Raw genomic sequence first — 57,671 nt, 5'->3', positions numbered from 1 at the left:
CCGGCTGAATATCGGAACTGGTTGTCCCCGCCTTCCAGTCTTAAATTACTTCTTAAAGCATAGGATGTGCGCAGTGGAATAGCCATCCAGTCTGTCTCGACGCCGCTATTCACTTCATCTAACAGAAAATTATAGTATCGTTTATTCGGAATGTCTGTACTTGCGTTCGGAGAGTCATAAAGTCCGGTAATACGTTCTAACTCCAGTTTGTCTCTTGCATTAAGGAGGTGGTAAGCCGATAAGTCAGCGTTTTCAACCTTTAGCTCTGTTCCAAAACTTAGGCGTAATTTGCCTGGTCTCGGGAGTTTCGTTGTAATGACGATGACACCGTTGGCACCTCTTGATCCGTAAAGTGCGGTCGCTGCGGCGTCTTTCAAGAGGGTAATCGAAGCAACATCGTTTTCATTAATATCTATCAATGCCTGAAGCGATGTCTGGAAACCATCTAAAACAATCAGTGGAGTGTTGAGCTGACTTGCGGATTCGCTCTGAATTTCATTCACATTGGGGATACTAGAGTTTCCGCGCATCTGAATTTCTGGAAGTCGATTCGGATCATTACCGAAAAGATTATTCTCAATAATATTAAACGATGGATCTATATTCCGTAAAGAGGTCACGAGATTTCGAGCGCCGTATTGCCTGAGTTCTTTTGTCGTGATTGTACGTGATGCTCCCGTAAAACTTTTATCTTCCTTCTTAAAAATACCCGTAGAAACAACCGCTTCCTCAAGGGCATTTTCTTGTTTTTTTAGGCGGATAACCATTTTCTCCTGATTTAAGCTCGCCTTAATTTCCTGTCTTTCGTAGCCTAAGGAAGTTATCACCAGGATTTCGTTTAGTGAAGATATTGGCAATATGAAGCTTCCATCAGCCTGGCTCATTACACCTTTTCGTACATTGTCTTTGAGGCGAATTGATACCCCCGAAATAGGTTTTCCTTCGTTGTCGATAACTCGCCCTTTTACGTATTGCTGCTGCATAGTCAATACGATCCTTTCGGCGTTGGACGTTATAATGGTACGCTGTTTGGGATGAATTGTATTCTTTTTGATAACTACCGTTTTATCAAAAAAGTCATAAGACAGATTTGCTTTGTTGAGAATCACATTTAAAGCTTGTTTAAAAGGGGCATCCTTAATTTCAGCAGTTAAGTCAATGATTTGGTTGATTTCATTCTTCTTGTAAAAGAATGAATAACCGCTCTGTTTTTCGAGGTTTTTCAAGATCGATTCCAAGCTCGATTTTTGCTTTTTCAAGCTAATCTGTTGGGCATAGGTGTGTGCATCTACTTGTGACAGACCTAAACCGATCAGTAGGGTGATTAAGTTGATCCTCATGAGAGATCTGGATAATGGGCGCGCAAAAAGAGGCTTTTGTTTTTCATAAATCCGCCAAATGTTGGACGCTGGGTTAGCATCCAAATTGGTCGAATGAAAATCTTTCTCCTTCTTAATGAACGGAGTTAAGGTAAATTTCATTAAATTCGTTTGGTTTTAACGTGTTAATAATTTAGAAGTTAGACGATACTTTAATACCAATTAAGTTGGACGGGTTCTGCGCCAACAGGATCCGTCTTTTATTGATATTAAATAAGCTCTTATTAGGGTGGGAATCTTTCGCTTTTCATTTCGTTAATGGTTTGGTTATGTTATGATTAAGTTAATTCTATTGTTTTTTCCTACAATAGCTTTGGTTTGGATATTTGCATAATTTAAAAGAGCAATGAGCTTTTCTAAGCTTAAATTTCGTGGGATTTTCCCACTATATTGACTGGCATTGCTCGTCCCGTTATAAGTGACATCGATATCATACCACCTTGCGATGTCCTTAAATACCTCTGCTGTATTTGTACCATCAAAGCAGAATTGGCCACTTTTCCAGCTAAGTACCTGATCTATATTGATACGCTTCGACCGGAGCTTTCCATCTTCGGAAAAAGCTTGCTCGTTTGGTCTTAACCTCACCGCACTATTTTGTTTGGAAACAATAACTGCGCCTTCCTCTAGGCTGGTGCGTACCCCGTCCTCTTCCGAATAGGCATTAATATTGAATTTTGTACCCAGGACTTTTGTCTGTTGATCTTTTGTTTTAACAATGAAACTTTTGTGGTCCCTCGTTTTTGCTACCTGAAAATAAGCTTCACCTTCCAATTCAACGATACGGTCTCCCGATTCAAATGAAGAAGGATAGATTAATTTCGAATCAGCATTGAGGCTGACCAAGGTGCCATCTGCTAAGGCAAGCTCATAGGTAGCGCCTTTGGGAGTTTTTAATATATTTTGCTGGCTAACAATGTTTCCGGTTTTGGCATTTCGATAACTAACTTTTCCCTGTGCATCTTTTGTTAAAATTGTCTCTCCGATCTGTACACTTTGATTTAGCGCTAATTCGTCGAGATTAATCTGCTTCCCATTGGCTAGCGTGATAATAGCTTTTTCACTTCCTGGCGGGATGGATGCTAATAATTTATTGGAAGCAGTTTGCTCTGCCGCAGGCCAGTATCTATAGGCGAAAAAACCGATCAGCAATATTGCCGCAGCTGTACTGATAATCTGTATATACTTTATGGTAGAGGATTTTTTTTCTATTAAGCCTACCTCAGCCAACAGCCGGTTTTTTACATTCTTTTGGATGGTCGAAAACTGTGCTTCTGGTATCTGGTCAACCGACTTCTGGTCAAACCAATCAAAAAGTTGTTTACGTTCCTCAGTATTTTCGGATCGGCTCAGAAAACGGGTAATTGATTTATATAATTCTTTCACTTGCTTCATAAATCGCAACTTTATACTGGTTGGTTATAATACAAGTGACCTAAAAGAGGCAGAGCTTCTACTCAAAAAGAAAAAAAATATTTTATTGTAAAAATTGTTGACTAAATGACTGATTAAAAGGCTAAAAAAATAATACAAAGTGAAAAAGGTGGCCTGTTGCGGTGCGTAAATGACGAATAGCCTTGTTAATGTGCTTTTCAACAGTGGATTCGCTGATTCCTAGTTTTATAGCAATCTCTTTATTGCTTAAATAGTATTCCCGGCTCAATTTGAATACTTCCTGACATTTTTGAGGCAGATTTTCGACTTCTTTGGCAACAACGTCGATGATGTAGCGGTAATACAGCTGATCCTCGATGGGTATGGATTGATCTTCAAACTCAAGATGTTCAAAACTTTGGGTAAGCTGAATTTTCATCTCTTTGCGGTAGTAGGCGAGAACCAGATAGCGACAAGAACTAAATAGATAAGCGGGTAGAGACTCTATTTCTGTAATAAATGCTCTATTTTTCCATACGGAGATAAATAGATCATGTAGAGTATCTTCGGCTGCTTCACGATTGCTAATTTTTTTTGTTATAAAAGAAATCAGGTCGGGCGCAAACAAATCATATAATACCGAAAAAGCGCGCTGATCTCCCTGTTGAATAAGAGGCAGAAGTTCTTGGTATTGGTATGATTTGGAGTTTTTCATAAGAAGCTAGCAGCTAGTAAATTTAAAAAAAAAATAATATTTTCATTATAAAGATTGTAAAGTGGCTTCGCTTTTTATATTTACTTTTGAATATTTATTAATATTCGACAAAAATCAGTCGTTTTCAATGGGGATCAACAAATAATTGTTTCAGTCATGCGGTAGGCTTCCAGTATGTTTGAAGTATTGCTTAAGTATTGAATAAGTATAGTTATCGTTTATAATGAAGCTACTTTAGCTAAGCCCGTAGATTATTGTATTAGGTAAATAAAAGCCTAGAAAATATGCTTACGGATAAGCAATAGTTCTGAGCGGCCATATTACTTGTTTGATATTGTGCGTAGACGTATGAACAACGAAATGTCATCAGTATAAAAAACGAACAATTCTCATTTTATTTTCTAATTTCACCTAATTTTATGAAATGCTCATATGGCCAAATCTATTAAAGAAATCGCACGAGAACTTAATGTCTCCAAATCCACCGTTTCATTGGTGATCAATCATAAAGCGGAACAGGCCCGTATCAGTAAGGAACTGGAGCGGCGTGTTTTGGATTATGTTGAGAAAATAGGGTATAAGCCCAACGCCTTGGCAAAGAGCCTTGCCACCGGCCGTTCGAATACAATCGGACTGATTGTCGAAAATATTGGCGATTCCTTTTTTGGCCCTTTTGCTTTGCATGTTGAGGAACTACTGCGCAAGAAAAATTATCATGTATTATACAGTAGTACTTTGGGAGATCCTCAAAATGCACAAGATATTATTGATTTCATGCTAGAGAAGAGGGTTGAAGGCATTATCCTAGCACCCACGATAAACCTCGAAGAACATCAGCGAAAGATCTTGGAACATAAGGTGCCCTTGGTTGTATTTGATCGGAATTCACCCGACATAGCGACGCATTATGTCCATATTGACAATGGAGATAGCAGCCGTAAAGCCTGTTCCTATTTGCAGTCTATCGGATGTAAAAACTTTGGATTGATCACAATCGATTCGGATCAGCCTCAGATGCTCGCGCGTAAAGACGCCTATCTGAAATTTTGTGCGGAAACAGGTATGCAATCCAGGATACTGCAACTACCCTACCATCGTTTGAAGCAGAAAGGTATAAGTGCTTTGCAGAGTTGGGTAGCTAAAAATGTAGGCTTGGATGGTTTATTTTTTACGACCAATTATCTCTGTATTCTCGGGTTAAAGTCGCTTCGGACTGAAGGAAGGGAAGGTTTTGATTTTCCGTTGTTTTCTTTTGACGATCATGAATTGTTCGATATATTGAATCCTAAAATCTCCTGTATCCAACAACCCTTGGAACCTTTGGCCAAAACCTGTGTACGTGTACTGCTAAAGGAAATAGATCGGGGGATTTCCAGTCCAAAGGAATATGTGATTTCAACAAATTTGATTAAAAGATAGGAGCCACTATAATATGTTATAATAAGTCCGTTTTATCTTGGCGGAATAAAGCCGTATTGTAAAAATCATAAGACCTAATAGACGAAAGCTTATAGTTTTTTTGAATTCATATTCTTTTTTATATCTTTACTAATACGTTTTAGTAGAAATATTTATATATATCCTAAATAATGAAGAAATCATTTAGTGTTTTTCTAGGGTCATTATTGTCCTTGGGTTTGTTTTGCGCAAAACCGGTTTTGGCTCAGAAGTTTAGAGGACAGCAAATGGAAGCCGTGGATCTGGTGAATCCGTTGATGGGTACCGAATCCAAATTTGAGCTATCCAATGGGAATACCTACCCTTCCATAGCGAGACCATGGGGGATGAACATGTGGACACCCCAGACTGGTAAAAATGGCGATGGATGGCAGTATCAATATACAGCTGATAAAATCCGCGGCCTGAAGCAAACCCATCAGCCTTCCCCTTGGATGAATGACTATGGTGTTTTCTCTATTATGCCGGTTACCGGAAAACCTGTTTTTGATCAGGATGAACGTGCAAGCTGGTTTTCGCATAAAGCGGAAATTGTAAAACCCTATTATTACTCGGTCTATTTAGCTGATCACGATGTGACAGCAGAAATGACACCGACTGATCGTGCCGCGATGTTTCGTATCTCCTTCAATAAGACGGATGATGCTTATATCGTTTTGGACGCTTATGAGAAAGGGTCGGAAGTACAGATCATTCCCGAAAAAAATATGATCATTGGCTACTCGTCAAAATATGCGCGCGGCCCATTACCTGAAAATTTCAAGAACTATTTTGTCCTTGTTTTTGATCAACCTTTTGCTAGTGTTGCTACCTGGGAGGGAAAAGAAAAGAAAGATGGCCAGCTGCAAATCAAGGGTGACCATACAGGTGCTATCGTTGGTTTCAACGTGAAGGATAAATCAAAACCTGTTCAGGTAAAAGTTGCATCCTCTTTTATCAGTGCTGACCAAGCTTTGTTAAACTTAAATGAGCTCGGCAGTAAATCATTTGATCAGATTAAAGAAGATGGTCGCCAGATATGGAATACAACCTTAGGTAAAATTAAGGTGGAAGGCGATGATATTGATCAATTGCGTACATTTTATTCGACAATGTACCGTACCTTGTTTTTTCCGAATAAACTATATGAAATCGATGCGCAAGGAAAGGCCGTCCATTATAGCCCATATAACGGTAAAACGCTACCGGGATATTTATTTGGAGGTACAGGTTTTTGGGACACCTTTAGAGCCTTGTATCCATTCCTAAACTTTATGTATCCTTCTATCAATAAAGAAATGCAGGAAGGATTGCTCAATGCCTATTTGGAGGGTGGATTCTTACCGGAATGGAGCAGTCCGGGATATGCGGATATCATGGTTGGTAACAACTCCGCTTCGGTAGTATCCGATGCCTATATGAAAGGCCTGCGTGGTTATGATATCAACAAGCTATATGAGGCCTTGCAACATGGTGCGAACAATGAAGGACCAATGACTGCTGTTGGACGAAAAGGCGTTGAATATTACAATAGCTTAGGTTATGTTCCCTATGATGTTAAAATCAATGAAAATGCTGCCCGTACGTTGGAATATGCTTATGATGACTTTACCATATACCAATTGGCAAAAGCATTGAACCGTCCTAAGGCCGAGATAGAGTTGTATGCGAAGCGTGCTCAAAATTATAAGAACTTATTCGATCCGTCCACTAATTTGATGCGTGGTAAAAATAAGGATGGTAAATTCCAGGCACCTTTCAATCCATTGAAATGGGGGGATGCCTTTACCGAAGGTAATAGTTGGCATTACTCCTGGAGTGTTTTCCATGATGTAAAAGGGCTGATCGATTTAATGGGCGACGAAAAAACTTTTGTCAATATGTTGGATTCTGTATTTGTTCAGTCGCCAGATTTTGATGATAGCTATTATGGCGGTATTATCCACGAAATTCGGGAAATGCAGGTTGCCAATATGGGGCAATATGCACATGGAAATCAGCCGATTCAGCATATGCCATACTTATATAATTATGCCGGCCAACCCTGGAAAACGCAGTATTGGGTACGTCAGGTAATGGACAGGATGTATAAGCCAACTCCTGACGGTTATTGTGGCGACGAGGATAATGGCCAAACGTCAGCATGGTATGTATTCTCTGCATTAGGTTTTTATCCTGTTTGTCCAGCGACAGATGAATATGTGCTGGGGGCCCCATTGTTTAAGAAAGCTACCTTAACGTTTGAAAATGGTAAGACATTGACAATCGATGCACCGAATAATTCGAATGAGAATGTGTACGTCAATACTTTACAGATGAATGGAACAGTGTATGGTAAGAACTGGTTGAGTCACAAAGCACTTCATGAAGGTGGAAATCTTCATTTTGATATGACCGCCAAACCAAATTACAATAGAGGCGCAACCTCAAATGCCGCTCCATATTCGATGTCGAATGAATTGAAGACGGTGACGAAATCAACAAAATCAACAAAGAAAAAATAAGCATATTATAAACCTGATTATGAACTTTAATTATCTAAAAAAAACATTGGCTGTCGTAGGCTTATTGTATTCCTGTTCAGTTTTGGCACAGGACAATTGGCAACATACAGAAAACGACCGTAAGGTCGCTGTGGATGTTGATAGTATTAGCAAAAAGGGCTATACCTTGATCTGGATCAATAAAGACAAAAATTTTAGTCCAGCGCTAAAAGATAGATTGATAGCGGCGTATTTTACGAATTATCCCAAGCTGGCAAAAAAATATAATACCAAGACCATTAAAAAAGTGTCTTTTGTCATTGATCCGGATTATAAGGGGGTAGCGGCTACAGCCGGCGGTATTGTCCGCTATAGTCCAGAATGGTTTGCAAAAAATCCGGGCGATATCGATGTTGTTACCCATGAAGTGATGCATATCGTGCAGGCCTATCCGGATGGGGCTGGCCCTTGGTGGATAACCGAAGGGATAGCAGATTTTGTTCGTTTTGATGACGGATTAGATAACGCTGGGGCAAATTGGAAGTTGCCTGAGTATACAGAAAAACAAAAATATACGGATTCTTATCGTACTACGGCACGTTTCCTCTATTGGATTAACAAAAACGTAAAAAAAGATTTTGTTAAAAAATTGGATGCTGCAATGCGGAATAAAACGTATACAGATGATTTCTGGAAAGCGCAGACGGGAAAGACAATTGACGAGCTGTGGAGTGCTTATAGTCAAAATCCAAAGATCTAATCCTTAAGTGATGAACATAAGAAGTTTAATTTGTTTCGGTTTGCTTTGCCTCCCTTATTTAGTAAGAGCGCAGGAAACCAAATTGATTCAGTATGTCAAACCACTGATCGGAACCGCGCGGATGGGGCACACCTTCCCCGGGGCAACAGTTCCTTTCGGGGCAGTGCAACTAAGTCCGGATACGGATACCTTATCCTATGCTGTAAATGGAAGGTACAATGGTGATGTATATAAATACTGTGCAGGGTATCAGTACAGTGACCCGACGATTGTCGGCTTTAGCCACACACACTTTAGTGGTACCGGTCACTCTGATCTTGGTGATATATTGGTCATGCCAACCCAAGGTAAGGTGCAGCTCAATCCGGGCACTGCAGATCAACCTCAGGGAGGGTATAGATCTCCTTATTCGCATGCGAATGAACGTGCTGAGCCCAACTACTATAGCGTTTTGCTTGATAAACATCAGATTAAGGCTGAGTTAACCACAACATCTCGTGTCGGTATCCATCGTTATACTTTTCCACAATCGGATGCCTCACATCTTGTCCTGGATTTAACTGCTGGAATTTATAACTATGATGGTAAAAACGTTTGGACAGTTGTTAAAGTATTGAATGACTCGACCTTGGTAGGCTATCGCCAGACCAATGGATGGTCGCGTACACGTACGGTGTATTTCGCCATCAAGACATCCAAGCCTTTCAAAAACTACGGGGCTAAATACGAGGACGGAAAAACGGTGTATAACGGCTTCTGGCGCAAGTTTGACCAACAACAGAATTTTCCTGATCTAGCGGCCCACAATATCAAATTGCATTTGGACTTCGATACCAAAACGCAGGAATCAATCCAGATGAAAGTTGCGTTAAGCCCCGTAAGTATGAGGAATGCGCTCCATAATATGGAAATCGAAGCGCCAAATTGGGATTTTGAGGCTTATGTGCGCGCTGGACAAACAGCTTGGGAGAAGGAACTTCACAAAATTGAAGTGGATATGTTGAATAAGGAGGATCTGATCAATTTCTATACGGCAATGTATCATGCCAGTCTGATGCCGACCATTTATATGGATCAGAATGGGGAGTATAAAGGACTGGATCAGGAGATTCATCAGGCTAAGGGCTTCACAAATTATACTTCATTTTCACTTTGGGATACGTTTAGAGCTTTTCATCCACTTCTGAATCTGATTAATCCTTCGCGAAATGCGGATATGGTGGCCTCAATGATGGCGCATTACGATCAGAGCGTATTAAAGATGTTGCCGATCTGGTCGCATTATGCGAACGACAACTGGTGTATGAGTGGTTACCATTCTGTATCCGTCATTGTGGATGCCATATTGAAAGGTGTGTATAAAGGTGATCCTGAAGTGGCATTACGGGCTTGTGTACAAACAGCAAATACACGTAATTATGAAGGGATAGGTGCTTATATTGATAAAGGATATGTCCCAGATGATGTATCTGGCACTTCAGTTTCCAATACGCTGGAATATGCCTATGACGACTGGTGTATTGCACAATTGGCCAAGAAGCTGGGGAAAGAAGATATCTACCGTACCTTTTCGAAACGTGCTGAGAGTTGGAAATCGCTTTATGATCCGACAATTGGTTTTATGCGACCAAAGAATTCTCAAGGGAAATTTAAGGAGCAATTTGATGTATTGGATACCCATGGACAGGGCTTTATCGAAGGAAATTCCTGGAATTATAGCCTATATGTCCCCCATCAACCCCGGGAGATGATGGAACGTATGGGTGGGCAAAGGAAATTGGAGACTTATCTTGATTCTTTATTTACAATGGAACTACCCGATAAATATTTTGAGCATACTGAGGATATTACCCGGGATGGAATTATTGGGAACTATGTTCATGGCAATGAGCCTTCACATCATGTGGCTTATCTCTATAACATAACGCAGAGCCCTTGGAAAGCGCAGGCACGTCTACGTCAGATTATTCGAAATCAATATCATAACGGTCATGCTGGTTTGGGAGGAAACGATGATTGTGGACAGATGTCTGCTTGGTACCTATTTACGGCACTCGGATTTTACCCTGTAGCACCGGGAGAAGATTCCTACTGGATCGGTAGCCCATTGGTGAAATCTGCAAAGATCAATCTCGAAAACGGAAAAACGATCGCCATCACCGTGCGCAACCAGTCGGAGAAGAATGTGTATGTCAAATCCGTAACGCTGAATGGTCAGCCTTTGGATAATTTGAAACTGCCATACAATAGCTTGATCAATGGTGCCGAATTGATCTATACGATGAGCAGTAAACCAAATAAATAATATGGTAGGCAATCTACGAATATAGTAATCAAACAAGTATAAAATATAGCATAGAGCAATCAAACTCGCTGTGCTGACATTTTTAGAATCCATTCCCCTATTCAAACAGACGCTTGAATAGGGGATTTTTTGTAACCATCTTGTGAAAATAAAGCGGTTCTCTCCTATATTTAAATTTCTTAACTATATTTACTAATACGTTTTAGCTTTTTGAGGTGTTTTTAAGACGGCTTCAACCAAATCAAGAATTATGTTTAACATTAAAAAAATAACGGGCGGTATCCTTTTTCTTTTTGCTGCTCATGTAAGTTTAGCGCAGCAATCTTCGCCGGTAGACTATGTAAATCCGTTGATCGGTACCGAATCTAAATACGAACTGTCTAATGGAAATACTTATCCAGCCATAGCGCGCCCCTGGGGAATGAACTTTTGGACACCGCAAACGGGGAATATGGGTGATGGTTGGGTATATACTTATACTGCTGATAAAATTAAGGGATTTAAACAGACACATCAACCGAGTCCCTGGAATAATGACTATGGGCAATTTTCGTTGATGCCCATGACCGGAAAACCGCAGTTTGATCAAGAAAAACGTGCAAGTTGGTTTTCACATAAAGCAGAGGTTGCCAAACCTTATTATTATAGTGTTTATCTCGCTGACCATGATGTCACTACGGAGCTCACCCCTTCGCAGCGAGCAGCGATATTTCAGTTTACTTTTCCAAAGACAGAGCATGCCTACGTAGCTATCGATGCTTTTGACAAGGGATCTTATATCAAGGTTATTCCGCAGGAAAATAAAATCATTGGTTATTCAACAAAAAATAGTGGTGGTGTCCCTGACAATTTTAAGAATTATTTTGTCATCATTTTTGATCGTCCTTTTTCGTATAAAGCCGGCGTAAGGAATGGCAATATGAAGGATAATCAGCTGGAAATTCAGGATGATCATGCGGGAGCGATCGTTGGCTTCCCTGCGTTAAAGCGGGGAGAGAAGGTACTGGCAAAGGTAGCCTCATCCTTTATTAGTTTTGAACAGGCAGAAGTTAATCTCAACGAAGTGCGGACCAAAACATTTGAGCAGGTTGTAGATGAAGGTAAACAACAATGGAATGAGGTATTGGGGCGTGTTCAGGTAGAGGATAAAAACGTGGACCGCTTGCGTACATTTTATTCTTGCCTTTACCGTTCAACATTATTTCCAAGGGATTTTTCCGAGATTGATGCTTCAGGGAAAAGAATGCATTATAGTCCCTATAACGGTCAGGTCTTACCCGGCGAGATGTTCACCGATACGGGTTTCTGGGACACATTCAGAAGCTTGTTCCCGCTTTTGAATTTATTGTATCCATCCATGAATGATCGTATGCAGGCGGGCTTGGTGAATGCCTATAAGGAAAGCGGATATTTGCCGGAATGGGCATCGCCTGGACATCGTGCATCGATGATTGGCAATAATTCTGCATCGGTCGTAGCGGATGCCTTGGTCACCAATCGAACAGGTTATGATAAAGAACTCCTTTGGGAGGCGCTCAAACATGGAGCAAATAATGCCTATCCCAAACATTCTTCCACAGGGCGTTTTGGTCACGAATACTATAATAAACTTGGCTACATCCCAGCAGATGTAAAGGTTGACCAGAACGTGGCCCGCTCCTTGGAATATGCTTATAACGATTGGTGTATTTATGAATTTGGTAAGACAATCGGCAAACCGAAATCTGAAATAGCTATCTATGCACAACGGGCGATGAATTACAAAAATCTTTTTGACCCAACGACAAAGTTGATGCGGGGTAAAAAAGCGGATGGTTCGTTTGTTGCTAATTTTGACCCAAGTGCATGGTCCCGCGAATATACGGAGGGTAACGCTTGGCATTGGAGTTTTTGTGTATTCCATGATCCACAGGGACTAATAGACTTGATGGGCGGAAACAAATCTTTCGTTTCCATGCTGGACACTGTTTTTGTTATCCCGAGTTATGAAGGAATGAAAAGCCGTAGCATGATCCACGAGATGCGAGAAATGCAAGTGATGAATATGGGCCAATATGCACATGGTAATCAGCCCATCCAACATATGCCTTACCTTTATAACTATGCGGCAGAACCATGGAAGGCACAATACTGGGTTCGTAAAATAATGGACAAATTGTATCTCCCGACGCCGGATGGCTACTGTGGCGACGAAGATAATGGTCAGACTTCTGCCTGGTATGTATTTTCATCCTTGGGATTTTACCCGGTTTCACCTGGATCTGGAGAATATGTAATCGGTTCACCTCAGTTTGATAAGGTAACTTTAAAACTCGAAAACGGAAAGGAGATTCATATCCAAGCAAAGCAGGAGAGTGTTGATCAAGTCTATGTGAATCAGCTTTCCTTAAATGGAAAAGCTTATGAAAAAAATTATATTCGTTATTCGGATCTGATTGAAGGAGCAGACCTGAAATTCAAAATGAGTACCGAACCGAATAAAAATAGAGGAATTAAGAAAGCTGATGCGCCATATTCTTTCAGTAACGAAAAACGTTAATATAAAAAGGCTTGGATGAACAAATTGTTATTAAACACGGATACAGTTCGCCAAAAAAATAAGTAAAATATTAAAAAAACCATGACAATTAATCGACTTGCTGTCATGGTTTTTTTACACGAATAAAATAATCTTGGTTATTTAAAGTCATACCTTTGTGATTCGAAAATTCGATATGTTAGGTAAATTATTCCATTTTTTAACACTCTTTGCGTATCTCAATCTCCTGACGTATGAGTCATTCTCATCGACGACGGGGCAGGTGCTGCATGCGGGCGAAACGATCGTGGAGTATTTTCTGGATGATGTATTGGATTTAGAACCTATTCATCCTTCAAAGGAAGAGAAAGTTTTATTGCAGGATGACTATCGCATATTTTCTGTCAATAGTCAGGTATTGTCCATTTTCATATTTGTTTTTGGAATACTATTTACTGCTTTATGCTTTTCAAAGGATAAGGTACATCCATTCTACCGGTCGAAAACACTCTGTCGACCTGGATATTACCAATTCCTATATAGACTCCGGCCTTTCTAGGTATTCAACCATACTTTTCTATTGGAGTCTATAAAATAATAGCGTTTTTACTCTTCTGGTGACCCGGGGTAGTTGCTTCGGTGTTTCCCTTTACAATATTATTGTAGCTCCCATCCAGTTTTACATTTTATTTTTTATCGTTTCTATGAGAAAATTATTTGCACTGTGCCTGTTATTGGGCGCGGTAGGGATGCTGGCTTCTTGTCGCTCCTCCAATGCTAATGCCGAGCAAAACAAAGAAATTAAAAATATCCCAATTACACCATTAGTTGTAATGGATACTACAGTGTATCAGGAGTATATCGCTGATATTCAGGCTTTGAAAAATGTCGAGATCCGCTCCAAACTAAATGGATTTCTAGATAAAATCTACGTAGATGAGGGCGCCTGGGTAAAGAAAGGGCAGGTTTTGTTCAGATATAATAACGAAGAGTACCGCTCCGAGCTTGCCAAAGCAAAGGCGCAATATGATAATTCCATTGCTGAAGCCCAAAAAATTAAGCTAGAAATGGAAAGAACCCAAAAGTTGGTGGATAAAAATATTGTGAGCTCATCGGAATATAATCTTCTGAAAATTCAGTTGAAAGCCGCGAATTCTAAAATTGAGGAAGCCCGTGCCTTGGTCAATCAGGCCCAGACCAGACTCGATTACACGGTTATCCAAGCTCCTTTTGATGGTCGGATAGATCGGATTCTATTGAAGGAAGGATCACTCCTGACCGAAGGAAGTCTCATCACAACAATTTCCGATCTAAGCCAGGTTAACGTATATTTTGATATTTCAGAACGGGAGTATCTGACGATGATGCAGGATAAAATGAATGGCAAGGAAACCCGCAAAACGGTGAAATTAATTTTGGCAAATGGAGCATTATATCCACATGAAGGCGTAGCACATATTGTCGAAAGTGAATTTGAGGCAAATACAGGATCTATTGCACTTCGTGTACAATTTCCAAATAAGGAACATATTCTGAAGCACGGTGCAACCGGTAAGATTGCCGTACCTATGGAAACGGGAGAACATGCATTTGTACACCAGAAATCAGTATTTGAGATACAGGACAAGACCTATGTTTATACCATGCAGGCCGATAGTACAGTCAAGATGACACCTTTCGTTGCAGGGCCTCGTGTAGGTCACTATTACATTGTTGACGGCGGCCTTGATCCGGATGTTAAAGTGGTTTATGAAGGTGTGCAAAATTTGCGTAACGGGATGAAGATTAATCCAAAATTGAGGAAGCTGTAGCGGAGGATATTATGTTTGAAACATTTATAAAAAGACCCATATTATCGCTGGTCATATCAGTTTTTATTACACTTTTGGGTTTACTGGCATTATTTACGTTGCCGATTACCCAATTCCCGGATATCGTTCCTCCATCGGTAGTTGTGAACGCTAATTACACCGGTGCAAACGCTGAAGTTAGTACCAATGCCGTTGCTATCCCACTTGAAAAAGCAATTAATGGTGTGGCGGGTATGACCTACATGAACTCCGTATCGACCAATAACGGAAGTACGGTGATACAGATTTTCTTCGAAGTAGGAACGGACCCAGATATTGCTGCGGTCAATGTTCAGAATAGGGTGACAACAGTGCTCGATGAATTGCCCGAGGAAGTTATCAAAGCCGGTGTAACAACAGAGAAAGAAGTCAACTCCATGTTGATGTACCTGAATGTCTTTACCGACGACGAAACTGCTGACGAACGCTTTATCTATAATTTCGCCGATATCAATATCCTGAAGGAACTTAAACGTATTGAAGGGGTAGGTCTCGCTCAGATTATGGGTATGCGCGACTATGCGATGCGTGTATGGGTAAAGCCCGATCGTATGGCAGCCTATAATATCTCTGCGGAAGATGTGGTTGCTGCTTTGCGTAAACAGAATATTGAAGCTGCTCCTGGGCAGACAGGTATCAGCTCCGATAAAATGCGTAATATGCAACAATACGTATTGCGTTACCCTGGAAAGTTTACAGAAATTGATGAATATGCCAATGTGCCTATTCGCGCAAATTCAAATGGTTCGATTATCCGTATTAAGGATGTCGCCGATGTTGAATTCGGATCCCTGGATTATGAAATGGTTTCTAAGACGGATGGTCGGCCATCTGCCTCGATCATGTTAAAACAGCTCCCCGGATCAAACGCCCAAGAAGTTATTCAACGGGTAAAAGATCGGATGGCGGAATTGAAACAGACTTCGTTTCCAGCAGGTATGACTTATACCATGGGTTATGATGTTTCCCGTTTCTTGGATGCTTCTATTTCATCGGTGATCAAAACCCTGTTGGAAGCATTTCTATTGGTTTTCATTGTCGTGTTTATCTTCTTACAGGATTTTAGAGCGACTGTTATCCCGATTCTAGCGGTTCCGGTCTGTCTGATCGGTGCTTTGTTTTTCATGCAGATGTTAGGTTTTTCGATCAACTTGTTAACGCTATTTGCCTTGGTATTGGCCATCGGCATCGTGGTCGACAACGGTATTGTGGTCGTAGAGGCCGTCTATGCCAAAATGGAGGAAGAACATTTGCAGCCTATGGAGGCGACCTTAGAGGCAATGAAAGAAGTGGGGGGCGCTGTAGTAGCGATCACGCTGGTCATGTCAGCGGTGTTTGTACCCGTTGCTTTTCTTTCCGGTCCGGTCGGGATATTTTATCGACAGTTTTCGCTGACTTTGGCTGCTGCCATTGTGATTTCAGGTATAAATGCCTTGACATTGACACCAGCACTATGTGCGCTTTTCCTGCGGTCACCCCACGACCGTAAACCTTCCAATAATTGGTTAGATCGTTTCTTTAAACAATTCAATGCGATATATGACCGCACAGCTTTCGGATATAAAGGAATCTTAGTGAAAACAAGTGCGCGGCGCGGACTTACGTTACTATTGCTGGGAGGATTCTTCGTAGCGACTTGGGGGAGTAGCGCTATATTGCCATCGGGGTTTATCCCGACGGAAGATCAGGGGATGATCTATGTCGCTGTCACTACGCCTCCAGGGGCTACGGTGGATCGTACCGAACGTGTGTTGGATAAGATCGATTCCGTCGCACGTAAACTGGATATTGTTGAAACGGTTTCAACTTTATCAGGGTATAGTATCGTGACCGAGGTATCGGGTGCTTCCTATGGGATGGGAATGATCAACCTTAAACCCTGGAAAGAACGTGATCAGACGGTGGATGATGTGATCAAAGAACTAAGGGAGAAAACGAAAGATTTTGTCGATGGGCAGATTGATTTTTTCCCGCCACCTACGGTTCCTGGCTTCGGTAACTCTTCCGGATTTGAATTACGCTTGTTGGACCGTAGCGGTAATGAGGATCTGAATAAGACCGCAGAGGTATTGGAGAAGTTTATGGAGGATATGGAAAAAAGTGAAGTTATCCAGGATATCAGTTCCAGTTTTGACGTTAACTTTCCACAATATATGCTCAAAGTGGATTATGACATGGCTGCAAAGAAAGGTATATCCGTAGAAAATGCGATGAATACCTTACAGACCTTGATGGGCAGTCTCTATGCGACAAATTTCATTCGCTACGGACAGATGTATAAGGTGATGGTGCAGGCTGGACCGGAGTACCGTCAACGACCTGAAGATGTCCTCAGGCTATATGTCAAGAATGAAACCGGCGAGATGGTACCCTATAATGCGTTTATTTCCATGGAACGTATCTATGGCCCTGAACAGATTACGCGCTACAATATGTTTAGCTCGGCCATGATCACTGGCCAGTCATCACTGGGTTTCAGTTCGGGACAAGCAATCGAAGAAGTGGAAAAGATTGCTTCTTCTTTGCCACAAGGCTATAGCATTGAATGGTCCGGAATGACGCGCGAACAAAAGATTTCAGGAAATCAGGCGCTATATATTTTTGCGCTCTGTCTATTATTTGTTTACCTGTTGTTGTGCGCCCAGTACGAAAGCTTTTTATTGCCGCTGCCGGTTCTACTCTGTTTACCAGCCGGAATTTTTGGCGCCTTTATCTTCCTGAAAGTCTTTGGCTTGGAAAACAATATTTATGCCCAGGTAGCTTTAGTCATGCTGATTGGTCTTTTGGGTAAAAATGCCATCCTAATTGTCGAATATGCTAATTTAAAATATAAACAGGGAATGGATATTGTAACAGCTTCTATTGAAGGTGCTGTGGCTCGTTTGCGTCCTATTTTAATGACTTCATTTGCCTTTATTGCCGGATTGATTCCCTTGATGATGGCTAGTGGTGCCGGAGCTTTGGGTAACCGAAGTATTGGTACAGCTGCGGTCGGCGGGATGCTTATTGGGACGATATTAGGAGTTATTGTTATCCCGGGGCTGGTCATCTTATTCTCGAAAAAAGAGAATAAAAAACAGGTCATCAAACAGACTTCACTAGTGATCGCTGCGCTCATTCTTTTCGGTAGTTGTTCCGTCCCTAAGAAGGCGGCGCAGCCTGAAAAAGTAGCCGTACCAACGACTTTTTCAGAAAGGACTGCCATGGATAGCGTAAATGTGGGTAATCGATCCTGGCGGGAAATCTTTAAGGATCCGCATCTGGTCGCATTGATTGATTCCGCTCTGAAGAATAATATCGATGTCCGTCAATCCATCTTACGACTGGAATCTGCACAAGCTTATTTTAAACAGCGGAAAGCAGCATTGGGGCCTACAGTCGAAGCCGCTGTCGAGGGCGGGATACGTAAGTATGGTCACTATACGGAATCAGGGATCGGTAACTATGATTCAAACTTTTCAGATAATTTAAAAAGTGATGAAAAGCTGCCTGAACCATTTATTCCTGATTATTTCATCGGACTTCGTTCTTCTTGGGAAATCGATCTATGGGGTAAATTAAAAAGCCAAAAACAAGCTGCTTATTTTGGCTTTTTGGCTGAACAGGAGGGAAAACGCCTGTTGGAAACGGAATTGGTATCCAACATCGCGACTGCCTATTATGAGTTAACGGCTTTAGATCAAAAGATCAAGGTGTATAACCGCAATATTGAACTGCATACCAATGCGCTTGAAGTGGTGGAGGTAAAAAAAGATGCCGGTTATGCCACAGAACTGTCTGTTCAGCAGTTTAAAGCATTATTGGCAAACTCTAAATCTGCTAAGGAGAAATTAAGTCAGGAAATTGCGCTTTGGGAACATCATATCAACGGATTACTGGGAAGGTATTATCAACCTATCAAGCGCAGTGAATACGTTGAGAACACAAGTCTATACCATGCAATGGCCTTCGGGACGCCAGACGATCTGGTCAACCAGCGTCCGGATATCAAAGCAGCCTATCTGAAGATGATGGCATCCTCAAATAGTCAGGAAGCATCACGACTGGCTTTTTTGCCTTCGGTGGCCATTAGTCCTTTTATCGGTTTGCAGAGTTTCAGTTTCAACAAATTGTTTAATCTGGACAAATCCATCGCTTATAATTTATTCGGAGGGATCACGCTGCCTATATTAAATCAACGGCAATTGAAGACACAGTATGAAGTTGCAAAAGCCGATTACGGAATCGCTTTTCTAGACTATGAAAAAGCTGTTGTGAACGCCTATAATGAAGTTTCTAATGTGATTATGACCCAGGAGGCAATCAGTAAACGTAGAACATTTGTAGACGAACATGTAAAAGCCTTGGACCTTTCTATTGAAGCGGCGCAGGAGCTGTTTATCGCTGGCCGTGTGACATCACTGGATGTGGTTACAGCGCAAAAGGAATCCCTAGAAGCTCAGATTGGAAAAGTGGAACTGGAGAAAGAAAATACCCTTAACCAGATTTTACTTTACAAAGCTTTAGGTGGCGGGTGGAAATAAATCCACCTTTGAATAAAAATAAGAAAACTATTTTTCATGCGATAAAGAATTAAATTGTTAATTCTTAGGCCCCTAATAGGGGCAGAAAAAGAGGCCGTCGTGAGATGTCCTCTTTTTTATTGTTATTTTTATGTAGTTTAGCTTTGATGATGTTGAACCGAGCCTTATTATGTTGCAGCGTTTTTTTGTTTTCATTTTTCTATTTCATTTGAGTTGTTTATTATCTGCTCAGGATTATTCGGATAGTACCGAGATTTTTCATCGCTTAGAATATCTAATGGAAAATCAGAAGATGTATGTTAAAAATCGGGAAGACAAGCTGGATAAACTAAAACAGGAAGCGAAGGCACTTGAAACTGATAGAAACCGCTTTTTTCAAAAGAATTACGAAATCTTTCAGAACTATAAGAAGTTTGATTCCGATGCTGCACTTCGCTATATCAAACTTTGCCAAAAATTAGCTCCACCTAATAATGATTCACTTCATACGGTTATTCAACTTGATTTAGCCTGGGTTTATTCGACAGTCGGGCGTTATATTGAAGCATCAAAATTGTTGAATGAGATTAGTTCCGCAGGACTTGACAATAAACTTTTAGCCAAATATTACGATACCTATAGTTCATTTTATAGTCATTATGGGCAAAGTAACAATCGTCAGGAGTATTATCAGGCAAGTGAACGCTATAGGGATTCCTTATTACAGGTTTTGCCGAAATCTTCCTTGGAATACCGGACGACCATGGCGATAAAAACCTTATTTAATGGCAGTCGGGAAGATGCAAAAAAACAATTTTTCGACCTTTGGAAACAAAATCAAAAAGACCTCGAACAGCGGGCCTTATTGTCCTATTTTATCAGTTTGATCTATAAATACGAAAAAAATGCGGCCGGCCAACTTTATTATCTGACTGTGTCGGCAAGTGCGGATATTGAAATGGCAAATCGGGACAATGCGTCATTTCATGATCTAGCACTAACTTACTATGATAAACAGGATTTTGATCGTGCCTTTCGCTATATTGAAAAGGCAATCGATGACGCAATGCAATGTAAAGTTCGTTATCGCATTATCGAGGGTACTTCTTCCTACCCGATCATTAATGCTGCATATCAGCAGAAAATCAATAGTCAGAATAAACAGTTGATTGCCTTGATTGTTGTGGTCAGTTTTTTGTTGATCGGTGTTATTATTGGATTGATTGTGATTTATCGTCAAGTACAGCATCTGCGTAGAATCAGATCCGAATTGTCCGGAACCAATCAGCAGTTACGCGCGTTGAACAGTGAAATCAATCAAACGAATCTTAAACTCTCCGAGTCCAATCACATTAAAGAAGAATATATTGCGCAATTTTTTGATATGTGTTCAAGTTATATCGACAAAATGGAGGATATACGAAAGGCTTTGCTGAAGAAGGCAAGCAATCAGCAGTGGGAAGCACTTCGTGAACAATTGAAATCAACGCAGATGGAGGAAAGAGAAATACAGCAACTGTATATCAATTTTGATCGGATCTTTTTAAATCTTTATCCCACATTTGTTGACGAATTTAATGCACTTCTTCAGGAGGACGAGAAGATATATCCGAAGAAAAGCGAATTGCTCAATACAGAACTGCGTATTTTTGCACTGATTCGTTTAGGCATAGACGACTCCGTTAAGATCGCCAGTTTCCTGAGGTACTCCCTGCGCACGGTTTACAACTACAGAACCAAAGTACGCAACAAAGCCGCCGGCAATCGGGATACCTTTGAGGCTTCAGTTTGTCAAATTGCAACCATCGATCGGCTTAATAAGCAGTGAAACTACCAGAAAAGTAATAATACAGAAATGAAATCTATCTCTTTTTAGTACTTTTTATCCTGCTTTTATTTTCCAAAAGTATTGTTTTTCAGTTGTTTGTAATTTTTTACGGGTACTTTTTAAGTACCGGCACTTTTTTCCCTGTCTGGGTCCTGCTAGTTTTGTTTTGAGCGATGGAGCAGGGGAAACTCCTCGCAATTTGGAATAACCAAAAACAAAACAATAACCAATTTTTTATTTCATATGATTTACTTTACTCGAAAAGTAACCTTTTCCATGGGGCTGGTTTTCTTGTGTGCCTGGTTGAATTCGGTATTTGCACAGGACCGTATTCAGGTCAGCGGGCGGGTGCTGGATGCCCAGGATCAAAAACCACTCACTGGCGTAACGATCACACAAAAGGGCACCAGCAATGCAGTTTCCAGTAATGGAGAAGGTCGTTTCCAGATTTCGGCCTCACAAGGCAGTATTCTTCAATTTAGTTTTATTGGCTATGACAACAAAGAGTTGTCCGCCAATAGTACCATGACTGTTCAGCTAAACGCTGCGACTAATGTCCTTGAAGATGTTATTGTCATTGGTTACGGGGCCGTAAAACGGAAGGACGTAACTACTGCAATATCTTCTGTATCAACCAAAGATTTGGAGAAGAGGCCGGTCGTAAGTTTGGGACAGGCTATACAAGGCAAGGCGGCCGGTGTATCGGTGATCCAGCCCAATGGAGCACCAGGAGGGGAAATGTCAATTAAAGTCCGGGGTACAACATCATTCAATGGATCAAACGATCCCCTTTATGTTGTCGATGGATTACCTGTTGAGGACATCAAATTTCTATCGCCAAGTGATATTACAGACATCCAGATTTTAAAGGATGCTTCTTCTGCGGCTATCTATGGGTCGCGCGCAGCAAATGGTGTTATTCTTGTGACCACAAAATCCGGAAAAGCAGGGGAAGCTAAAATTACCTTGGGAGCGCAGGCGACAGCAAATGTCGTAAATAATACCGTAAAAGTATTGAATACCGCGCAATACAAGGAATTGATGGAGGAGACAGGTTATGTTAAACTGCCAGAAGGGCTTACTGATCAAACAGACTGGTTTAAGGAAACCTATAAAACCGGAGTTCAACAGAATTACCAGTTATCAATCTCTGATGGTAATGAAAAATTGCGCTATTATTTGGGTGGGGGCTATCTGACTGAGAAAGGCACGCTGCAAGGTTCATTCTTTAGACGCTATAACTTCAAAGCGAATATAGACAATCAGGTAAAAAAATGGATGAAGGTTAACGCTAATATATCTTATGCGGATTACAATACCAACGGAATTATATCAGGTAATGGATCTAATCGGGGTGGAGTAGTTACTTCGATCATCAATACACCAACTTATGCACCTATATGGGATCCTTTGTTCCCCGATCGGTACAACACCAATTTTAATGGGCTAAATATCAACAGCCCTTTAGAAAATCTTGAACGAACCAAGAATAACAATAATCGTGAGAATAGGTTATTGGCGACAGGAAGTGTTTTGATATCCTTTATGCCCAATTTAACCTGGAAGTCTTCATTTTCAATGGACAGACGATCGGGCGTACTGACAACATTTTTAGATCCCTGGATTACACAACAGGGTAGAAATCAGTTTGGAGAAGCTTCCGATGCCCGAAACACAAACACGGTATTGACCTGGGATAATGTGCTGACTTATAGCAGAAGCTTCGGAAAACACAGCTTGGAGGCGATGGCGGGTTCATCCTGGACCGATTCAAAATATACCAATAGTTATATTTATGGTTCCAACTATGCTAACGGAATTATTCAGACACTCAATGCTGCAAATAAGATTTCATGGAATGGAACAGGATCAGGAGCGTCCAATTGGGCTATCTTATCTTATTTTGCCCGTGCGATGTACAATTACGATGGAAAATATCTTGTAACTGCAAATATGCGTGCGGATGGATCGTCTAAATTAAGCCCTTCTGGTCGTTGGGGATATTTTCCTTCGGTGTCAGCCGCATGGCGCTTATCCGCAGAAGATTTTATGAAAGATGTGGACTGGATCAATGATCTGAAAATACGTGGCGGATGGGGCCAGACCGGTAACCAATCCGGACTTGGCGACTATTCTTATCTATCGTTCAATGTAATTCAGCGCTTACCTTGGTTTGAGGACAAATACCAATATTCTCCGCCAAATATTGGGAATTCGACTACATTGCGAGCAACAGATCTAAAATGGGAAACGACCACTCAGGCAAATGTGGGGATTGATTTCTCTACATTAAATAATAGATTGAACCTGACCTTAGACTACTACCATAAAAAAACAACAGATATGTTGATGGAAGTGAGCTTGCCTACAGGCTCTTCTTCGGCGAGTACAATCAAACGGAATGAGGGGGAGATGACCAATAAAGGATTTGAGATTGGCATCAGCTCCAAAAATCTTACAGGCGATTTTACATGGAATACAGATTTCAATATTTCCTTTAATAAGAACCGTCTCGATAAACTGGTCTTTACAAAAATCTACAACGATGCGGTTACAAATAACTTAGTCAATGCAACGGTCGTTAGGAATGAGCCTGGCAGGCCTTTAGGTGGATTTTACGGTTATATCTCCGATGGTGTAAATCCAGAGACAGGCGAATTGATGTATAGAGATCTGAATGCTGATGGCAAAACATCTCCTTCCGACCTGACTTATATTGGAGATCCCAATCCTAAATTTGTATATGGATTGACAAATAACTTTTCCTGGAAAAATTTTGACTTAAGTATATTTCTTCAGGGCACTTATGGTAATGATATTTTCAATGCGAGCCGAATGGAAACCGAGGGCATGTATGATGGCCGTAATCAAACGACAGTTGTACTCGATAGATGGCGCGTCCCGGGACAGATTACACATGTGCCTAAAGCAGGCTTTGATATCAGAAACTCATCTTATTTTGTGGAAGATGGAAGCTATTTGCGCGTAAAAAATATTTCATTGGGTTATTCCATTGCACCTGAACGATTGAAAAAGATTGGAATTCAAAAGATCCAGCCTTATTTTTCCGCCAGCAACCTATTTACCCTAACTAAATATTCAGGTATGGATCCGGAGGTAAACCAGTGGGGAAATTCGGGAAGAGTACAAGGTCTCGATTGGGGGACTTATCCGCAAAATAGATCTTTTGTACTTGGTGTAAATGTAGAATTTTAATTGAATTGTGATGAAAAAAACAAATATTAAATACGTTTTACCTTTGTTTGTGACAGGTTTGCTGCTGGCTTCTTGCTCGCTAAATCGTGATCCTCTGGACAGTTATACAGATGTGAGCCAAGGTAAAACTGAAAATGGAACACAGATCGTCTTTAAAAATAAAAGCGAGGTTGATAACTTTCTTTCGGGGATTTACCAACAGATGCGCGATAGGCAAGAGCATTGGTATTTGGATCTATTACTGATCGGTGATTCCCATGCGGACAATGCGTACGCAGGAACAACAGGAGCCGAAGTTGTACCCTTTGAGAATAATTCTATTGAGGGATCTAATTCCGTTATTGATCGCGATTGGGCGCGTTATCTCGAAGATATTGCGCGAGCCAACCGTTTAATCATCAATGTCGATAGTGTTGCGGATAAATCCATTAGTGATGCGGACATCAAAGTCTATAAGGCACAGGGTAAAATCTTTCGGGCGTTGGCAATGTTTGATATGGTGCGCATATTTGGATCCATTCCGGTAATCACAACACAGGGAAAAGATATTACCGCGGAAAATATCGAAGCAGTATATCCAGAATATTTCCCCAAACAGGCGACCGAAGAGGAAGCGCATAAACAGATTGAGAAGGATCTTTTGGAGGCTCTGGTTGATGCCCCGGTCAACAACAATGCAAATAAAACCTTGTTTACAAAGTCTGTCGCCCGGGCAATGTTGGCCAAACTCTATGCCGAAAAGCCCCTCCGGGATTACAATAAAGTTATTCAGTATGCGGACGCATTGGCTGGAGATGGTTTTGAGTTAAATCCTAATTACGGAGATCTCTATGAATTGAATACGGCAAAGACCGATTTAGCGCAACGAAATACCAAAGAATCAATTTTAGAGGCGCAATTTATGCCTGGATCGGGCAACTGGGCGACCTGGATGTTTGGCCGCGACCTGTCTAATTACGACAATGCATTTACCTGGGCCAAATGGGTCACACCATCACGCGATTTGATTCAGGCATATACGAATGAAGCAGATCAAATTCGGATGGCGCAATCCATTGTTTATTATACAACAACCTGGAGCAACTATTACCCCTCAAACCATTATCCTTTTATGTTCAAGCTGCGTTCGGGCTTGAATAGCATCGTCAAACTCCGCTATGCCGATATTTTATTGCTAAAGGCCGAAGCCAAGATCCAATTGGGGTCAGATCTTTCCGGAGCAGCTGACATTATTGATAAGATCCGTGCACGTGTAAAATTACCGAAATTACCTGCGGGAATTCGGTCCAATAAAGATGCTTTATTGGAAGCATATCTGAAAGAACGCCGCCTGGAATTGGCCTTCGAAGGACAGCGTTGGTTTGATTTGGTCCGTTTGGAGAAAGTAGAAGCAGTCATGAATGCCGTGTATGCGAAGGATTCAGGAAGAAAGGCGCAGGTATATCCGTTCACAAAGAATTCCTACCGTCTGCCGATTCCACAGCCGAAAATTGACCAGAATCCTAACTTAGTTCAGAATCCAGGATACTAATTATTTTAATTGTTTATGAAACGTAATAATAACACTATGATATATACATTCTTGTTGTCCTGTTTGATCACAGCAACATCTTGTAACCGTGATAGCTTCGTACCTTCACAAGGTGATGATATCAAAAAATCTGGCGATGTCACTGTGGTAATGACCAATACAAAGCGCGCCTATGATCTGACCAGAAAATACGTCGACTTTAGCACAAAGTTTAATATGTCGCCGAATACAATTACCTTAAATCCCACTCAAAAATTTCAGACAATGGACGGATTCGGTGCGGCTATTACCGGTTCAACATGTTACAACCTGATGAAAATGAGTAAGGAAGATCGGAAGAAGTTTCTTACCGAGACTTTCTCCGATAAAGATGGAATAGGCATGAGCTATATCCGTATTGCTATCGGTTGTTCGGATTTTTCATTGAGTGAGTATACCTGTTGGGACAAAGAAGGAAAGGAAAATTTTGGACTTCAGTCAGAAGAAACCCAATATGTCATCCCTGTGCTGAAGGAAATCCTGGCCATCAATCCGAGCATCAAAATTATGGGATCACCATGGACTCCACCAAAATGGATGAAGGTCAATAATCTGACTGATCTAAGGCCTTTCGATTCCTGGACCAGTGGACAATTAAATCCAAAATACTATCAGGATTACGGCTGGTATTTTGTGCAATGGATTCAGGCAATGAAAAAAGAGGGCATTAATATTTATTCGATTACTGTTCAAAACGAACCATTGAATCGAAAAAATTCTGCTTCAATGTACATGTCATGGCAGGAACAGCAGGCATTTATCAAACAATCCTTGGGACCTCAGTTAAAGGCCGCAAATATAACGACAAAGATCTATGCTTTCGACCATAATTATAATTATGATAATATGGCCGATCAGGAAGATTATCCGATCAAAATCTATAATGACTCCGGCGCTGCTTCTTTTATCGCTGGCGCTGCCTACCATAACTATGGTGGAGATAAAGCCGAGCTCATCGATATTCATAACCAGCGACCAGATAAAGAATTAGTCTTTACAGAAACATCCATTGGCGAATGGAATGAGGGGCGTAACCTTGACAAGCGTTTGATGGAGGATATGCGCGAAGTAGCGTTGGGAACAGTAAATAATTGGAGTAAGGGGGTTATTGTTTGGAATTTGATGCTGGATACCGATAAAGGGCCAAATCGCCAGGGCGGTTGTCAGACCTGTTATGGCGCTGTTGATATTAGCAAGTCAAATTACAAGAGTATCACACGCAATTCGCATTATTATATTATAGGTCAACTTTCATCTGTAGTGAAGCCTGGGGCAACTCGCATTGGTGCTACCGGATATACCGCTGAAGGATTAGTCTATAGTGCCTTTAAAAATACGGACGGAACCTATGCTGTGGTATTGTTGAATGAATCGAGTGATAATCGGAAAATTACGCTGGCAGATGGTAAAAATCATTTTAGCTATGAGGTTCCCGCGAATTCAATAGTTTCTTATCGGTGGAAAAACTAAATAATGGGCTTATGAAAAGATATCTCATCAATATACTATTGGGAACAGTAGCTGTTGTCAGTTCCTGTAAAAAGGATGAAAAATATGTATATCAAATCGGCGATCCCAAAATTGAATTGAAATCAGCTATTTCTGCTGCTCATTTTGGTGATAGTTTGGTTTTTAATGTTCGTGTATCGGATAGCGAAGTCGCTTTGTCCACGCTGAAAGCTCAATTATATTTTACAGATGATAAAGTTAACGAAACGACGATCCGTACAAAAGAGAATGGCGAGTATAGTGGAAAAATTTATGTCCCTTTTTTGAAAGACATCCCAGATGGAAAAGCGACGCTTAAGTTTGTTCTGCAGAATATTAGTCAGAAGAAGACTGAACAGTCTTTTGAAGTAGATTTAAGCCGTCCGGACTTTCCTTACCTCACTTTGGTTACTGAATCAAAGTCTTATCGGATGGAGAAAACTGGACGGAATCAATATGCCGCCAAGGAGAATTTTCCATTTTCCGTTAAAGGGTATATTCAGGCGCCAAAGGTTGGTGAGCAGGGGAATAACATGACTTTTGGATGGGTCAATAATGCCATTTCACTCGGATCCATATTGGATATTCCATTCTCAAATTCAACCTCTGGTGTATATAGTATCGTATTTAATACCTTGACTTATCAGGCATCACCTTTTATTATCGCCTACGCGATCGACGGTACGGTTTTTAATCGTCTTGATGATACACATTTTAGAGCGGAACTGAATATGACCAAAGGTAATTCGGTCACGATCGATGGTATCGAAGATTTGAAAGATTGGTGGATTGATCCGGATTTCTTTAGCCAGTCAGCCGATGGAAGCATTACATTTAATGGCATTAATGGAAAATACCGGATTACGGCTGATTTTGCGCTAAAGTATTTTGTCGTCGAAGCGATGGCGGGAAATGACCTTGCTAAATTGCAGGAAGATGGTACTGGAGCTGTATGGATTATTGGAGAAGGTATTGGAAAACCAAAGGTATCCAACAATCAGGTGGGCTGGAACACAGATAAGGCACTTTGTTTAGTCCCATTGGGGAATAAGAAGTACCAAATTACAGTAAAGGCTGGGGAGTCTATCAACACCGATAATATCAACTTTAAGTTTTTCCATCAGAAAGGCTGGGGTGGCGAATTTGGCGGAGCGGATGTAACAACCCCGAGCGATCTGATTTTTATCGGTGACGGTAAAAATGGACGTGATTCCGGAAACCTGGGTATCAAAACGGGTAAAACCTTAGACGCTGGAAAAACCTATCAATTTATGCTGGATTTATCCGCCGGTAATAAAAAAGCTGTACTTACAGTTGCACCAAAATAATCTGTCTTTTGATTTTTCAGTCCCCAGGTAAGGCTTTACTTGGGGACTTTAATATTCCTATTGAATTTGCGGATTCAGGGATTCATTTATATATTTGCCGAACTCACAAGATGAAAGCTAGACAGTTCATATGGATTTTATTGCCTTTGATGCTCCTCCAGAGCTTCTCAACAGTGTGGCTATGGTCCATTTTTGAGCTGAATCGCGATTACATCGCCCGTTACGAATGTATCAACCGTTTCAACGATAAGGCACTCTCGTGTAGAGGACAATGTATCCTGATGAAGAAAATGCGTGAACATGAAGAAAAGGAGCAAAAGAACCTTGAATCACGTATTATCGATGTCGTTTTTATCAATAACTCCCAGAGTTTTGATTTTAAGATTTCTTCTTTATTTCAAGAAGAGGAAGTGGAACGCTCGTTCCCTGAATATAAAAAAAATTATTCTTACAGACCAATCTTCACAATTTTCCACCCACCGTTAGTTTAAATCCATTTTAGAAGTCATCGTGACATGTATGTTGCTAATTTGATAGCGATATACCTACTCATGGTCAGTTCATCGGCTATAAAGTATAATTTATTCCGATGGAGCCATCGTTATTTATTCGATCGTATCAGGAATAACCAGGCAAAGCTATTGCTGAATGCCGCTTAGTACACGCGATGAATAAATCTGATCGCTTTATCAGTACTGAATAAAAATTTAAGCAGATGAAAATTTTATTTGGACAGGTCGTCGTTTTTTGGATGACGGGTTCCAGCTCGTCCCCGTGCCAAAAGCCCGGCCTGTGAGTCAAGCTAAGATAGGATTTTTTTATGAAGGTAAGTTTATTGATAAAAACCATTGGTTTTTATAGTGCTATAGCGTGCGTTTTTCTCGGATCATGTACAAAAGGAAAAACGGATTATGAAGCCGAAAGAGGTGGTGTTGTTGATGAGGTTGTTGAATTCAAGGAGGTTACAAGTGCTGTGACCGCTGGTTACACGATCAGTATAGAGGCGTTGAATGGAACATTCTATCGCGGCTATAATGATATTCGTGTGAAAATTAAGGATACACAGACGAATACGCCGGTTGAGGTGTCGGCTCTTACATTTCTGCCCATTAAAACCGCTGTTACAGGAGAGAAGAGTTCATGCCCACATCAGTATGATTTCGGTTATAACGCGGAGGATAAGTATTTTTTCGGTTATACAGTTTTCACGAGCGAAAGTGGCACCGAAGGAAGTTGGACCCTCGATATCAGTTTCACAGTCGGTAATCAAACCGTTTCCCTGATAAAAGAGGTGTCAGTCAGACAGCAGACAAATAAAAATCTGAATATGACTGCCTTTACGGGGAAAGATGATCAGCAATATATCATCGCATTGGTTTCTCCGCAGAAACCCAATGTTGCAGAAAATAAATTGGTCGCTGGTATCTATAAATTGAATAAGCCACTTGATTCATCATCGAAGAGCATCGCTGATCAATTGAAGTTTTCCTATTCGCAAGCCGATCGTTATACACTGAAGTTAGACCCACGTATGCCTGAACCTTCTATGGGCAATCACTCATCTCCTAACAATAAAGATTTGATCCAGGATAGGGACGGTTTATACCATGGTGTGGTGAATTATACCATGACAGGAAATTGGACATTAAATTTTATCCTGTTGGATCCAGATGGAAAAGTAGTCCGTGGTACAGAGGTGCCAAAGGATTTTACACCGGGAGTGGAAGGACGTAAGAGCGAGCTACATCTCGATATTTTATTCTAAGAGTCATGAAGAAATTAAGTACTGTTCTTTTTATTCTTTCTCTTGGATTGAAAGTACACGGGCAGGGTACCCCCGAAAAAAGAGATACAACCAGAAGGTTAGGCGAAGTTAATGTCGACGCACAGGTCAGGCGAAAAGTTGAAAGTGACCTGAAAATGGCTGTCTCCGTCGATGAGTTTTTGGCTTCATCGGACAATATCAGCTTTATCAAGCGTGGGGCCTATGCATGGGAACCTCTGTTAAATAACATGAGTACGGAGCGTGCAACCATAACAATTGATGGCATGCATATATTTGGCGCCTGTACAGATAAGATGGATCCCATAACTTCCTATGTGGAAAGTAATAACCTGTCTTCCATTGATATCAAATCCGGACAAGGGGGGAATATGCATGGGGCTACTGTTGCGGGAAATATAGACCTTAAAAGGAGGAACACCCCCTTTGGTCTACCTCAAAAAATAGGCGGAGCTTATCAGACAGAATTCGAATTTAATAATAAGCAGGCATTTAATCTTGGTAATCTATTCTATTCAACAGACAATTTTGTTGCCGATGGTAGTATTGCCTATCGTAACGCAGGTAATTATTATGACGGGAACAACAAAGAAGTATTGCATTCACAATATAATAAACTGAACGCATCATTGGGCCTAGCCTATAAGACAAGTGCACTTTCTGCCGTCAGGGTAGATGCGATATTTGACCGTGCAAAAGATGTTGGTTTCCCGGCTTTGCCTATGGACCTCTGGTTATCACGTGCGATTATTACATCCGCATCCTATAAGCAATTGTTTGAGGAAGGTTTGATAAAAGTATGGGATACCAAAGTTTATTTCAACGCTGTGGAGCACTATATGGATGATACGACGCGTCCGGAGAATTTGGTACACATGGATATGCCGGGGTGGAGTACGACCTATGGATTGGTATCAAAAATAAATTTGAAAAAAGATCAGTATTCCTCGGAAATACAGTTGAATGCCTATGATAATCTCTCTATAGCGGAAATGCGGATGTATCCTCAGGATCGTTCCAAACAAACCATGTTTGCCTACAGCTGGCCTTGGATTACAACCCGTTTTGCAAGTATTGCGATGAATAATTCCTGGGAAATTTCCGATCGAAATAAGGTGAATTTAGGCGGTTCGTTAGGCTGGAATTACAATTACTCAAAATACGTGGAATTTAACTGGATTTTTCATCCGGGGGCGCCACAAAAGAAGAACAGGGTACTTCCAAGCCTACAGGCCAGTTACGAGTTAAACTTAAATCAATTTGATATCGCAATCGGAACAGGCTTTGGACATCGTGCTCCTTCCGTTTCGGAAGCCTATGGTTATTATATCTACAATAGCTTTGATCGTTATGATTACATCGGAAATCCTGATCTCAAAAATGAGATTTCTTATGAGGTCAATGCCAGTGTTGGATTCAAAACGGAAAAACTAAGTGTTGCCGCGAAAGTCAACTATTTCTATATCGACAATTATATTATCGGACGGATCCTGAGTTTAGGAAGCCCCATGAATTATCAATCCGTTGGTGTAAAAGGCTATACATCGTTGAACTATGCGACGCTGTTTAATACAGCGGTGAGCATGGATTACAAAATCCTGGATAATCTGCATTGGAAAGCGGTGCTTACCTATGCCAGAGGCAAGGACGACGCGGGGGGAAATCTCCCTTTTATACGGCCATTGAGTTATCAGACAATACTGCATTATGGATCTAAACGGCTCGGCTTGCAGACTTCACTAAACGGTGACTTCGCACAGCACAATTACAGCCCCATGTACGGTGAAGATCTAACAGCAGCCTACAATCTGTGGAACCTGTCCGCAGATTACAGTTTCAGTCTTGGCAGATTCAAAACTGTCTTTCAGATTGGGGCAGAGAACCTGTTGAATGAATATTATAGCACCTATGCGGATTGGGGAAATATTCCGCGGATGGGACGGAATATTTTCACATCCCTAAAAGTCAATTTTTAAAAATCAATCACATTTAAATGACATATACAATGAAGAAAACAACAAACTATCTGATTTTAGTGGCTGTTTCATGCGTAATGATTGCCTGTAGCAAAAACGAGCACAGCCCAGTCGCCAACAATATCAGTTTACATTTTAATAATACTTTTAAAAATAACACGATTGTTTTGGGTGGTGCCAATTCTGTTGATGCAAGCAGCAATATTTCCGATAGCGCTCAAGTGCATCATCTTTCCGAGCTTAAGTACGTTGTCAGCAATATTCGGCTTGTAAAAGCAGACGGAACGGAGGTTCCCTACAATGTAAATGACTTGGACAAAGGTGCTACTGTCGTTAACCAGGCCAAACCGGCAAGTCTGGACTATGTATTGACCAATATACCTGTCGGGAAATATCGGCAGCTCAAATTTGGACTAGGAGTGAAGCAAGAAATTAATACACTGGATCAGGTCAGATTTCCGGCATTTTATGCGGCGGCAGGTGCCAACGATACGGATATGATGTGGCAATGGGCAACTGGCTATCGTTTTACGAAGATCGAAGGTTTCTTTGGCAGTGAAAATAAAGCATTTCAGGTTCATACAGGAAGCACCTTGAACGGAGAAGGGGGTAAGCCCGAAACGTATACACAGGGTGTAGATGCCTATCGCGATATTACATTAGATCTTACAGCTGCCGCTGTCGTGGGCAACAATGCACCTAAAATCACCGTCAAAGCAGACTTTGATAAATTGTTGAGTGGACAAACGAAGGTAATCCTTACAGCAAAAAATGCGATTACACCGAGCCTGCATAGCAGCATGGCAGCCATGGAAGTATTTGTAAATAATATTGGTGGTAATGGCAAAGAGAATAAGAGTGGTATGTTCTCCGTCGAGCGTGTCGAAAACGACTAAAGGAAACATAAATTGATAACAAGGTCATCAGGAGTTTAGCGTTATTTAAAAATAGTAATGTCTCAAATGTTCATATGGTGGCCTTGTTTCACTATAACATTTTACAGCCTCTTGATATTAATAAGTAACAATAACCGCATTAGCGGCCTATTCTTAATGCAAAATCAAGTATTCGAATGAAAACAGTCTTATGGGTATTAACCGCACTGTTAATTGCAATGTCCTGCAGTAAAAGAGAAGGGAACGAATCGATCAACAATCCTGAAATTTCTTTGGAGATACCTGCTGAATTTCCGGCTTTAAATAGTTCCGTAGCGCAAAATAGACCTACAATATATGGCGTCGAATTAGGCGAGAAGTTATTTCATGAAAAGAGGTTCAGCGGAAACAATACCATTTCCTGTGCGAGTTGTCACAATCCCGCCCTGGCTTTTTCAGATGGCAAGCAACAGGCCGTCGGTATTTACGGACGGACGGGATTTCGTAATACCCCCGCTATCCAAAACATGGCATTTATGAAGTTTTATAATTGGGACGGGAATATCCTGCAATTGGAAAAACAACCTCTTGTTCCAATAATTACACATGAGGAGATGAACTCTTCAATTCTGGAGGTGATCGGTAAAATTGCTGGTGACGCCGATTATAAAAAATTATTTCAAAAGGCATTTGGCGATGCAAGTATAACGGCTGATCGAATTTATCGCAGTATTGCACAATACGAGTATACTTTGATTTCAGCAAACAGCAAATACGATCGTGTAAAAAGAAATGAAGGCGATCAATTTACGGCGGAAGAAGCCCGGGGATATGCAACGTTCAAAAGTAAATGCGCAAGTTGTCATAGTACTGCATTATTTACCGATCAGAGTTTTAGGAATGTTGGGTTTCCATTGAATCCAAATGCGGAGGAAGCAGGACGTGGACGGGTGACAGGGCGTCCGGCAGATCAGATGGCCTTTCGCGTTCCGTCGTTACGAAATGCTATGTATACGGCCCCCTATGGGAGTTTTGGCCAATTTCCAACCTTAAGGTCTGTTTTGGATTATTTTGATAAAGGTGTATTGGATGCAGAAAATCTTGACCCTATTCTAAAAGAAAATGGGAATCGAATTCCATTAACAGCACAGGAAAAGCTAGATATTATCGCTTTTATAGAGACGCTCAGTGACCCAACATTTATTGGAAAGTAATACGACATACCCCGACGATGTTTATACAAATAGTGTGCACACTGCTCTAAAAGAAGAGATCAACTAGCTGTTTCGCCTCTGCTACATCATGGACACGCAGGAGCTGTACCCCTCTTTCGAGCAATAACGTGTTTAATGCAGTAGTTCCATTAAGGGCCTCTTGGGCTGTAATGTCCAATTTTTTGTAAATCATAGACTTACGGGATATACCACCTAAAATTGGTAGTCCAAAATAGTGGAGCTCATTAATACGGTATAACAATTCGTAATTTTGATCGATTGTTTTCGCAAAGCCAAACCCAGGGTCGAGGATAATGTCCTTTACACCCAAATCTCTTAACTGTGCTATACCCTGTCCCAAAAAAGTAGCAACATCAGTCACGATATCGGAATATTCGGTTTGCTCTTGCATGTTTTCCGGAGTTCCGCGCATGTGCATCAGTATATAAGGAACCTGATACTTGGCTACTGTTGCAAACATATCCTCATCAAGCGTGCCACCTGATACGTCGTTGATCATGTGTACTCCAGCATCAATAGCTTCAGCGGCTATATCCGCCCGAAAGGTATCTATGGATAAGATGGCTTCTGGAAATGTATTTCTGATGGCCTGAATAGGAGGAAGTGCTCTGTCCATTTCCTCCTGTGAAGAGATCAATGGAGCTCCGGGACGTGAAGAGTAAGCGCCAATATCGAGGATCTGAGCTCCCGCTTCTAAAAGATGTCCTGCTTTTTCCAGTGCTTTCTCCACCGTGGTATTATCGCCACCATCAAAAAAGGAATCAGGTGTTACATTGAGAATACCCATGATAACAGGTTTTTCAAATGTTATTAGTTTTCCACCGACATTGATGGATGGGGCAGATGCTGTCTGAAATTTTTTCATCGGAATAAATTGTTCTCCGCTGCTGGAGAGAGAATAACGATTATAAGCCCTGTTTATCTGACCACTAGAACACCATCAGCAACAATATTAATGTCCTTTTTGGGCTGCGTAATCTGATTAATCTCAGCTTGCGATTTGCCGAGATCTTTTGCGGCATGTTGCAGACTAGCCACTGAGGTTTCTTTTTTCTTAGCTACCCCTTCGACAACAACGGTCTTACCAACAATATCTGCAGGCATAAAGAATCCATAATCTTTAAAGCGAACCATAATCGGCTCCTGGCCATCTCGCTGCAGGGTCATGAAACAGCCTTTCTTTTTGCAGACTTCAACAACCTTACCCTCAACTTTGCCCGTGAATGTATGCTTGCTGCTTAACTCTTTCTCTAATTTAGAAATAGAAATCGCCTTAGTTGCCTGAATTTCCTTTCCATATTTTACACCTGGCTTTGCCGAAGGGATCTCCTTTTTCTGAGCGTGTAATTGCGTACTTACAGCAATAGCCAATGCAAAAAATAAAATGATCTTTTTCATCTGTATAGAAGTTGATTTTTAAAGTTGATACAGCCATCCGATTTACTGCGCGAGCACGAAAACCAAGTTGTCATGCTTGAACGTAAAGGCGGCATTCAAATAGGATACCTGTTTTATATTACTTTCGAATAAATTCAAATTTACCACTTGGATCCAGTTTCATTACGGTAGACGATTTACCGTCCGTTTTCACATGCCTATCGTATGTGACAATATAGTCTACACCTGTTTTGATTTCTTCAGCGATTTCATCAAAATCTTTTGCTGTTGGTTCGCCGCTGATATTTGCGGATGTAGAGATAATGGGCTTACGGAAACGTTGCAGTAGCTGTTCGCAAAAAGGATGTTTGACAATTCGAATGCCGATCGAGCCGTCCTCTGCAATGGCATTGGGGGCAAGATTTTTGGCATTCGAATAGACTATGGTCAAGGGCTTGTCTGTATATTCAATAAGTTGATAAGCAACATCAGGGATTTCGTTTACATAACTAGCCAATTGGTTGTCGTTATGTAAAAGGACGATTAGGCTTTTGGACTTATCTCTCCCTTTCAACTGAAAGACTTTCTCTACTGCATCAGGATTGGTGGCATCACAGCCTATTCCCCAGATGGTGTCTGTTGGGTATAAGATTAACCCACCAGCTTTCAGCGTTTCCAACGCCATGTTCAGATCCTCTCGATCCACAAATGCACTCATTTTTTATTTTTTTAATTCTGATCTTGAATTAGACAGCCACATTATGCTCACGCAAAGCATCATTTAATGATGTTTTCTTATCGGTCGATTCTTTGCGTTGACCAATGATCAATGCGCAAGGAACTTGATACTCGCCAGCGGCAAATTTTTTAGTATAAGATCCAGGGATGACAACCGAACGGGCAGGGACATAGCCTTTGTATTCTACTGGTTCAGGTCCAGTAACATCAATAATTTTGGTTGATGCAGTCAATACGACATTTGCTCCTAACACCGCTTCTTTTTCGACGCGAATACCTTCAACAACGATCGCTCTTGATCCAATAAATACATTGTCCTCAATGATAACCGGAGCTGCCTGAACTGGCTCAAGTACGCCACCGATACCAACACCACCACTTAAGTGCACATGTTTACCGATCTGAGCACAAGATCCAACTGTCGCCCAGGTATCTACCATTGTGCCTTCGTCTACGTAGGCTCCGATATTAACATAAGAAGGCATCATGATGACCCCTTTTGCTAAATAAGCACCCAAACGGGCAGAAGCACCAGGAACAACCCGTACACCAGTATGTTTGTAGTCTGTTTTTAGCTTCATTTTGTCATGGAATACAAAAGGACCAGCTGTCATTTCACGCATATCGTTGATCGGGAAATACAAGATCACAGCTTTCTTGATCCAGTCATTTACATGCCATCTCGTGCCGATCAATTCCGCTACACGGATTTCACCGCTGTCTAGCTTCATGATCACGGTACGAATCGCTTCTGTATATTCTTTATACTCCAATAATTGTCTATCTTCCCAAGCTTCCTCAATCAATTTTTTAAGTGGCTCTACCATATTATTTGTTTGCTTATTTGAATTTGTTTATTTTGATGTACAAACTTAGATAAAGTTGTATTTAAAAGCAACTTTATCGATCTCTCCCCAGCAGTGAAGAAAATATTCATCCGGGGAATCTGTTAATTTTGGGTGGAAATACCACGATAATTTGCTAATATAACTATTTTTGTGCTATGGCAGCAGCATCAGAAAAATTGAGAATTGATAAATATTTATGGTCGATAAGAGTGTTTAAGACAAGAACTTTGGCGACCGAAGCCTGTAAGGCGGGACGGGTAAAGCTAAACGGTCAAAATATTAAACCTTCTTACGAAGTGAAGATCGGCGATGTCTATCATATCCAAAAAGGAATAGAGAAGAAGGTCGTTAAGGTGATTGGTCTTCTTGAGCGAAGGGTGGATGCAAAAACTGCGGTGCAGTTTTATGAAGATCAAACCCCGGTAGAAGATACTGTTGGCTACAAATCTGTATTTCAGGCGCCAGTGCTTAAACGTGACCGCGGAACAGGAAGACCAACGAAGAAAGATCGTCGTGAAATAGATGATTTACAGGCTTCTGAATGGTGGGACAAAGACGATGAATAGGACAAAAAACATTTCATTTCTTCGGTAATTATTTGCAGCCAATCCGCCTCGTCTGTCAATTATGGGAATTTATTTGAATGATGGCAGCAAACTGTGCACGTAAAAATTCTTCGCTTCCTACGATGAAATATTTGTGACCAAAAATAGGATGCAAAATTTAGGCTATATACAAGAATAATATGAAGATACATGCAATGATAGCGATGATTATCGGAGCTGCTGCGGTTACGGCTTCCTGTAATCGCAACGATGGAAATAAAAAAGAAGAAATGAAAGAAAAATTTGTTCTGGCAATTCATGGTGGAGCAGGGACAATTTTGAAAAAAAATATGACCGACTCGATGGAGCAGGCTTATAAAACTGTCTTAGAACAAGCTTTGAATGCCGGCTATAACCAATTGAAGGCGGGACATTCCAGTTTGGATGCGGTTGAACACGCTATTCATGTGATGGAAGATTCTCCTTTGTTTAATGCCGGAAAGGGAGCTGTATTTACAAACGCGGGAAGAAATGAATTGGATGCCTCTATCATGGAAGGTAAAACACTGGCTGCGGGTGCAGTTGCTGGGGTTACAACCATTAGAAATCCCATTTCTGCAGCGCGTGCGGTGATGGAAAAATCCGAACATGTGATGATGGTAGGCAAAGGAGCGGAAGAATTCGCCAAAGAAGTCGGGTTGCAACTTGTGGATCCATCTTACTTTTGGACTAAAACACGCTGGGATGCCTTGCAAAAAATTAAAAAAGGCGACAGTACCAAAACACAGCTGGATCACGATCAAAAGCAGAGCTCACGTTTAGGAACCCTTAACAAGGATTATAAATTTGGAACGGTAGGGTGTGTAGCATTGGATAATCAGGGGAATTTAGCTGCAGGGACCTCGACCGGAGGGATGACCAACAAAAAATTTGGCCGCGTAGGCGATTCACCAATTATTGGTGCTGGAACTTATGCGAATAATGCGACCTGTGCGGTTTCCTGTACCGGATGGGGCGAATTCTATATACGTAATGTAGCAGCATACTCTGTTTCGGCCTTAATGGAATATAAAAACGATAACGTATGGCAAGCCGGCCAAGAAGTCATTGATCGAATCGGAAAGATGGGCGGGGATGGTGGAATGATCGTCATGGACAAACAGGGACATGTCGCTATGCCGTTTAATACAGAAGGTATGTATAGAGGGACCGTAACCAAAGATGGCAAGGTAGAAGTAGAGATTTATAAATAATCAAACAGATACAGCTCAGCTCCCGTCAAATAATTGTGACTTTACAGATGCCATCCACGCTAACCGAAGAGTCTGCGGAAGATATAGGTATGAAGGGACAATGACTGTCATTCGACAGAATACGGTAAAAGTGGTTGGGGAATCCCAAGTCATCGTTGCCAAAAATTCATGTGAATTAAGGAAAAAATCCAAAGGAATGATGACTTGGGATAATCTCACACGGAGCGCCTATGATGAGGGCAAAGTGTTTAAGATCAAATAACTATAGGTATTTTTCAATTTCGTCAAACTGGATATCCCCATGTGAAGCATTGTAAAGACTATTTTTACCTTCGACAATAAGTATCTGCGGGGATTGATGCTCGATATTCCAGCGTTGTGCAATTTCATTGGAAAGCGCACGATAGCGCAACAGGTCTAAAAGATAAATTGAATAGTCCTGATCAGCAGTATTTGACATCCGTTCCAAGCTGCGTTTTGCCATATTACTGATGCCACAAGTCGTACTGTGCTTGAATATGGCGGAAACTTTATCTGATTGATAAAGCTCCTGTAATTGTTCTTCTGTATTTAATTCTATCCAATTGATCATAATTATAATTCTTTAAATTTCTTTTGCTCGACTTGTACAAAGGAAGAAATCGAAGAGAATACGCAGGTTCTCTTGTCGTTGCTTGCAGCGCTAAATAAACTAGGCAGACGTATCCCATCTCCTATTTCTTTGTATTTGCCAACCTCATAACTGATTTTTTCTGATTTATCAGTGTATTCATAGCGTGTAATTTCGCCCGTATTTTGATCGATATAGATTAAGCCGTCCAGTTTCGAGCCGAGAACTGGGCCTGATGAGGTAATACTTGCGATGGTGAGTTTTTGTCCACCAATAAATCGTTCTTCCTGAATTTTAAACTGCACACTTCTCTGCTCTATTAGCGTCGGTAGCAGAAGCAGATTTAGATCCGCAAAAAGTTGATTTTTTATGGATTTCTTTATTTCCTGTCCGTCAGTAGCTACATTGCCGGCAATAAAAAGTTTATCGGCGCTACTTCCTTTAAAATTGAATAAATAGGTTACCTGATCAGAACCACTGAACCCGTCGAATCTACATTCTCCCGTGGTTCGGTTAAAAAGGAATTTACGTTCTTCATTGGATAACTCTTCGGATACTGTATTTCCTTTCGCGGAAAAGGCGAGATACTGTAGGGAGTCCCATTTGCCTTGGCCACCGATACTACGCCAGATTTGTTTGTTCAGACTATCATTCTGGGCGGATAAATGTCCGAAACCGAAGAACGATAACATCAATACTAAAAGTATGTTCGATAATGTTTTCATAATCATATCTAAAAAATAAAAATCGATTAATAAGATATTATCATACTTTATTAATCGATTTATTTAAAATAAAAGTATTCGTGCGTTGCTATGTTTTGGCCCAGAATACTTTTTCATGATTAAATAATAGACAAAATTGATACCAAACTAGAATTTTTTAGCAATGGCAGCCATTTGTATTGCTGTAATAGCAGCTTCTTCTCCTTTATTGCCATGTTTACCACCAGCGCGATCCAAAGCTTGTTGAAGGTTATCCGTTGTTAGTACGCCAAAGATAACAGGTTTGTTATATTTTAGTCCTACATTTGACACGCCATTTGCAACCGCATGGCAGATAAAATCAAAATGTCTGGTTTCTCCCTGGATGACACAACCCAAACAGATGACAGCATCAAAGCTTTGATTTCTCAATGCCAGATCTGCTCCGGAAGTCAGCTCGAAGCTCCCAGGCACTTCAATGATGTCGATATTACCTTCTTTTGCGCCATGTTTTTCTAAACCTGAGATTGCGCCGTTCAATAATGCACCAGTAATTTCTGCATTCCACTGTGCAACTACAATTGCAAATTTGAATGGACTTGCATCCGCAACTTGGATATGCGAAAAGTCTGATAGATTTTTAATGCTACTTGCCATAATAGATGCAAAGATAATGAATTTAGATGGTCACAAAAAAAGAGGCTATCAAATAGCCTCTTTTTTGTGTATTTATGATTTCTTATAAATGTGCTTGTACTCTACCCAATAGACCATCGATAGTAGAAGCCTCTTGGCTTTCCGGAAAATCTGTCTTGATCTTTTTGTAAGCTGTTTCAGCACTTTTGTAGTCGTTCTGTGCTTCATAAACAAGACCTAATTTTTTTAGAAATAATGGTGTTGTGTATGAGTTGCTTGATTTTTCAGATGCTTGTTTATAGTAATCAGCTGCTTTTTTGTAGTCTTTTAACTCTGAATAGGCATCACCTGTTAAACCGATAACCAGTGGGTCTAAGATTTGACTTCCTGTAGGTGAATATTTTTCCAATGCTTTTACAGCATCATCAAATTTTCCTTGACGTAGGTAAAGCCCACCTAAATATGCATTTGCAATATTTGCGGACTTTGTATTTGAATATTCTTCGGCAATTTGTTTAAAACCAAGGAATGATCCATCACCTGTAATCGCTTTATTCTGTAAAGAGTCAATTGTAACAAGCTGCTCGGCTTTATACATACGATTTGATGCTTCTTCTGCCCGCGGTTGCAAATACAATTTCTCGTATCCAAAGTAAAGCAATATCAATACAACGATACCACCTAAAATAAACGCAACGCTTTTTTGGTTATCTTGAAAAAAAGATCCTTTTGAAGGTTTTAAACCTTGATTTGTATTATTTGTATTTTTAGACATTACTAATCAGTAAAATATGGATTGCAAAAATACACTTTTCGAGCAAATTTGCAAGTGTTTTGGAAATTTTAAAGTGAATTAACTTTTGTTTTCGGACGCATTTGATAATTCGATTTCTTTATCCAATTGTTCGTAGATCGAGTTTTTGCTTTTAAATTCCGGAACGATAAGCTTCATCTGGTAAACAACCTCATTCTTATTTTGAGTGGCTAATCTTTCTTTTAATTCCGCTAATTTTAAACTGACAATGTTATAATTATTTTCGCGCACTTTGGCGATCATAATTTTCTCATGGTGTGTCGGAAGGGTGTTCTCGAGGTCGTTTAGCAACTCTTCATAGAGTTTTTCGCCTGGTCTTAAACCGGTAAACTTTATTTCGATATCTTCATTTGGCTTAAATCCGGAAAGACGGATCATCTTCTTGGCAAGCTCAACGATCTTCACCGATTTGCCCATGTCAAAAACAAAGATCTCTCCGCCTTGCCCCATTGCTCCAGCCTCAAGAACGAGTCGACAGGCTTCGGGTATAGTCATAAAATAACGTGTAATTTCAGGATGCGTTACTGTAACAGGCCCGCCTTTTTGGATCTGATCTCTAAATCGAGGAATAACAGAACCATTTGAGCCAAGAACATTTCCGAAACGCGTAGTAATAAATTTTGTACTGACTTTTCCAGTTGATAAACTCTCCAAATGATTGTTCAACGACTGTACATATATCTCCGCGATTCGTTTTGTTGCCCCCATAATATTTGTTGGATTAACGGCCTTGTCTGTTGAAACGAAAACAAATTTTTCGACCTGAAATTCCACAGCTAAATCGGCCAGATTTTTCGTGCCCATAACATTCGTTTGTACAGCTTCAAGCGGATGATTTTCCATCATAGGAACATGTTTGTAAGCTGCCGCATGATAGACATAATGTGGTTTGAATGTTTCAAAGAGCAAGCGCATTCTTTCTGTACTTCGGATATCCGCGATATAGGTATGGTATACCTGATTTGGAAATTCGTCCTGCAAATCCAGTTGTAAATTGTGCAATGGCGATTCTGCCTGATCACAAAGAATAATCATTTGCGGCTCATATTTTCCTAACTGAGAGGCAATTTCACTCCCGATGGAACCAGCAGCGCCGGTAACAAGAATTCTTTTTCCTTTTGTTTGGCTTAGGATATGATCGTCATTGATTTTGATTGGATCCCTTTCCAATAGGTCTTCAATTTTTATTTTTTGGATCTGATTAGGATTAAGATCCCCATTCATAATCTTTTTGACAGGAGGAAGGGTTAAGATACTAACATTCCTTTCCAAAGCAATATCCGTAATTTCATTTTTGCGCTCTGAGGGAATATTGTGTGATGCAATAATGACCTCTTCAACATTCAGGGTGTTGATCAGATGGTTAAATTTTTTAGATGAGTAAATTTTGGTGCCATCAATCACTTTGTTGATCTTCTGGTCGTTATCGTCCAGAAAACCGATGATCGCATTTTTCGATCTCAGATCGTGATCTAATGTTCTTTTTACAGCAATGCCGAGATCACCGGCGCCATAGATCAGGGTTTTCTTTCTGGTGCCATTGACCTTTTTAGTATAGAGAAAGAAAATTTTGATGATAGTTCGATATACGGTTAATATTAAAAATGAGAAGAGAGCAAAGAAAATAATTAATGCGGTAGGGATATTACGTTCAATTTCATTAGCCTGAATAATCAATTTGATGATTAAAAGCATGAAAACACTAAATATGATGGTGGATAATATCCGGATGGAGTCAATTGCACTTGTGTAACGAATGATCCCGGTATACATCTTGAACAGGTAAAAGGATAGGGAACAAACGCTTACAAATAAAATATACCTTATGCTGAAATCGATATCAAGGAGAAAATCGAAATTAAAATCGTAATAAATGATGTTTGCAAGGAGATAGGCAACAGAGACACTGAAAATATCCAATAAAAAAATGATCCACCTGGGTACTATACTGATTTTACTTAGCATCGTATTATATCTGATTAATTTAGACAAATGTAGATAATTTTGTTTCATTCCCATGGTCTTATATGCATTAATCTTTATACTGTCCAATGATTGCTGAAGGCTAACCAAAGATCGATGGCCTGCTGTTAAGGGCAGGCAGCGAGCAGTGATTCTAGCAATTTTATCTGCGTTTGATTAGATTGATTATTTATCGTAATTTTAACTAAAGTCAATTTAATAAAATGAATGAGTTAGGAAAGCTTGCGAGCCAGGCCATGATTTCTCCAAAAGAGATGCTTTTTGAGAAGAAAAAGAATGGAAAAAGTCTTTTTATTGGGATTCCAAAAGAAACTTCACTTCAGGAAAAGCGTATATGTTTAACACCATTGGCTGTGGCACTGTTGGTCGAAAACGGGCATGAGGTCTTAATTGAGACTGGAGCTGGAGCCGGGGCTAATTTTTTGGATCACCATTATAGTGAGCAAGGGGCCCGTATCGTGACGTCTAGAGAAGAAATATACCAGGCAGATTTAATCATTAAAGTTGGCAGTCCTACTGTATCTGAAGTCAAATTGATGAAAGAAAGGCAGGTGCTATTATCTTCTCAGCAACCGTCTTTAATGAATGTAGAGGTATTAAAGGCACTTATGCATAAGAAGATCACAGCAATTTCTTACGAATACTTACGCGATGAAGGTGGATGTTTGGCCGTGGTGAGGGCAATGAGTGAGATTGTCGGGGCGACGGCAACGTTGATCGCCGGAGAATATTTAAGTAATGCTTTCGGCGGAAAAGGACTCATGCTTGGCGGTGTCACCGGAGTCGCCTCTACTGAAGTTGTCATTATCGGAGCAGGAACAGTGGGGGAACAAGCTGCTCGTACTGCCTTGGCCCTGGGCGCACAAGTAAAAGTATTCGACAATTCAATTTATAAACTTCGACGTTTGCAAAATAACCTCGGAAGCAGGGTTTTCACTTCGGTCATTCAGCCTATCATTCTCAATAAAGCCGTAATCAGTTCAGATGTTGTTATTGGCGCATTGCGCGCACGCAATGGCCGTTCTGCTTGTGTGATTTCCGAAGAAACAGTGTCAAAGATGAAGCCGAACTCGGTTATTATTGATGTCAGTATTGATCAGGGGGGGAATTTTGAGACATCGGAAGTAACTTCACATGATAAGCCCGTTTTTCGAAAATTCGATGTCATTCATTATTGTGTCCCTAATATTGCGTCGCGGGTAGCTCGTACAGCAACTTATGCCATGAGTAATATTTTTACCTCGATCTTGTTGGATTTTGCCGAATTGGGTGGATTGAAAAATGCAATTTGGAAAAGCCCCGGGATAAGAAGTTCAATTTATCTTTATCAGGGCAACCTAACCAATGCCGATATGGCGTCCCGCTTTAATATGACCGCAAAAGATTTGGACTTATTGGTAGTTTCCTCGCTATAATGAAAGCCTAATACCATAAAATACAATACAGATGAAACTATCTTGAATTATTCGAAAAGAGTGAAACGAACGAAATGAGCTCATGGATGTCTTACAAAAATAATGAGTAAACGAACTCATGAATCACAAATATGGACGAGTAATCACATCGTGGGATAAATAACTCTGATAGCTTAACCATAACTGAAAAACCAAATTTAAAAGGATGAAAAAAATTCTTATGATCTTATGCGCTATAATTTCGCTTGCCAAAGCTCAGGAAGCGATTAATCTTTATCAGGATTCAATTCCAAATGCTACGGACAAAGCCCAAGCTTCTCTGGAAAAAAACAGACCGCAATTATTTATTTACACCCCGGATCAAAATATAGCTAAAAATATCGCCGTACTCGTTATTCCCGGAGGAGGATACGCGCATATTGCAATGGATCACGAAGGGCATGCGGTTGCCAAAGAACTTGTAAGCAATGGATATGCGGCCTATGTCTTGCAATATAGATTACCGTCCCCTAATATTATGCGGGATAAAAGTATCGGACCCCTACAAGACGCCCAACGTGCAATACAGCTGATCCGGGAATCAAATCCAAAGTTTAAAAAAGTTGGTGTTATTGGTTTTTCAGCTGGCGGGCATTTAGCATCAACACTGATGACTAAGTTTAAAAATGCTTACATCAGTAATCCAGCTCATATCTCATTGCGACCAGACTTTGCAGGATTGATATATCCTGTTATTTCGATGCAGAACGATGTGACGCATAAAGGTTCGAAAATCAATCTCCTTGGAGAAAATCCTTCCGAAGGACTAGTTCAATTGTTCTCTTCAGATCTACAGGTTTCACCTGAAGTCTGTCCTGCTTTCTTTGTGCATGCCAAAGATGATACTGCTGTTCCGATCGAAAACAGCTATAGAATGATGGCTGCATTGGATAAAGTCCATGTCCCAAATAAGCTTTATGTTTTTGATCAAGGTGGCCACGGCTTTGGATTAATTAATAAAACCTCGGAAAAAAAATGGTTTGATGCATTTCTATCCTGGTTGTCGGACTTACATTAATCGAAAGCGATCCAATTGGATATTGTTAGATCAACGGCTTGATTTTTCTCTGGGATTAACTGTGAGGTGCTGATACAATGCAGATCAACGATAGTATTGGAAATTACAAGTTCGTAATAGAAACCTCTGAATTTAATGTCTTTGACAAAGAAAGACGACGCTTCTGTGGGCGAAATAGAAATCCATTCTTGATGAATGGCAATGGACTTATCGCTTTGGATACCTAAATTTTGAGCTTTTTCGGGGCTGAGGATATTGCTTTTTGCCAATAATTGTGCCGTATAAGGATGTGATGGCTGACTATACAATAGGTGAGGATTATTCTGATCTAATATTTTTCCCGATTTCATGACAATAAGGTTGTCCGCCAGCGCGAGTACCTCTGTGGGGTCATGTGAAACGAGGATGATCGTAAGACCTGTTTCCTTAACGATATCTTTGATGTCTTGCTGCAACGTGTCTCGAAAGGATGCGTCAACTTGATTAAATGGTTCATCCATCAGCAATACTTCCGGTTCATTGATCAATGCGCGGCAGATGGCAACACGTTGTTTTTCTCCGCCACTGATGTCAGCAACTCTTTTCTTTGCCAGATGATCTATGCGCAGGCGTTGTAAAATTTCAGCGGTTTTATCCTGTTTCCGCTTGATATCCGTATTAGGTAGCTGTGAAGCAACGTTATCCCATACATTCGCATAGGTGTTTAGATCGTCAAACCCCTGCGACACCAGTTTCATGGCATCATGTCCCGGTATGAGCTTGTCTTTGCGGGTAGGCACTTGCCAGCCTTTATACCGGACGACACCGTTTGTCGGTTCCAACAGACCATAAATTAATCTAAGTAATGTACTCTTTCCGCTTCCTGACTCTCCAATAATAGCTGTTATTCTCCCACCTTCGATAGCAAAAGACGCATTTTCAACAGCAAACTGCATATTGTTTTCATGGAATGAAAAACTTAGATTTTCGGCATGAATTGCTGCTAATCCCGGTACGTGGGTATCGGAAGGGATATATTGACAAGAGGACGGATGAGCCATAATGGGGATGAAAGATAGTTTAACGGATAGAAATTTTACGTGTTGCCGCATCTAAGATGCTGATCTGTATTTCTTTTGCTTCTTCTGGTAGTAAATTTGGTATTTTCTCAGGCCATTCAATAAAACAGTACGCGCCTGAATAGAAATACTCCTCATAGCCAAAATCAAAGGCCTCCTGTTCATCTTTGATCCGATAAAAATCAAAATGATAGATTGGCCCATTGTCAGAGTCATACTCATTGACAATGGAGAAGGTGGGACTTGAAGTACTGTCTTTTACGCCCAGCTGTTCACATAAATATTTTGTAAAGGTCGTTTTTCCTGCCCCCATTGGGCCATATAATAGAAAAATTCGATCCGTTGGAAAACTATTTAAAAGAGTTTGTGCCGCAGCAGAAAGATCAGCTGTTGTATTTACGATAATTTCCATGCTGCAAAATTACTATTTCGGCGAGTATGTCGCAAAGGGGATGATCATTTCTTCCAAGGATATTCCGCCATGTTGGAATGTCCCATTGAAGTAATTGACAAATTGATTGTAGTTGTTTGGATAAACAAAGTAAGAATCCTCTTTGGCAAATACATAGGTGGAGCTGACATGCAGCTTGGGTAACTGTGCCTCGTGCGGGTTCCTGATCGTAAACACATCTTTTTCAATGTAGTTTAGATTTTTTCCTTGTTTATAGCGGAGATTAGTGTTTGTATTTCTATCGCCAACGATTTTGCTTGGCTTTTTTACACGAATCGTTCCATGGTCTGTGGTGATAATAACCCGTACCTTTTTCTGTGAAAGCCATTTGAGCGCCTCTAGGAGGGGTGAATGTTCAAACCATGATAAGGTAAGCGATCGATATGCTGCTTCATCATTGGCCAATTCGCGGATCATGGAGCTATCTGTCCGGGCATGAGACAGCATATCCACAAAGTTGTAGACCAGGACATTGAGCTGATTGTGCATCATATTGCCAAGATTGTCCAAAACATCCCTCCCTTGTTCAAGTGTTAAAACTTTCGTGTAGGAATGTTTTATTGGTTTGCGGTACAACCTTTTGATCTGATCATCAAGGAATTTATCTTCATATAAATTCTTGCCACCTTCATCTTCATCATTTTGCCATAACTTCGGAAAACGTTTTTCCATTTCCAGCGGGGTTAAGCCACTGAAGATGGCATTTCTTGCATATTGCGTCGCTGTAGGCAGAATACTGAAATAATTGATTTCCTCCTCCAGTCTGAAGTAATCTGTAATTACTTCGTTGATGATTTTCCACTGATCATAACGTAAATTGTCTATCAAGACGAAAAAGGTGGATATTTCTTCCTCAAGTACTGGAAATACTTTCTTTTTAAACAACTGGTGGGATAAAATAGGTGCATTTTCAGGTCTACTGATCCAGTTGATATAATTGTTTTCGATAAACTTTGAAAACTGCATATTTGCCTCGGACTTTTGCATCGTCAGGATTTCATGCATGTTGTTGTCTTCGAGCTTCTCAAGAGATAATTCCCAGTAAACAAGTTTTTTGTATACTTCTGACCATTGGCTGAAATCCAGGTTGTCATTTAATATCATGCCCAGGTTGCGGAAATCTTGTTGATAGGCCATGGAAGTTTTCTCATTGACAATGCGTTTGTTTTCAGTGAGTTTTTTTATGGTCATCAAAATCTGTTTCGGATTTACCGGTTTGATGAGATAGTCATCTATTTTAGAACCGATCGCATCTTCCATGACGTGCTCTTCTTCATTTTTGGTGACGAGTACAATCGGAACTGTGGGGTTGATGGATTTGATGATCGCGAGTGTTTCGAGCCCGGTTAATCCCGGCATGTTTTCATCTAGAAATATTAAGTGAAAAAAACCATTTTTAAAGGCCTCAACCGCATCGTTTCCATTGTTGACCGTATCAACTTTATACCCCTTACTTTCTAAAAATAAAATATGAGGTTTTAGAAAGTCAATTTCGTCATCAGCCCAGAGAATATGTGTTTTTTGCATCTTGTTATATATGTCTACTATAAGAGAGGTTGATATGTTACTCAAATCGTAACAAAAGAAAAATACCTCGTTTATTGAATGGATTTCAATATCGTACTATTATAAGCAAATATCGTGCTTTAGATTTATTTTTAACATTTCTTAACGATGAACTAACTATCTTTGTTTTAAGTTTATATTAGTGATAACCATAAGTTTGTGTGTTACATAACTGGGTTTTCTATTTAATATGTTGAAAAGTAGCATTAATTTATCGCCGCATTGAACAAAAATAAAATCATTAATGATCCTGTATACGGGTTTGTTGCCATTCCTACAGGTTTGGTCTTTGACCTTGTACAGCATCCCTATTTTCAGCGACTTCGTTATGTCAAGCAGGTGAGTATGACACATTTGGTGTATCCGGGAGCTTTACATACACGGTTCCAGCATGCTATCGGAGCAATGCATCTGATGTCGATGGCCCTAGAAACCCTTCGGAGTAAAGGGATCGAGATTTCTGAACAAGAAGAAGAAGCTGTCTTAGCCGCGATTTTACTGCACGATATCGGGCATGGCCCGTTCTCGCATTCATTGGAACATAGTTTAATTGCAGGTGTTTCGCATGAATTGCTGTCTTCATTACTGATGGATCGCATGAATCAGGATCTGGACGGGAGACTAAGCCTGGCGATTGATATATTTAATAATAAATATGCACGAAAATTTCTCCATCAGCTTGTCTCCAGTCAATTGGATGTAGACCGTATGGACTATCTGAATAGAGATAGTTTTTTTACTGGCGTTTCTGAAGGGGTGATTTCATTTGACCGCATTATAAAGATGTTGAATGTGGTGAATGACGAGATTGTCGTTGAATACAAAGGGCTTTATTCGGTGGAAAAATTTCTTATCGCGCGCAGACTGATGTATTGGCAGGTTTATTTACACAAAACGGTAATAGGAGCAGAACAATTATTGATTAAAATTTTACAAAGAGCCAAATATTTAACAGCATCTGGGGTACAACTCTTTTCTACTCCAGCATTCCACTGGTTTTTGAGCCAAGAGATTGATCGTACAAATTTTATGGCAGACCCGTTGCATTTGGACTGGTTTACTCGTTTAGATGATACAGATATTATGTCAGCGATAAAAACATGGGAACTGCACGAAGACAAAATTTTAAGTAAAATGTGTCAGCGGATCATGAAAAGGGACTTGTACCGTTCAATCATGAGCAACAAACCCTTTTCTCCGGATTATATTGAACAGGTAAAAAACAGCGTGAGACAGTTTCTGGGTGTGAAGGAAGAGGATATTCATTATTATGTGTTTACGCAGGAAATTCATAATCGTGCATATGACCCTTCCAATGACCAAATCAAGATATTATTGAAGTCGGGCGAACTGGTTGATATTACTGAGGCGTCGGATCTTGGAAATTTAGAAGCATTGTCAAAAAACGTGTCCAAATATGCATTATGTTATCCAAAAGAGGTCGGATATATTGCAATTCCTTCCATGGGATAGTTATTTTTTAATAAAAAAACATAGATTTGTACCATGCAATTTACTGCTCAACAAATAGGGACATTATTAGAAGGAAGGATTGAAGGGAATCCAGAAGTTACTGTAGGTAACCTTGCCAAAATTGAGGAAGGTAAAAAAGGCGATCTTTCTTTTTTGTCAAATCCAAAATATGAGCATTTTATTTATACGACTGATGCTTCGATAGTCATTGTAAATGAAGATTTGCAATTGATGCAAGCAACCAAACCCACACTGACGATTATTCGTGTTAAGAACGCCTATGCAGCTTTTTCTACCATATTGAATATGTATAATGAGTTTCGTCTTGACAAAAGTGGACGCGAAGAACCTTGTTTTATACATCCTGAGGCGACAATAGGAGCCGGGGGCTACATTGGAGCTTTTGCGTATATCGGTAAGGGTGCTAAGATCGGAGATCATGTTAAGATTTATCCCCAGGTTTTTATTGGCGATAAGGTCACAATTGATGACAATACGACGCTTTACCCCGGCGTTAAGATTTATCATGACTGTAAGGTAGGGAAGAATGTTGTTGTGCATTCAGGTGTAGTGATTGGTTCGGATGGTTTTGGTTTTGCTCCGCAGGAAGATGGTTCTTATAAGAAAGTTCCACAGATAGGCTATGTGCAGATCGAGGATAATGTTGAGATCGGCGCAAATACGGTGATCGATAGAGCTACAATGGGAGCAACTATTGTGCGTGAGGGTGTCAAATTGGACAATTTGATTCAAATTGCACATAATGTTGATATCGGTAAAAATACTGTAATAGCTGCGCAAACAGGTATTTCTGGAAGTTCAAAAATTGGAGAGCGTGTGGTATTGGGTGGACAGGTTGGTGTTGTAGGCCATATCGTTGTGGCTAAAGGCTCTCAGATACAGGCTCAATCAGGCGTTAACAGATCAATAAAAGACGAAGGGAAAAAATGGGGCGGAACACCAGTAATGCCTTATCAGCCGCAGTTACGATCAAACGTGATATTTGCGCGCTTACCTGAGTTGGAGAAACGTATCCAGGAGCTGGAGAAATTAATAGAATCGAAGTTAAAATAATCTTTTTTCATTGAAATAAACTGTTATTTAATTGTAATGAAGCTATCATGAGCAGTCTTAGCTTGCTGCTATTTCGATATAATATTATAATCTCATGATGGTTTTGTCAAAAGAAGTTTTGATTTAAAAATATGTTATTAGAAATGAATGTGAAACAGAGAACCATCAAAAACGAGGTTGAAATTTCGGGGGTAGGTCTTCATACAGGAAAAATCGTATCGATGACAATCAAACCAGCTCCGGAAAATCACTGGTTTAAGTTCAGACGTGTAGATTTAGACGGTCAGCCAGAGATATTGGTTGATGCAGATAATGTCACAGACACTTCCAGGGGAACCACGATTTCTCAAAATGGAGCAAGTGTTAGTACAATAGAGCATTTAATGGCATCATTAATTGGTTTACAAATCGACAATGTCCTGATTGATATTGATGGTCCTGAAATTCCGATATTGGATGGTAGTTCGGCAATTTTCGTGAAACTGTTGGAAGAAGCAGGGTTTGAAGAACAGGAAGCAGATAGAGATTACTATGAAATCTCCAATAATATTCATTATGCAGAGCCTGATCGTAAAGTCGAGATCTTGGGTATGCCGATGGATGGTTATCGTCTGACTTGTATGATTGATTTCAATTCACCTGTTTTGGGCAGTCAACATGCTGCGATTACGTCAATAGAAGATTTTAAAGCTGAAATCGCATCTTCACGTACCTTTTGTTTCCTACATGAACTGGAGATGCTGGTCGATCACGGGTTGATTAAAGGGGGAGATCTAAGCAATGCGATTGTCATTGTAGATAAAGAAACTTCTCCGGAGGAGTTGCAAAAACTGGCTCATCTTTTCCATAAAGAAACTGTTGCTGTAGCAAAAGAAGGTATTCTGAATAATAATCAATTGCGTCATCAGAACGAACCAGCGAGACATAAGCTGTTGGATATGGTTGGTGATCTGGCGCTAGTGGGCAGGCCTTTGAAAGGTCATATTATGGCCGCTCGTCCTGGACATGCTGCGAATGTTGCCTTTGCAAAGAAAATCAAAGAGCAGATTAAAAAAGATAAAACACGCAAAAAGATAAAGGTTTACGATCCTAATATGCCCGCATTGTATGATACGGTGGAAATCATGAAAATTCTTCCGCATCGTCAACCAATGCTCATGGTCGATAAAATTTTAGAACTAACGGAAACCCATGTGGTAGGGTTAAAGAATGTGACCATGAATGAAGATTTGTTTATGGGACATTTCCCCGGAGCACCACTATTCCCGGGCGTATTACAAGTAGAAGCGATGGCGCAGACTGGTGGTATCTTGGTCTTAAAGACTGTTCCAGATCCTGAAAACTGGTTAACCTTATTTCTCAAAATCGAGAATGCACGCTTTAAAGCACAAGTAACCCCAGGAGACTCTGTTATTTTTAGATGTGATCTGATGGAACCGATCCGGAGGGGCATCGCTAAAATGAAAGGTGTGGCCATGGTGGGAGAGAAAATTGTCTGTGAGGCTGAACTTATGGCACAGATCGTAAGAGTAAATAACAACTAAAGAAGTATAGATGATACAGCCATTAGCTTATATTCATCCAGAAGCAAAGATTGCTAAAAATGTGGTCATTGAACCATTTGTAACCATTTACAAAGACGTTGTCATTGGAGAGGGGACTTGGATTGGCTCAAATGTGACCATTATGGATGGAGCTCGAATTGGAAAGAACTGTAAGATATATCCCGGTGCCGTAATTTCTGGTGAACCTCAAGACTTAAAATTTGATGGTGAGATTACAACAGCAGAAATTGGTGATAATACAACGATCCGTGAATGTGTGACAATTAATCGAGGAACGAAGGATCGTTATAAAACTGTCATTGGAAAGAATTGTTTGATTCAGGCCTACAGCCACGTTGCACATGACTGTGAAGTGGGTGATAATTGTGTTTTTTCAAATAACAGTACCCTTGCCGGACATATCACCGTCGGAGATTATGTTGTTTTAGCAGGAATGGTAGCAGTACATCAATTTGTGAAAATTGGTTCGCATGCATTTGTCACAGGAGGTTCTTTGGTGCGTAAAGATATTCCACCGTTTGTAAAAGCAGCCCGTGAGCCAATTTCATATGCCGGAATTAACTCCGTAGGATTGCGTAGAAGAGGGTTTTCAGAAGAGCAGATCGCCGAAATTCAAAACCTTTACCGCATTCTATTTGTTCAAAACCGCAATTTAGCGAAAGCAATAGAAATTATTGAAGCTGAATATCAGGCTACTGAAATCCGTGATGAAATTTTGGATTTCATCCGCAATTCGGGTAGAGGTATCATGAAAGGATTCAACAATAGAGCGATGTAATCGCATTACCCAACCGCATAGCTTTGGAAATAACGTTAAAGGATATAGGTCGAAGATATAACCGCGAATGGATTTTCAGACATATTAATTATCGTTTTGAATCCGGTAAGAGCTATGCTGTCCTCGGACAGAATGGTTCCGGAAAATCGACCTTATTAAAGGTGCTTTCCGGCAGTCTGTCATCTTCCGAAGGCGAATTGATTTATACAGATGGAGAGCGCATCATCGGTATCGATCAGATTTACAAGCAGCTATCTATCGCCGCACCCTATGTCGAATTGATCGAAGAGTTTACCTTGCGTGAGCTATTCGATTTTCACTTTCAGTTTAAACCTTATCTCCAAGGATTCGATAAAGAAAGTGTTTTGAATCTGTTGGGGTTGGAAAATGCCTTAGATAAAGAAATAAAATATTTTTCATCGGGTATGCGTCAACGGGTTAAATTAGTTTTGGCCTGCTGCTCGAATACAGACCTGGTATTATTGGATGAGCCAACAAGTAATCTAGATATAGCAGGAGAGGAATGGTATCTGGATTTAATAGACCGTACCAAGCGGGATTTTAGAATGCTTATTATCTGTTCAAATCAAAAAAAAGAATACGAATTCTGTGACGAAAAGATTTCTATTATCGACTTCAAAAAGTAGCGAATGAAATTTTAATAAAACAATTAGTTTTTGTATTTTTGACGACTCAATAATGAGATAACCGTTTAAAGTTCAATTCAAAGAATGGCTAAGGCATCAGAGGTAAAATCAGGAAATATTTTAAGATTTAATGGGGAGTTGGTCTCCGTAGAAGAATATATACACCGTACGCCAGGTAATTTGCGCGCTTTTTATCAAGCAAGAATGCGTAATGTGAAGACTGGTAAATTAGTAGAATATCGTTTTAGAGTGGACGAGAGTGTGGAGATTGCACGTGTTGAAACGAATGATTACCAATACTTATACGAAGATGGCGAGTTTTTCGTCGTAATGGATAATAATACGTACGAGCAATTTAATATTCCTAAATTTTTATTTGGTGATTCAGCGCGTTTCTTAAAAGAAGGAATGACTGTGATTATTGCATTTGAAAGTGATGAGCCTATTATGGCAGAGGCACCTAAAAGTGTTGAATTGGAAATTACGTATACAGAACCTGCTGTAAAGGGAGATACATCTACGAATGCATTGAAAAAAGCTACTGTAGAAACGGGAGTAGAGATTATGGTTCCTCTATTCATTAACCAAGGAGAGAAAGTAAGAGTCGATACGCAAACAGGTAATTATATCGAACGCGTAAAGTAATATAAGATTTTAGGTTTAGGTTGATTATTCGGTCTTGATAGCGCTCGCTACAAGGCCGTTTTTTTTACTGTTTGTCCTTTTGTCAACTATTGCCAATACGAAAGAAATCTATTTTGTCCATTGTTATCCCGCGAAATGATGTTATAAAGATATATCTTTAAGCATGAAATCTAAAAAGGAATTAAGACAGGAATTTAAGTTAAAAAGATGCCAGCTTTCTAGGGAAGAAGAGGAGCGTCTCAATCGCGATTTACTGCTCCAATTTCAGATGATAGATCTAGCGGCAGTTAAATTTATGCATGTTTTTCTTCCAATTGAAAAATATCATGAACCAGATACCTATTCCATCATTAACTATGTGAAGGAATTTTTTCCGAAGGTTGTTCTCGTTGTCTCACGATCGAATTTTGCCGACTATTCCATGCAACATTATATCCTTGATGAGCGAACTGTGTTTGAAACAAATGAATGGGGTATTCCAGAACCTGTTTCAGGGACAGCAGTACTGCCAGCGGCCATTGATTTTATCCTAGTTCCTTTATTGGTGTTTGATGTTGATGGCCATAGAGTCGGTTATGGAAAAGGATTTTACGATCGGTTTTTTGCACTTTGTGCGCCAGAAATCCAACGTGTAGGACTATCTTTTTTTAATCCGATCGATCGGATAGCTGACCGAAATGAACACGATGTTCGACTGACTAAAGCGATTACACCCAATCGCATTTATAGTTTTTAATATTCTATATGCTTAATGCTGATTTTTGTTGATGTAGCAAACTAAAGTGTACTCCTTCCATGGTTTATTGTCTCTTCGAAGCCCATAATCCTGTTGGTCAGAAATAATACGATGAGCAAAGGGCATTTCTCATTTTATTTCCTGCTGATTTTATTATATACTGATTTAATTAAAATTATTTTTTATTTTTAATGTGAAATTCGACCTCGATGACAGTATGCTGAGATTTTTTATTGTACTTTTTTCTATAACGATAATTTCCGGTCGTGCTGTCTTTGGAATGGATATGATGGATTCTAATTCCTCGATGGAGGAAAAGAATTTTTATGAGACAATTATCCGTGAATCACAGAAGTACCATGCTTCAAGTGCGGCGTTGAGCAGATACCTAACTCCCTATTTCAATCAGGCTATTCGGAAAAATGACAATGCGTTGCTTGCCATTTATTATTGTTTGTTAGCGGATCAATCTTTTGACAGTGAAGGCGGAAGAAATAGTTTTAGTGACAAATACTACCTAAAAGCTCTGGATCTGGAAAAGAACTATAATTATCAAAATGTCAGCGCATGGGTGAAGGTCATGTACGGTTTTTATCTGTATAGGTGCTTAAAAGCGTCAGAGGCCCTTCCTTTACTCTTAGAGGGCGAAAAAGGATTGGAGGAGATACCCAAGGATCTGGCGTTGGATCTAGCACATACTTATAAGAAGCTCGGCTATTTCTTTGGCACGCTCGGAGATTACAGCGCTGGAATTAAGTACTTGGAGCTTGGCAGACAGCAGGAGGGTATTTCTCCAAAATTTAAGGCGGAAATCTTGGACAACCTTGGCTTATTGACCTTAAAAAGTGGTGGGGATACCGTGGAGGCAATGAAAAATTTCGAGATTGCGCAGAATCTGGCGCTTTCTGAGAAAGATTCTCTTCGTTATGCAAAGACTTTGGGCAATCAGGCGCGGGTCTATGAAGGAAGGGGAGACTATCAAAAAGCCTTATCACTTTTAGAAAAAGATCTGGAAATTTCAAAATCCCTGGGGAATAATAAAAACACCATTTTTGCTTTAATGATGCGGATTCGGC

The 57,671-nt window shown here is 40.3% G+C and carries 46 protein-coding genes (2 of these 46 running past the window's edge); 31 read left to right on the top strand and 15 right to left on the bottom strand.

Features of this window, described 5'->3' with window-relative positions:
• The 3 genes from BWD42_RS20545 to BWD42_RS20535 all read right to left on the bottom strand — a co-directional run.
• Positions 1-1,340, bottom strand: partial view of a SusC/RagA family TonB-linked outer membrane protein gene (locus tag BWD42_RS20545; RefSeq protein WP_077438313.1) — the beginning only. It extends 2,014 nt beyond the left edge of the window; 1,340 of the gene's 3,354 nt are visible here — the first part of the coding sequence; the start codon lies at positions 1,338-1,340; its stop codon lies off the left edge, out of view.
• Between the two features lie 306 nt (positions 1,341-1,646).
• Entirely contained in the window at positions 1,647-2,774 is a 1,128-nt protein-coding gene (locus tag BWD42_RS20540) for a FecR family protein (RefSeq protein ID WP_077438269.1), read from the bottom strand.
• Between the two features lie 121 nt (positions 2,775-2,895).
• Positions 2,896-3,468: an RNA polymerase sigma factor gene (locus tag BWD42_RS20535; RefSeq protein WP_077438268.1), complete on the bottom strand. Its 573-nt coding sequence runs from the start codon at positions 3,466-3,468 to the stop codon at positions 2,896-2,898.
• A gap of 432 nt (positions 3,469-3,900) precedes the next feature.
• Here BWD42_RS20535 and BWD42_RS20530 point away from each other — a divergent pair, with 432 nt between their 5' ends.
• From BWD42_RS20530 to BWD42_RS20445, 18 genes are all read left to right on the top strand, one after another.
• Positions 3,901-4,887, top strand: a complete 987-nt coding sequence (locus BWD42_RS20530) for a LacI family DNA-binding transcriptional regulator (RefSeq protein WP_077438267.1) — start codon at positions 3,901-3,903, stop codon at positions 4,885-4,887.
• A 170-nt stretch (positions 4,888-5,057) separates the two neighbouring features.
• Positions 5,058-7,409: a GH92 family glycosyl hydrolase gene (locus BWD42_RS20525; protein WP_077438266.1), complete on the top strand. Its 2,352-nt coding sequence runs from the start codon at positions 5,058-5,060 to the stop codon at positions 7,407-7,409.
• A 19-nt stretch (positions 7,410-7,428) separates the two neighbouring features.
• On the top strand, positions 7,429-8,148 hold the full coding sequence (locus BWD42_RS20520; protein ID WP_077438265.1) for a basic secretory protein-like protein: 720 nt from the start codon (positions 7,429-7,431) through the stop codon (positions 8,146-8,148).
• A gap of 10 nt (positions 8,149-8,158) precedes the next feature.
• Positions 8,159-10,453: a GH92 family glycosyl hydrolase gene (locus BWD42_RS20515; protein ID WP_077438264.1), complete on the top strand. Its 2,295-nt coding sequence runs from the start codon at positions 8,159-8,161 to the stop codon at positions 10,451-10,453.
• A gap of 250 nt (positions 10,454-10,703) precedes the next feature.
• A complete protein-coding gene (locus BWD42_RS20510) occupies positions 10,704-12,992 on the top strand; it encodes a GH92 family glycosyl hydrolase (protein WP_139351230.1) in 2,289 nt (762 codons plus the stop codon).
• A 157-nt stretch (positions 12,993-13,149) separates the two neighbouring features.
• A complete protein-coding gene (locus BWD42_RS20505) occupies positions 13,150-13,530 on the top strand; it encodes a hypothetical protein (RefSeq protein WP_139351229.1) in 381 nt (126 codons plus the stop codon).
• A gap of 145 nt (positions 13,531-13,675) precedes the next feature.
• Positions 13,676-14,782, top strand: a complete 1,107-nt coding sequence (locus tag BWD42_RS20500; RefSeq protein WP_077438262.1) for an efflux RND transporter periplasmic adaptor subunit — start codon at positions 13,676-13,678, stop codon at positions 14,780-14,782.
• Positions 14,783-14,793: 11 nt separating this feature from the next.
• Positions 14,794-19,344 (top strand): efflux RND transporter permease subunit, encoded by a 4,551-nt coding sequence (locus BWD42_RS20495; protein WP_077438261.1) that lies wholly within the window; start codon positions 14,794-14,796, stop codon positions 19,342-19,344.
• Between the two features lie 277 nt (positions 19,345-19,621).
• Complete coding sequence (locus BWD42_RS20490; protein ID WP_139351228.1) at positions 19,622-21,151, top strand: DUF6377 domain-containing protein; 1,530 nt, start codon at positions 19,622-19,624, stop codon at positions 21,149-21,151.
• 243 nt (positions 21,152-21,394) lie between these two features.
• A complete protein-coding gene (locus tag BWD42_RS20485) occupies positions 21,395-24,367 on the top strand; it encodes a SusC/RagA family TonB-linked outer membrane protein (RefSeq protein WP_077438259.1) in 2,973 nt (990 codons plus the stop codon).
• Between the two features lie 10 nt (positions 24,368-24,377).
• Positions 24,378-25,898 (top strand): RagB/SusD family nutrient uptake outer membrane protein, encoded by a 1,521-nt coding sequence (locus BWD42_RS20480; RefSeq protein WP_077438258.1) that lies wholly within the window; start codon positions 24,378-24,380, stop codon positions 25,896-25,898.
• 36 nt (positions 25,899-25,934) lie between these two features.
• Entirely contained in the window at positions 25,935-27,407 is a 1,473-nt protein-coding gene (locus BWD42_RS20475) for a glycoside hydrolase family 30 protein (protein ID WP_139351227.1), read from the top strand.
• Positions 27,408-27,418: 11 nt separating this feature from the next.
• Positions 27,419-28,753, top strand: a complete 1,335-nt coding sequence (locus tag BWD42_RS20470) for a DUF5125 domain-containing protein (protein WP_077438256.1) — start codon at positions 27,419-27,421, stop codon at positions 28,751-28,753.
• Between the two features lie 110 nt (positions 28,754-28,863).
• Positions 28,864-29,244: a hypothetical protein gene (locus BWD42_RS20465; protein WP_077438255.1), complete on the top strand. Its 381-nt coding sequence runs from the start codon at positions 28,864-28,866 to the stop codon at positions 29,242-29,244.
• 329 nt (positions 29,245-29,573) lie between these two features.
• Positions 29,574-30,518: a hypothetical protein gene (locus BWD42_RS20460; protein WP_077438254.1), complete on the top strand. Its 945-nt coding sequence runs from the start codon at positions 29,574-29,576 to the stop codon at positions 30,516-30,518.
• Positions 30,519-30,523: 5 nt separating this feature from the next.
• On the top strand, positions 30,524-32,512 hold the full coding sequence (locus BWD42_RS20455; protein ID WP_077438253.1) for a TonB-dependent receptor plug domain-containing protein: 1,989 nt from the start codon (positions 30,524-30,526) through the stop codon (positions 32,510-32,512).
• A 29-nt stretch (positions 32,513-32,541) separates the two neighbouring features.
• Positions 32,542-33,408: an MbnP family protein gene (locus tag BWD42_RS20450; protein WP_077438311.1), complete on the top strand. Its 867-nt coding sequence runs from the start codon at positions 32,542-32,544 to the stop codon at positions 33,406-33,408.
• Positions 33,409-33,584: 176 nt separating this feature from the next.
• Positions 33,585-34,601 (top strand): cytochrome-c peroxidase, encoded by a 1,017-nt coding sequence (locus BWD42_RS20445; RefSeq protein ID WP_175992108.1) that lies wholly within the window; start codon positions 33,585-33,587, stop codon positions 34,599-34,601.
• A 46-nt stretch (positions 34,602-34,647) separates the two neighbouring features.
• Here BWD42_RS20445 and folP read toward each other — a convergent pair whose 3' ends face one another.
• The 4 genes from folP to BWD42_RS20425 all read right to left on the bottom strand — a co-directional run bounded on the left by folP (position 34,648) and on the right by BWD42_RS20425 (position 37,564).
• Entirely contained in the window at positions 34,648-35,487 is an 840-nt protein-coding gene (folP, locus tag BWD42_RS20440) for a dihydropteroate synthase (RefSeq protein WP_077438251.1), read from the bottom strand.
• A gap of 53 nt (positions 35,488-35,540) precedes the next feature.
• Positions 35,541-36,020 (bottom strand): DUF4920 domain-containing protein, encoded by a 480-nt coding sequence (locus BWD42_RS20435; RefSeq protein WP_077438250.1) that lies wholly within the window; start codon positions 36,018-36,020, stop codon positions 35,541-35,543.
• A gap of 118 nt (positions 36,021-36,138) precedes the next feature.
• The gene (locus BWD42_RS20430; RefSeq protein ID WP_077438249.1) at positions 36,139-36,717 is read right to left on the bottom strand and encodes an L-threonylcarbamoyladenylate synthase; all 579 of its coding nucleotides are present in this window, start codon (positions 36,715-36,717) and stop codon (positions 36,139-36,141) included.
• 28 nt (positions 36,718-36,745) lie between these two features.
• Positions 36,746-37,564, bottom strand: coding sequence for a 2,3,4,5-tetrahydropyridine-2,6-dicarboxylate N-succinyltransferase (locus BWD42_RS20425; RefSeq protein ID WP_077438248.1), 819 nt, complete (start codon positions 37,562-37,564; stop codon positions 36,746-36,748).
• Positions 37,565-37,740: 176 nt separating this feature from the next.
• Here BWD42_RS20425 and BWD42_RS20420 point away from each other — a divergent pair, with 176 nt between their 5' ends.
• From BWD42_RS20420 to BWD42_RS24815, 3 genes are all read left to right on the top strand, one after another.
• Positions 37,741-38,151, top strand: a complete 411-nt coding sequence (locus BWD42_RS20420; protein WP_077438247.1) for an RNA-binding S4 domain-containing protein — start codon at positions 37,741-37,743, stop codon at positions 38,149-38,151.
• Between the two features lie 179 nt (positions 38,152-38,330).
• Positions 38,331-39,383 carry an isoaspartyl peptidase/L-asparaginase family protein gene (locus BWD42_RS20415; protein ID WP_077438246.1) on the top strand — a complete coding sequence of 351 codons (1,053 nt, stop codon included), beginning with the start codon at positions 38,331-38,333 and terminating at the stop codon, positions 39,381-39,383.
• Between the two features lie 100 nt (positions 39,384-39,483).
• On the top strand, positions 39,484-39,645 hold the full coding sequence (locus BWD42_RS24815) for a hypothetical protein (protein WP_175992107.1): 162 nt from the start codon (positions 39,484-39,486) through the stop codon (positions 39,643-39,645).
• On the opposite strand, the gene ytxJ is transcribed toward BWD42_RS24815, so the two are convergent.
• The 5 genes from ytxJ to BWD42_RS20390 all read right to left on the bottom strand — a co-directional run bounded on the left by ytxJ (position 39,646) and on the right by BWD42_RS20390 (position 44,112).
• Positions 39,646-39,975 carry a bacillithiol system redox-active protein YtxJ gene (ytxJ, locus tag BWD42_RS20410; RefSeq protein ID WP_217700109.1) on the bottom strand — a complete coding sequence of 110 codons (330 nt, stop codon included), beginning with the start codon at positions 39,973-39,975 and terminating at the stop codon, positions 39,646-39,648.
• A 2-nt stretch (positions 39,976-39,977) separates the two neighbouring features.
• A complete protein-coding gene (locus tag BWD42_RS20405; protein WP_077438245.1) occupies positions 39,978-40,718 on the bottom strand; it encodes a hypothetical protein in 741 nt (246 codons plus the stop codon).
• A 147-nt stretch (positions 40,719-40,865) separates the two neighbouring features.
• Complete coding sequence (gene ribH / locus BWD42_RS20400) at positions 40,866-41,354, bottom strand: 6,7-dimethyl-8-ribityllumazine synthase (RefSeq protein WP_077438244.1); 489 nt, start codon at positions 41,352-41,354, stop codon at positions 40,866-40,868.
• 82 nt (positions 41,355-41,436) lie between these two features.
• Positions 41,437-42,108 (bottom strand): tetratricopeptide repeat protein, encoded by a 672-nt coding sequence (locus BWD42_RS20395; protein ID WP_077438243.1) that lies wholly within the window; start codon positions 42,106-42,108, stop codon positions 41,437-41,439.
• A gap of 78 nt (positions 42,109-42,186) precedes the next feature.
• Complete coding sequence (locus BWD42_RS20390; RefSeq protein WP_077438309.1) at positions 42,187-44,112, bottom strand: polysaccharide biosynthesis protein; 1,926 nt, start codon at positions 44,110-44,112, stop codon at positions 42,187-42,189.
• Positions 44,113-44,333: 221 nt separating this feature from the next.
• Between BWD42_RS20390 and BWD42_RS20385 the strand changes: the two genes are divergently transcribed.
• Both BWD42_RS20385 and BWD42_RS20380 read left to right on the top strand, forming a co-directional pair.
• Complete coding sequence (locus BWD42_RS20385) at positions 44,334-45,545, top strand: alanine dehydrogenase (protein ID WP_077438242.1); 1,212 nt, start codon at positions 44,334-44,336, stop codon at positions 45,543-45,545.
• A gap of 205 nt (positions 45,546-45,750) precedes the next feature.
• A complete protein-coding gene (locus BWD42_RS20380; RefSeq protein WP_077438241.1) occupies positions 45,751-46,602 on the top strand; it encodes an alpha/beta hydrolase in 852 nt (283 codons plus the stop codon).
• Here BWD42_RS20380 and BWD42_RS20375 read toward each other — a convergent pair.
• The 3 genes from BWD42_RS20375 to BWD42_RS20365 are packed head-to-tail and all read right to left on the bottom strand — an operon-like array spanning position 46,599 to position 49,638.
• The gene (locus BWD42_RS20375; protein ID WP_254846287.1) at positions 46,599-47,693 is read right to left on the bottom strand and encodes an ABC transporter ATP-binding protein; all 1,095 of its coding nucleotides are present in this window, start codon (positions 47,691-47,693) and stop codon (positions 46,599-46,601) included. The two genes, BWD42_RS20380 and BWD42_RS20375, sit on opposite strands and share 4 nt — an antisense overlap.
• Positions 47,662-48,072 carry a tRNA (adenosine(37)-N6)-threonylcarbamoyltransferase complex ATPase subunit type 1 TsaE gene (tsaE, locus tag BWD42_RS20370; protein WP_077438239.1) on the bottom strand — a complete coding sequence of 137 codons (411 nt, stop codon included), beginning with the start codon at positions 48,070-48,072 and terminating at the stop codon, positions 47,662-47,664. Before tsaE ends, BWD42_RS20375 begins: the two co-directional genes overlap by 32 nt.
• Positions 48,073-48,084: 12 nt before the next feature.
• The gene (locus tag BWD42_RS20365; protein WP_077438238.1) at positions 48,085-49,638 is read right to left on the bottom strand and encodes a bifunctional response regulator/alkaline phosphatase family protein; all 1,554 of its coding nucleotides are present in this window, start codon (positions 49,636-49,638) and stop codon (positions 48,085-48,087) included.
• A 261-nt stretch (positions 49,639-49,899) separates the two neighbouring features.
• Here BWD42_RS20365 and BWD42_RS20360 point away from each other — a divergent pair, with 261 nt between their 5' ends.
• From BWD42_RS20360 to BWD42_RS20325, 8 genes are all read left to right on the top strand, one after another.
• Entirely contained in the window at positions 49,900-51,150 is a 1,251-nt protein-coding gene (locus BWD42_RS20360; protein WP_077438237.1) for an HD domain-containing protein, read from the top strand.
• A 33-nt stretch (positions 51,151-51,183) separates the two neighbouring features.
• Positions 51,184-52,224 (top strand): UDP-3-O-(3-hydroxymyristoyl)glucosamine N-acyltransferase, encoded by a 1,041-nt coding sequence (lpxD, locus tag BWD42_RS20355; protein WP_077438236.1) that lies wholly within the window; start codon positions 51,184-51,186, stop codon positions 52,222-52,224.
• A gap of 143 nt (positions 52,225-52,367) precedes the next feature.
• Complete coding sequence (locus BWD42_RS20350) at positions 52,368-53,768, top strand: bifunctional UDP-3-O-[3-hydroxymyristoyl] N-acetylglucosamine deacetylase/3-hydroxyacyl-ACP dehydratase (RefSeq protein WP_175992111.1); 1,401 nt, start codon at positions 52,368-52,370, stop codon at positions 53,766-53,768.
• Positions 53,769-53,778: 10 nt separating this feature from the next.
• Positions 53,779-54,567, top strand: a complete 789-nt coding sequence (gene lpxA / locus BWD42_RS20345; protein ID WP_075990789.1) for an acyl-ACP--UDP-N-acetylglucosamine O-acyltransferase — start codon at positions 53,779-53,781, stop codon at positions 54,565-54,567.
• A gap of 23 nt (positions 54,568-54,590) precedes the next feature.
• Entirely contained in the window at positions 54,591-55,214 is a 624-nt protein-coding gene (locus tag BWD42_RS20340; protein WP_077438234.1) for an ATP-binding cassette domain-containing protein, read from the top strand.
• Between the two features lie 84 nt (positions 55,215-55,298).
• Positions 55,299-55,859, top strand: a complete 561-nt coding sequence (gene efp, locus BWD42_RS20335; protein ID WP_077438233.1) for an elongation factor P — start codon at positions 55,299-55,301, stop codon at positions 55,857-55,859.
• A 163-nt stretch (positions 55,860-56,022) separates the two neighbouring features.
• Positions 56,023-56,595 (top strand): 5-formyltetrahydrofolate cyclo-ligase, encoded by a 573-nt coding sequence (locus BWD42_RS20330; protein WP_077438232.1) that lies wholly within the window; start codon positions 56,023-56,025, stop codon positions 56,593-56,595.
• A 217-nt stretch (positions 56,596-56,812) separates the two neighbouring features.
• On the top strand, positions 56,813-57,671 hold the 5' end (the start) of the coding sequence (locus BWD42_RS20325) for a tetratricopeptide repeat protein (protein WP_077438231.1). Its footprint extends 884 nt past the window's final position; only the first 859 of its 1,743 coding nucleotides appear in the window; its start codon is at positions 56,813-56,815; its stop codon lies off the right edge, out of view.

It is taken from the genome of Sphingobacterium sp. CZ-UAM (assembly GCF_002000245.1).
GTDB lineage: Bacteria > Bacteroidota > Bacteroidia > Sphingobacteriales > Sphingobacteriaceae > Sphingobacterium.
The sequence above is the reverse complement of the archived record's forward strand: the minus strand, read 5'-3'. Positions and strand labels throughout refer to the sequence as shown.

Coding starts and splice junctions, on each gene's coding strand:
- BWD42_RS20510 (WP_139351230.1), top strand. CDS start 10,704: ATGTTTAACATTAAAAAAATAACGGGCGGTATCCTTTTTCTTTTTGCT.
- ytxJ (WP_217700109.1), bottom strand. CDS start 39,975: ATGATCAATTGGATAGAATTAAATACAGAAGAACAATTACAGGAGCTT.
- BWD42_RS20375 (WP_254846287.1), bottom strand. CDS start 47,693: ATGCGGCAACACGTAAAATTTCTATCCGTTAAACTATCTTTCATCCCC.
- BWD42_RS24815 (WP_175992107.1), top strand. CDS start 39,484: ATGACTGTCATTCGACAGAATACGGTAAAAGTGGTTGGGGAATCCCAA.
- BWD42_RS20490 (WP_139351228.1), top strand. CDS start 19,622: ATGGAAAATCAGAAGATGTATGTTAAAAATCGGGAAGACAAGCTGGAT.
- BWD42_RS20425 (WP_077438248.1), bottom strand. CDS start 37,564: ATGGTAGAGCCACTTAAAAAATTGATTGAGGAAGCTTGGGAAGATAGA.
- ribH (WP_077438244.1), bottom strand. CDS start 41,354: ATGGCAAGTAGCATTAAAAATCTATCAGACTTTTCGCATATCCAAGTT.
- BWD42_RS20520 (WP_077438265.1), top strand. CDS start 7,429: ATGAACTTTAATTATCTAAAAAAAACATTGGCTGTCGTAGGCTTATTG.
- BWD42_RS20450 (WP_077438311.1), top strand. CDS start 32,542: ATGAAGAAAACAACAAACTATCTGATTTTAGTGGCTGTTTCATGCGTA.
- BWD42_RS20530 (WP_077438267.1), top strand. CDS start 3,901: ATGGCCAAATCTATTAAAGAAATCGCACGAGAACTTAATGTCTCCAAA.
- BWD42_RS20365 (WP_077438238.1), bottom strand. CDS start 49,638: ATGCAAAAAACACATATTCTCTGGGCTGATGACGAAATTGACTTTCTA.
- BWD42_RS20495 (WP_077438261.1), top strand. CDS start 14,794: ATGTTTGAAACATTTATAAAAAGACCCATATTATCGCTGGTCATATCA.
- BWD42_RS20480 (WP_077438258.1), top strand. CDS start 24,378: ATGAAAAAAACAAATATTAAATACGTTTTACCTTTGTTTGTGACAGGT.
- BWD42_RS20385 (WP_077438242.1), top strand. CDS start 44,334: ATGAATGAGTTAGGAAAGCTTGCGAGCCAGGCCATGATTTCTCCAAAA.
- BWD42_RS20485 (WP_077438259.1), top strand. CDS start 21,395: ATGATTTACTTTACTCGAAAAGTAACCTTTTCCATGGGGCTGGTTTTC.
- BWD42_RS20460 (WP_077438254.1), top strand. CDS start 29,574: ATGAAGGTAAGTTTATTGATAAAAACCATTGGTTTTTATAGTGCTATA.
- BWD42_RS20435 (WP_077438250.1), bottom strand. CDS start 36,020: ATGAAAAAGATCATTTTATTTTTTGCATTGGCTATTGCTGTAAGTACG.
- BWD42_RS20470 (WP_077438256.1), top strand. CDS start 27,419: ATGAAAAGATATCTCATCAATATACTATTGGGAACAGTAGCTGTTGTC.
- BWD42_RS20525 (WP_077438266.1), top strand. CDS start 5,058: ATGAAGAAATCATTTAGTGTTTTTCTAGGGTCATTATTGTCCTTGGGT.
- tsaE (WP_077438239.1), bottom strand. CDS start 48,072: ATGGAAATTATCGTAAATACAACAGCTGATCTTTCTGCTGCGGCACAA.
- BWD42_RS20350 (WP_175992111.1), top strand. CDS start 52,368: ATGAATGTGAAACAGAGAACCATCAAAAACGAGGTTGAAATTTCGGGG.
- BWD42_RS20535 (WP_077438268.1), bottom strand. CDS start 3,468: ATGAAAAACTCCAAATCATACCAATACCAAGAACTTCTGCCTCTTATT.
- BWD42_RS20430 (WP_077438249.1), bottom strand. CDS start 36,717: ATGAGTGCATTTGTGGATCGAGAGGATCTGAACATGGCGTTGGAAACG.
- lpxA (WP_075990789.1), top strand. CDS start 53,779: ATGATACAGCCATTAGCTTATATTCATCCAGAAGCAAAGATTGCTAAA.
- BWD42_RS20390 (WP_077438309.1), bottom strand. CDS start 44,112: ATGCTAAGTAAAATCAGTATAGTACCCAGGTGGATCATTTTTTTATTG.
- BWD42_RS20395 (WP_077438243.1), bottom strand. CDS start 42,108: ATGTCTAAAAATACAAATAATACAAATCAAGGTTTAAAACCTTCAAAA.
- BWD42_RS20445 (WP_175992108.1), top strand. CDS start 33,585: ATGAAAACAGTCTTATGGGTATTAACCGCACTGTTAATTGCAATGTCC.
- efp (WP_077438233.1), top strand. CDS start 55,299: ATGGCTAAGGCATCAGAGGTAAAATCAGGAAATATTTTAAGATTTAAT.
- BWD42_RS20330 (WP_077438232.1), top strand. CDS start 56,023: ATGAAATCTAAAAAGGAATTAAGACAGGAATTTAAGTTAAAAAGATGC.
- folP (WP_077438251.1), bottom strand. CDS start 35,487: ATGAAAAAATTTCAGACAGCATCTGCCCCATCCATCAATGTCGGTGGA.
- BWD42_RS20500 (WP_077438262.1), top strand. CDS start 13,676: ATGAGAAAATTATTTGCACTGTGCCTGTTATTGGGCGCGGTAGGGATG.
- BWD42_RS20420 (WP_077438247.1), top strand. CDS start 37,741: ATGGCAGCAGCATCAGAAAAATTGAGAATTGATAAATATTTATGGTCG.
- BWD42_RS20515 (WP_077438264.1), top strand. CDS start 8,159: ATGAACATAAGAAGTTTAATTTGTTTCGGTTTGCTTTGCCTCCCTTAT.
- BWD42_RS20465 (WP_077438255.1), top strand. CDS start 28,864: ATGAAAGCTAGACAGTTCATATGGATTTTATTGCCTTTGATGCTCCTC.
- BWD42_RS20405 (WP_077438245.1), bottom strand. CDS start 40,718: ATGAAAACATTATCGAACATACTTTTAGTATTGATGTTATCGTTCTTC.
- BWD42_RS20380 (WP_077438241.1), top strand. CDS start 45,751: ATGAAAAAAATTCTTATGATCTTATGCGCTATAATTTCGCTTGCCAAA.
- BWD42_RS20415 (WP_077438246.1), top strand. CDS start 38,331: ATGAAGATACATGCAATGATAGCGATGATTATCGGAGCTGCTGCGGTT.
- BWD42_RS20540 (WP_077438269.1), bottom strand. CDS start 2,774: ATGAAGCAAGTGAAAGAATTATATAAATCAATTACCCGTTTTCTGAGC.
- BWD42_RS20455 (WP_077438253.1), top strand. CDS start 30,524: ATGAAGAAATTAAGTACTGTTCTTTTTATTCTTTCTCTTGGATTGAAA.
- BWD42_RS20475 (WP_139351227.1), top strand. CDS start 25,935: ATGATATATACATTCTTGTTGTCCTGTTTGATCACAGCAACATCTTGT.
- lpxD (WP_077438236.1), top strand. CDS start 51,184: ATGCAATTTACTGCTCAACAAATAGGGACATTATTAGAAGGAAGGATT.